General features: G+C 60.9%; 53 protein-coding genes and 1 tRNA gene (1 of these 54 running past the window's edge). 25 read left to right on the forward strand and 29 right to left on the reverse strand.

Annotation, left to right across the window (positions count from 1 at the left end; all coding sequences use genetic code 11):
• Both gltB and proS read right to left on the reverse strand, forming a co-directional pair.
• Positions 1-3,366: the 5' portion of a glutamate synthase large subunit gene (gene gltB, locus G6M89_RS12550; protein WP_165162188.1), read on the reverse strand. Its footprint begins 1,200 nt before the window's first position; only the first 3,366 of its 4,566 coding nucleotides appear in the window; the start codon lies at positions 3,364-3,366; its stop codon lies beyond the left edge, outside the window.
• 492 nt (positions 3,367-3,858) lie between these two features.
• The gene (gene proS / locus G6M89_RS12555) at positions 3,859-5,340 is read right to left on the reverse strand and encodes a proline--tRNA ligase (RefSeq protein WP_165162189.1); all 1,482 of its coding nucleotides are present in this window, start codon (positions 5,338-5,340) and stop codon (positions 3,859-3,861) included.
• A 132-nt stretch (positions 5,341-5,472) separates the two neighbouring features.
• Here proS and G6M89_RS12560 point away from each other — a divergent pair, with 132 nt between their 5' ends.
• Complete coding sequence (locus G6M89_RS12560) at positions 5,473-7,227, forward strand: alpha-amylase domain-containing protein (protein WP_165162190.1); 1,755 nt, start codon at positions 5,473-5,475, stop codon at positions 7,225-7,227.
• Between the two features lie 33 nt (positions 7,228-7,260).
• On the opposite strand, the gene G6M89_RS12565 is transcribed toward G6M89_RS12560, so the two are convergent.
• The 4 genes from G6M89_RS12565 to G6M89_RS12580 form a co-directional block, all read right to left on the reverse strand.
• Positions 7,261-7,797 carry an 8-oxo-dGTP diphosphatase gene (locus G6M89_RS12565; protein ID WP_165162191.1) on the reverse strand — a complete coding sequence of 179 codons (537 nt, stop codon included), beginning with the start codon at positions 7,795-7,797 and terminating at the stop codon, positions 7,261-7,263.
• Between the two features lie 78 nt (positions 7,798-7,875).
• Complete coding sequence (locus G6M89_RS12570; RefSeq protein ID WP_165162192.1) at positions 7,876-11,556, reverse strand: ATP-dependent DNA helicase; 3,681 nt, start codon at positions 11,554-11,556, stop codon at positions 7,876-7,878.
• On the reverse strand, positions 11,549-12,625 hold the full coding sequence (locus tag G6M89_RS12575; protein ID WP_165162193.1) for a PD-(D/E)XK nuclease family protein: 1,077 nt from the start codon (positions 12,623-12,625) through the stop codon (positions 11,549-11,551). The genes G6M89_RS12570 and G6M89_RS12575 overlap by 8 nt, the downstream gene beginning before the upstream one ends.
• Positions 12,618-14,921, reverse strand: coding sequence for a hypothetical protein (locus tag G6M89_RS12580; protein ID WP_206335556.1), 2,304 nt, complete (start codon positions 14,919-14,921; stop codon positions 12,618-12,620). Before G6M89_RS12580 ends, G6M89_RS12575 begins: the two co-directional genes overlap by 8 nt.
• 116 nt (positions 14,922-15,037) lie before the next feature.
• Here G6M89_RS12580 and G6M89_RS12585 point away from each other — a divergent pair, with 116 nt between their 5' ends.
• Entirely contained in the window at positions 15,038-15,442 is a 405-nt protein-coding gene (locus G6M89_RS12585) for a CBS domain-containing protein (RefSeq protein WP_165162194.1), read from the forward strand.
• Between the two features lie 60 nt (positions 15,443-15,502).
• Here the strand turns inward: G6M89_RS12585 and G6M89_RS12590 are convergent, their stop codons facing one another.
• Positions 15,503-15,892 (reverse strand): hypothetical protein, encoded by a 390-nt coding sequence (locus tag G6M89_RS12590; RefSeq protein WP_165162195.1) that lies wholly within the window; start codon positions 15,890-15,892, stop codon positions 15,503-15,505.
• Positions 15,893-16,002: 110 nt separating this feature from the next.
• Here G6M89_RS12590 and G6M89_RS12595 point away from each other — a divergent pair, with 110 nt between their 5' ends.
• A complete protein-coding gene (locus G6M89_RS12595) occupies positions 16,003-16,341 on the forward strand; it encodes a hypothetical protein (protein WP_165162196.1) in 339 nt (112 codons plus the stop codon).
• 345 nt (positions 16,342-16,686) lie between these two features.
• Here G6M89_RS12595 and G6M89_RS12600 read toward each other — a convergent pair.
• Positions 16,687-16,759, reverse strand: a tRNA-Pro gene (locus tag G6M89_RS12600).
• 73 nt (positions 16,760-16,832) lie between these two features.
• Entirely contained in the window at positions 16,833-17,435 is a 603-nt protein-coding gene (gene trmY, locus G6M89_RS12605) for a tRNA (pseudouridine(54)-N(1))-methyltransferase TrmY (protein WP_165162197.1), read from the reverse strand.
• 255 nt (positions 17,436-17,690) lie between these two features.
• Here trmY and G6M89_RS12610 point away from each other — a divergent pair, with 255 nt between their 5' ends.
• Positions 17,691-17,876, forward strand: a complete 186-nt coding sequence (locus G6M89_RS12610) for an HVO_A0556 family zinc finger protein (RefSeq protein WP_165162198.1) — start codon at positions 17,691-17,693, stop codon at positions 17,874-17,876.
• 52 nt (positions 17,877-17,928) lie between these two features.
• On the opposite strand, the gene G6M89_RS12615 is transcribed toward G6M89_RS12610, so the two are convergent.
• From G6M89_RS12615 to G6M89_RS12625, 3 genes are all read right to left on the reverse strand, one after another.
• The gene (locus G6M89_RS12615) at positions 17,929-18,132 is read right to left on the reverse strand and encodes a hypothetical protein (RefSeq protein WP_165162199.1); all 204 of its coding nucleotides are present in this window, start codon (positions 18,130-18,132) and stop codon (positions 17,929-17,931) included.
• A gap of 4 nt (positions 18,133-18,136) precedes the next feature.
• On the reverse strand, positions 18,137-18,343 hold the full coding sequence (locus G6M89_RS12620; protein ID WP_165162200.1) for a hypothetical protein: 207 nt from the start codon (positions 18,341-18,343) through the stop codon (positions 18,137-18,139).
• Positions 18,344-18,628: 285 nt separating this feature from the next.
• Positions 18,629-19,735, reverse strand: coding sequence for a S1C family serine protease (locus tag G6M89_RS12625; protein ID WP_165162201.1), 1,107 nt, complete (start codon positions 19,733-19,735; stop codon positions 18,629-18,631).
• 143 nt (positions 19,736-19,878) lie between these two features.
• Here G6M89_RS12625 and G6M89_RS12630 point away from each other — a divergent pair, with 143 nt between their 5' ends.
• The 3 genes from G6M89_RS12630 to G6M89_RS12640 all read left to right on the forward strand — a co-directional run bounded on the left by G6M89_RS12630 (position 19,879) and on the right by G6M89_RS12640 (position 23,024).
• Positions 19,879-21,234, forward strand: a complete 1,356-nt coding sequence (locus G6M89_RS12630; protein ID WP_165162202.1) for a tRNA pseudouridine(54/55) synthase Pus10 — start codon at positions 19,879-19,881, stop codon at positions 21,232-21,234.
• 72 nt (positions 21,235-21,306) lie between these two features.
• Entirely contained in the window at positions 21,307-21,999 is a 693-nt protein-coding gene (gene rnhB / locus G6M89_RS12635; RefSeq protein WP_165162203.1) for a ribonuclease HII, read from the forward strand.
• Positions 22,000-22,046: 47 nt separating this feature from the next.
• Positions 22,047-23,024, forward strand: a complete 978-nt coding sequence (locus G6M89_RS12640) for a sodium:calcium antiporter (protein WP_165162204.1) — start codon at positions 22,047-22,049, stop codon at positions 23,022-23,024.
• Positions 23,025-23,065: 41 nt separating this feature from the next.
• On the opposite strand, the gene G6M89_RS12645 is transcribed toward G6M89_RS12640, so the two are convergent.
• Positions 23,066-24,688 carry a preprotein translocase subunit SecD gene (locus G6M89_RS12645; protein ID WP_165162205.1) on the reverse strand — a complete coding sequence of 541 codons (1,623 nt, stop codon included), beginning with the start codon at positions 24,686-24,688 and terminating at the stop codon, positions 23,066-23,068.
• A complete protein-coding gene (gene secF, locus G6M89_RS12650; protein ID WP_165162206.1) occupies positions 24,688-25,584 on the reverse strand; it encodes a protein translocase subunit SecF in 897 nt (298 codons plus the stop codon). The genes G6M89_RS12645 and secF overlap by 1 nt, the downstream gene beginning before the upstream one ends.
• Before the next feature lie 117 nt (positions 25,585-25,701).
• On the opposite strand from secF, the gene G6M89_RS12655 reads away from it, so the two are divergent.
• Positions 25,702-26,085, forward strand: coding sequence for a hypothetical protein (locus tag G6M89_RS12655; protein WP_165162207.1), 384 nt, complete (start codon positions 25,702-25,704; stop codon positions 26,083-26,085).
• Positions 26,086-26,117: 32 nt separating this feature from the next.
• Here the strand turns inward: G6M89_RS12655 and G6M89_RS12660 are convergent, their stop codons facing one another.
• Complete coding sequence (locus tag G6M89_RS12660; RefSeq protein WP_165162208.1) at positions 26,118-26,591, reverse strand: DUF5812 family protein; 474 nt, start codon at positions 26,589-26,591, stop codon at positions 26,118-26,120.
• A 132-nt stretch (positions 26,592-26,723) separates the two neighbouring features.
• On the opposite strand from G6M89_RS12660, the gene G6M89_RS12665 reads away from it, so the two are divergent.
• Entirely contained in the window at positions 26,724-28,025 is a 1,302-nt protein-coding gene (locus G6M89_RS12665) for a glucose-6-phosphate isomerase (protein WP_165162209.1), read from the forward strand.
• A gap of 47 nt (positions 28,026-28,072) precedes the next feature.
• On the opposite strand, the gene G6M89_RS12670 is transcribed toward G6M89_RS12665, so the two are convergent.
• Positions 28,073-29,419 (reverse strand): RNA-guided endonuclease TnpB family protein, encoded by a 1,347-nt coding sequence (locus tag G6M89_RS12670; RefSeq protein ID WP_165162210.1) that lies wholly within the window; start codon positions 29,417-29,419, stop codon positions 28,073-28,075.
• Positions 29,420-29,461: 42 nt separating this feature from the next.
• On the opposite strand from G6M89_RS12670, the gene G6M89_RS12675 reads away from it, so the two are divergent.
• Entirely contained in the window at positions 29,462-29,605 is a 144-nt protein-coding gene (locus G6M89_RS12675) for a hypothetical protein (RefSeq protein WP_165162211.1), read from the forward strand.
• A 156-nt stretch (positions 29,606-29,761) separates the two neighbouring features.
• Here the strand turns inward: G6M89_RS12675 and G6M89_RS12680 are convergent, their stop codons facing one another.
• Positions 29,762-30,370: a DNA methyltransferase gene (locus G6M89_RS12680; RefSeq protein WP_165162212.1), complete on the reverse strand. Its 609-nt coding sequence runs from the start codon at positions 30,368-30,370 to the stop codon at positions 29,762-29,764.
• A 155-nt stretch (positions 30,371-30,525) separates the two neighbouring features.
• Here G6M89_RS12680 and G6M89_RS12685 point away from each other — a divergent pair, with 155 nt between their 5' ends.
• Entirely contained in the window at positions 30,526-31,647 is a 1,122-nt protein-coding gene (locus G6M89_RS12685) for a CPBP family intramembrane glutamic endopeptidase (protein ID WP_165162213.1), read from the forward strand.
• 167 nt (positions 31,648-31,814) lie between these two features.
• Here the strand turns inward: G6M89_RS12685 and G6M89_RS12690 are convergent, their stop codons facing one another.
• Together G6M89_RS12690 and G6M89_RS12695 are read right to left on the reverse strand one after the other, a co-directional pair.
• A complete protein-coding gene (locus G6M89_RS12690; RefSeq protein WP_165162214.1) occupies positions 31,815-32,273 on the reverse strand; it encodes an NOB1 family endonuclease in 459 nt (152 codons plus the stop codon).
• 4 nt (positions 32,274-32,277) lie between these two features.
• The gene (locus G6M89_RS12695; RefSeq protein WP_165162215.1) at positions 32,278-32,523 is read right to left on the reverse strand and encodes a PRC-barrel domain-containing protein; all 246 of its coding nucleotides are present in this window, start codon (positions 32,521-32,523) and stop codon (positions 32,278-32,280) included.
• A 281-nt stretch (positions 32,524-32,804) separates the two neighbouring features.
• Here G6M89_RS12695 and infB point away from each other — a divergent pair, with 281 nt between their 5' ends.
• A complete protein-coding gene (gene infB / locus G6M89_RS12700) occupies positions 32,805-34,628 on the forward strand; it encodes a translation initiation factor IF-2 (RefSeq protein ID WP_165162216.1) in 1,824 nt (607 codons plus the stop codon).
• Positions 34,629-34,700: 72 nt separating this feature from the next.
• Here the strand turns inward: infB and G6M89_RS12705 are convergent, their stop codons facing one another.
• On the reverse strand, positions 34,701-35,759 hold the full coding sequence (locus tag G6M89_RS12705; RefSeq protein WP_165162217.1) for a PH domain-containing protein: 1,059 nt from the start codon (positions 35,757-35,759) through the stop codon (positions 34,701-34,703).
• A gap of 122 nt (positions 35,760-35,881) precedes the next feature.
• On the opposite strand from G6M89_RS12705, the gene G6M89_RS12710 reads away from it, so the two are divergent.
• From G6M89_RS12710 to G6M89_RS12725, 4 genes are all read left to right on the forward strand, one after another.
• Positions 35,882-36,244, forward strand: a complete 363-nt coding sequence (locus G6M89_RS12710) for a hypothetical protein (protein ID WP_165162218.1) — start codon at positions 35,882-35,884, stop codon at positions 36,242-36,244.
• A 172-nt stretch (positions 36,245-36,416) separates the two neighbouring features.
• Positions 36,417-38,063, forward strand: coding sequence for a glutamine hydrolyzing CTP synthase (gene pyrG, locus G6M89_RS12715; protein WP_165162219.1), 1,647 nt, complete (start codon positions 36,417-36,419; stop codon positions 38,061-38,063).
• 174 nt (positions 38,064-38,237) lie between these two features.
• The gene (locus G6M89_RS12720) at positions 38,238-39,260 is read left to right on the forward strand and encodes a DUF726 domain-containing protein (RefSeq protein WP_165162220.1); all 1,023 of its coding nucleotides are present in this window, start codon (positions 38,238-38,240) and stop codon (positions 39,258-39,260) included.
• A 1-nt stretch (position 39,261) separates the two neighbouring features.
• Positions 39,262-41,025, forward strand: coding sequence for a family 43 glycosylhydrolase (locus G6M89_RS12725; RefSeq protein WP_165162221.1), 1,764 nt, complete (start codon positions 39,262-39,264; stop codon positions 41,023-41,025).
• A gap of 160 nt (positions 41,026-41,185) precedes the next feature.
• On the opposite strand, the gene G6M89_RS12730 is transcribed toward G6M89_RS12725, so the two are convergent.
• Positions 41,186-41,509, reverse strand: coding sequence for a hypothetical protein (locus tag G6M89_RS12730; RefSeq protein ID WP_165162222.1), 324 nt, complete (start codon positions 41,507-41,509; stop codon positions 41,186-41,188).
• 231 nt (positions 41,510-41,740) lie between these two features.
• On the opposite strand from G6M89_RS12730, the gene G6M89_RS12735 reads away from it, so the two are divergent.
• The 4 genes from G6M89_RS12735 to G6M89_RS12750 all read left to right on the forward strand — a co-directional run bounded on the left by G6M89_RS12735 (position 41,741) and on the right by G6M89_RS12750 (position 44,515).
• Positions 41,741-42,010, forward strand: a complete 270-nt coding sequence (locus G6M89_RS12735) for an ArsR family transcriptional regulator (RefSeq protein WP_165162223.1) — start codon at positions 41,741-41,743, stop codon at positions 42,008-42,010.
• Between the two features lie 227 nt (positions 42,011-42,237).
• Positions 42,238-42,975, forward strand: coding sequence for a hypothetical protein (locus tag G6M89_RS12740; protein WP_165162224.1), 738 nt, complete (start codon positions 42,238-42,240; stop codon positions 42,973-42,975).
• 293 nt (positions 42,976-43,268) lie between these two features.
• A complete protein-coding gene (guaA, locus tag G6M89_RS12745) occupies positions 43,269-44,186 on the forward strand; it encodes a glutamine-hydrolyzing GMP synthase (protein ID WP_165162225.1) in 918 nt (305 codons plus the stop codon).
• Entirely contained in the window at positions 44,186-44,515 is a 330-nt protein-coding gene (locus G6M89_RS12750) for a CTP synthetase (RefSeq protein ID WP_165162226.1), read from the forward strand. Before guaA ends, G6M89_RS12750 begins: the two co-directional genes overlap by 1 nt.
• A 412-nt stretch (positions 44,516-44,927) precedes the next feature.
• Here the strand turns inward: G6M89_RS12750 and G6M89_RS12755 are convergent, their stop codons facing one another.
• Both G6M89_RS12755 and G6M89_RS12760 read right to left on the reverse strand, forming a co-directional pair.
• Positions 44,928-45,629, reverse strand: coding sequence for a 5-formyltetrahydrofolate cyclo-ligase (locus G6M89_RS12755; RefSeq protein WP_165162227.1), 702 nt, complete (start codon positions 45,627-45,629; stop codon positions 44,928-44,930).
• A gap of 139 nt (positions 45,630-45,768) precedes the next feature.
• Positions 45,769-46,428, reverse strand: a complete 660-nt coding sequence (locus G6M89_RS12760) for a molybdenum cofactor biosynthesis protein B (RefSeq protein ID WP_165162228.1) — start codon at positions 46,426-46,428, stop codon at positions 45,769-45,771.
• 115 nt (positions 46,429-46,543) lie between these two features.
• On the opposite strand from G6M89_RS12760, the gene G6M89_RS12765 reads away from it, so the two are divergent.
• Positions 46,544-47,584, forward strand: coding sequence for a zinc-binding dehydrogenase (locus G6M89_RS12765; RefSeq protein WP_165162229.1), 1,041 nt, complete (start codon positions 46,544-46,546; stop codon positions 47,582-47,584).
• A gap of 98 nt (positions 47,585-47,682) precedes the next feature.
• A complete protein-coding gene (locus tag G6M89_RS12770; protein WP_165162230.1) occupies positions 47,683-47,997 on the forward strand; it encodes a hypothetical protein in 315 nt (104 codons plus the stop codon).
• A gap of 132 nt (positions 47,998-48,129) precedes the next feature.
• Here G6M89_RS12770 and G6M89_RS12775 read toward each other — a convergent pair whose 3' ends face one another.
• The 3 genes from G6M89_RS12775 to G6M89_RS12785 all read right to left on the reverse strand — a co-directional run bounded on the left by G6M89_RS12775 (position 48,130) and on the right by G6M89_RS12785 (position 49,681).
• A complete protein-coding gene (locus G6M89_RS12775) occupies positions 48,130-48,459 on the reverse strand; it encodes a hypothetical protein (protein ID WP_165162231.1) in 330 nt (109 codons plus the stop codon).
• Positions 48,460-48,608: 149 nt separating this feature from the next.
• On the reverse strand, positions 48,609-49,172 hold the full coding sequence (locus G6M89_RS12780; RefSeq protein ID WP_165162232.1) for an NUDIX domain-containing protein: 564 nt from the start codon (positions 49,170-49,172) through the stop codon (positions 48,609-48,611).
• Entirely contained in the window at positions 49,169-49,681 is a 513-nt protein-coding gene (locus G6M89_RS12785; RefSeq protein ID WP_165162233.1) for a hypothetical protein, read from the reverse strand. The genes G6M89_RS12780 and G6M89_RS12785 overlap by 4 nt, the downstream gene beginning before the upstream one ends.
• 98 nt (positions 49,682-49,779) lie before the next feature.
• Between G6M89_RS12785 and G6M89_RS12790 the strand changes: the two genes are divergently transcribed.
• Complete coding sequence (locus G6M89_RS12790; RefSeq protein WP_165162234.1) at positions 49,780-50,538, forward strand: PHP domain-containing protein; 759 nt, start codon at positions 49,780-49,782, stop codon at positions 50,536-50,538.
• A gap of 177 nt (positions 50,539-50,715) precedes the next feature.
• Complete coding sequence (locus G6M89_RS12795) at positions 50,716-51,828, forward strand: GNAT family N-acetyltransferase (protein ID WP_165162235.1); 1,113 nt, start codon at positions 50,716-50,718, stop codon at positions 51,826-51,828.
• A gap of 197 nt (positions 51,829-52,025) precedes the next feature.
• Here the strand turns inward: G6M89_RS12795 and G6M89_RS12800 are convergent, their stop codons facing one another.
• Positions 52,026-52,439: an Lrp/AsnC family transcriptional regulator gene (locus tag G6M89_RS12800; protein ID WP_165162236.1), complete on the reverse strand. Its 414-nt coding sequence runs from the start codon at positions 52,437-52,439 to the stop codon at positions 52,026-52,028.
• A gap of 102 nt (positions 52,440-52,541) precedes the next feature.
• Here G6M89_RS12800 and carA point away from each other — a divergent pair, with 102 nt between their 5' ends.
• Positions 52,542-53,618 (forward strand): glutamine-hydrolyzing carbamoyl-phosphate synthase small subunit, encoded by a 1,077-nt coding sequence (gene carA / locus G6M89_RS12805; RefSeq protein WP_165162237.1) that lies wholly within the window; start codon positions 52,542-52,544, stop codon positions 53,616-53,618.
• Positions 53,619-53,665: 47 nt separating this feature from the next.
• Here carA and G6M89_RS12810 read toward each other — a convergent pair whose 3' ends face one another.
• Both G6M89_RS12810 and purH read right to left on the reverse strand, forming a co-directional pair.
• On the reverse strand, positions 53,666-54,424 hold the full coding sequence (locus tag G6M89_RS12810) for an SIMPL domain-containing protein (protein WP_165162238.1): 759 nt from the start codon (positions 54,422-54,424) through the stop codon (positions 53,666-53,668).
• Between the two features lie 462 nt (positions 54,425-54,886).
• Positions 54,887-56,521 carry a bifunctional phosphoribosylaminoimidazolecarboxamide formyltransferase/IMP cyclohydrolase gene (purH, locus tag G6M89_RS12815; protein WP_165162239.1) on the reverse strand — a complete coding sequence of 545 codons (1,635 nt, stop codon included), beginning with the start codon at positions 56,519-56,521 and terminating at the stop codon, positions 54,887-54,889.
• Positions 56,522-56,641: the final 120 nt, after the last annotated feature.

Here is a 56,641-nt window from a genome sequence, read left to right on the forward strand (position 1 = left end):
GACGAGCGAGGCCGTCCCGAAGATGTACTCCTCGGCTCCGAGGAGGGCAGCGACAGCGACATCACGGCCCGTTTTCATGCCACCGTCAGCGGAGACACGAATCCGGTCGCGCAGGCCGGTCTGACAAAGCATCTGGTTGGCTTCGGCAAGCCCCAGTTCCCATGGAAGGCCGGCGCTTTTGATCGACGTGCGCGGGGAGGCACCCGTCCCGCCGGAGTGACCCGAAATGTGGACCACGTCGGCGTTTGCCTTTGCGACACCAGCTGCGACGGTGCCGATGCCGGCCTCGGAGACGAGTTTAACGTTGATGTCTGCCTCCTCGTTCGCCGCTTTCAGATCGAAGATCAGCTGTTTGAGGTCCTCGATGGAGTAGATGTCGTGCAGCGGCGGCGGCGAGATGAGGCCAACGCCCGGCGTCGATTTGCGGACGTGCGCGATCATCTCGTTTACCTTCTCGCCGGGGAGATGGCCACCCTCACCAGGCTTAGAGCCCTGAGCCATCTTGATCTGGAGTTCGTCCGCACTCGAGAGGTAGGTACTCGTAACGCCGAAACGGCCGGATGCGACCTGTTTGACGTTGCACTCCTTTTCGGTGCCAAATCGCTCTGGTGGCTCGCCACCCTCTCCGGAGTTGGACTTGCCGCCGATGCGGTTCATCGCAATCGAGTTGTTTTCGTGTGCTTCCGGCGAGAGCGAGCCGAGACTCATCGCGGCCGTCGAGAAGCGTTCGACGATGTCTTTGATCGGCTCGACGTCATCGACCGGGATCGACTCGCGGTCCGAATCGAACTCGAGGAGGCCACGAAGCGTCTGGAGATTCTGTTGCTGGTCGTTGATCAGCTCAGCGAACTCCTGGTAGCGCTCGTAGTCGTTCGCACGGACTGCCTGTTGGAGCGTACCAACGGTATCCGGGTTCCACTGATGGTGAATTCCATCGGAGCGGTGTTCGAATTCGCCGTGGCGGTCGAGCGTCGGCTTCTCTTCGGTCTCGACGAACGCCTGCTTGTGGCGTTCGCGAACGTCTTCTTCGATTTCGGCGAGGCCGATCCCCTCAGTGCGGTTTTCGGTGCCGTCGAAGTATTCTGTGACGAGGTCGGAATCGAGTCCGACGGCTTCGAATATTTGGGCGCCCTGGTAGCTTTCGACGGTCGAGATACCCATCTTGGCCATGATCTTCAGGAGGCCGTCTTCGACAGCGCCGACGTAGGCGTCGATGGCGACCTCGGTCTCGGCTCCGTCGGGACCGGCGGTGATGTCGTCGATTGTCTGGTAGGCCAGGTACGGGTTGACGGCGCCCGCGCCGTAGCCGACGAGCGTCGCGAAGTGATGGACCGTCCGCGGGTCCGCGGATTCGACAACCAGTCCAACGTGGTTACGCAGGCCGTTTCGGACGAGGTGATGATGAACGCCACCCGTCGCGAGCAGGCTTGGAATCGCAACACGGTCTTCGTCGACGCCACGATCCGAGAGGATGAGCACGTCGTGGCCGCCGTCTTCGATGGCCTCGACGACATCCTCGCGAACGCGTTCGAGTGCGGCCTCGAGATCCGAACCGACCTCGTCGCTTTTCGGTTCGTAGGTGATGTCGATGGTTGCAGCCGTGATGCCGTTCGCATCGCACTCCCGAATTGACTCGAGTTCGCCGTCGGTCAGAATCGGCGAATCGAGGACGAGTTGGCGGGCGTGTTCGGGCGATTCGGCAAGCAGGTTGCGCTGGAAGCCGAGTCGGGACTCCATCGAGGTGACGAGTTCCTCGCGGATGTAGTCGAGTGGCGGATTCGTCACCTGCGCGAACAGCTGTCTGAAGTACGAGAACAGCGGGCGGTTGAACTCCGTCAGTACCGACAGCGGCGTGTCATCGCCCATCGAGCCGACTGGGTCCTTGCCCTTCGTCGTCATCGGCTCGATCATGTTCTCGAGTTCGTCGTGCGTGTAGCCAAACGCCGTCTGCTGGTCGCGCAGATTCTCAACCGACTGCTGCGGGGCGCTCGAGTCGGTCGTCCGGACGTCCTCGAGTGAAACCTGTTCTTCGGCAACCCACTCGCCGTAGCGGTCGTCGGTCAGGTCGTCGAAAACCTCGTCGTCTGGGATGACGCGTCCCTCTTCTGGGTCGGCGAGGAACAACTGGCCGGGCTGGAGCCGACCGCGTTCTTCGATTTCCTCGGGAGGCCGCTCGAGTGCGCCGGCCTCGCTGGCCATGATGAGCTGGTTGTCCGTCGTCACGTCGTAGCGACACGGACGAAGTCCGTTACGATCGAGGACGGCACCGACGCGTTCGCCGTCGGTTGCCGCGACGAGTGCGGGGCCGTCCCACGGCTCGACGAGTGAGGCGTGGAAGTCGTACCAGTCCTTGCGGTCGGAATCCATTGCGTCGTCGCCGCGCCAGGCTTCGGGGACGAGCATCCGAAGCGCGTGTGCGAGATCTCGTCCGTCCTGCATCAGGAGTTCGAGGGCGTTATCGACGCTTGCGGTATCGGACTGGTCAGGGTCGTCGATAATCGGCTTGACGGCCTCGAGGTCGTCTAAGACCTCACTTTCGATGTCCGTCTCACGGGCGCGCATCCAGTTGATGTTGCCCTGAATCGTGTTGAACTCGCCGTTGTGGATGATGTTGCGGTATGGATGGGCGAGATGCCAGGCACCGAGCGTGTTCGTCGAGAACCGCTCGTGGACCATGACGAAGTTCGATTCGACGCGCTCGTCAGTCAGATCCGGGTAGTAGCTCGGAACCTGTTCCCCCTTGAGCAGGCCCTTGTAGACGAGCGTCTTCGAGTCGAGCGAGACAACGTAGAAGCGTTCTTTGTTCGCGATGTTGGCGTCCTCAACCGCATTCTCGAGTGCGCGTCGAGCGACGTAGAGTCGCCGGTCGAAGTCGTCCTCGGAAAGGTCGTCTCCGTCTGCGGGTGCAACAACGACCTGTCGTACGTCCGGTTCAGAGTCGACCGCTGTCGCGCCGAGGTCGTCATTTTCTGTTGGGACGTCGCGCCACTCGAGCACCTCGAGATCGTACGTCCCGAAGGTTGATTCTGCGAGATCGGCGAGTGAGTCGCGTGCCTCGTCGTCCTGTGGCATGAACAGCGAGCCGACAGCGTACGTCTCTGGAAGTGAGGTCTCGAGAACGTCTGCAAAGAACCCGTGTGGCGTCTGCAACATGATACCGGCCCCGTCGCCGGTGTTTTTCTCCGCACCTGTGGTCCCCCGGTGCTCGAGATTTTTCAAAAGATCAAGACCGTCCGCGACGACGTTGTGGCCAGTATCCCCATCAAGGTCCATGACGACGCCGACGCCGCAGTTCGACCGTTCGTCCGCTGGGTCGGCAAGACCCTGGGAACGCTCGGTGGATGACGCTCCGTGTGGCTGTGACATACACTCTCATAACGAGTTCTGTTATATGAGGCTACCCCATAATGACTAAGTGTATTATAGACACATATGGAGGAATATAATGCATATGGAGATAATTTATATTCATGGATCATTACGTTTACAGAGAGAATTTACTCGAGCGTATCAGTGATATCTAATAAAAGTAACTGGCGTTTCGAACGACAAACGTCCGGCTACAGCCGTCGCTCGTGTGCATTCGTTTCTCGGAAAAGGTTTTGTCAGAGGCACGTAGTGTTCACCCACCAAAGTGAACACCACAATTGTACATCCATCTCCATTGGTAAGCAACCTCGGGCTAAAGAGTTAGGCTATACTGATCGACATGATGGGTGGTGATAGCGATTGCTTGGTTTCAACTGGTGCTGCTTATCATCTCGTGGATGACCATCCTAACAATTTCAGTCCCCACCTGACGGAGTTGAGAACAGACCGGTTGGGGTCGATAGCTGATCGTATACCGTGTCGTCGTGCTCAGTAGCTCTTTGCGAAATACGCAATCTCGTCTGCCGGGTCGCCACAGACACCGCACTCGTCGTGGTCGGGTTCGGGCACGTCGCCCGACGACTCGCCGCCTTCATCCTCGAGTGGCTGCATGACGATTTCGGCGGCAATCTTCTCCTTGATGACCTCTTCGCAGGCCTCGTCGCCACACCACGGCGTCTTTACGTAGCCGCCGTGCTTGCCGATCGTTCCCAGAATGTCCTCCGGGCTGTGGGCCTCGCGAATATTCTCCGCCAGGTTCTCCTCGGCTGTGTCGTACAGTTTATCGAAGATGTCTTCGAGATGCGTATCGACAGCGTCGACGATCTCGTCGCGGTCCTCGACGGACTCCTCGTTGTCGGGCCGGTGGACGAGCGTGACTTCCTCGTCCTCGACCTCGTAGGGACCGATTTCCAGTCGGAGGGGGACGCCGTTCAACTCGTGTTCGTTGAACTTGAAGCCGGGGTTGCGCTCGTCGCGGTCGTCGAGTTCGACGCGGAAGCCAGCCTCCTCGAGGTCGTCGGCAATGGACTGGGAGTACTCGAGGACGTCGTCTTTCGTATCCTCTTGCCAGATGGGGACGATGACGACCTGTGTGGGCGCGATGGTCGGCGGGAGCACGAGCCCCTGGTCGTCGGAGTGGGTCATGATGAGTGCGCCGAGTGCGCGCCAGGAGAGGCCCCACGAGGTGGTGTAGGCGGTTCGGTCTTCCTCGTCCTCGTCGACGAAGGTGATGTCGAACGCCTCCGCGAACGATTGGCCGAGGTGGTGGCTGGTGCCACCCTGGACGGACTTGCCATCGGGCATCAGCGCTTCGACGGTGGTCGTCGTGTCCGCGCCGGGGAACTTGTCGTGGTCTGGCTTCTTCCCGCGCAGGACCGGGATTGCGAGTACCTCCTCGTAGACTTTCTCGTACTGTCCCAGTCGGGTCCAGACCTCCGCCCACGCGCCCTCGTCGCTCGCGTGGGCGGTGTGGCCTTCCTGCCACATGAACTCCTTCGTGCGGAAGAAGGGCTTTGTTTCGGTTGCTTCCCAGCGAACCACGGAACACCACTGGTTCAGTCGCAGCGGCAGATCACGGTGGCTGCGCGTCCAGTCGGCCATAAACGGCGCGATGATCGACTCACTCGTCGGTCGGACGGCGAGTCGCTCCTCGAGTTCGTCGTGGCCGCCCTGGGTCACCCACGCGACTTCAGGGTCGAAGCCTTCGACGATGTCCTTCTCGCGCTCTAAGAAGGACTCGGGGATGAACATCGGGAAGTAGACGTTGTCGACGTCGGTTTCTTTGAACCAGCCGTCGAGTGCGTCCTGAATGCGTTCCCAGAGGGCGTAGCCCCGTGGTTTCGTGACGATGAACCCGCCCATCGGCGCGTAGTCGGCGAGACCGGCCTTCTGGACGACCTCGGCGTACCAGTCGCCGGGTTTGTGCGATTTCGACTCGGTGATCCCGAGTTCCTGACTCTCGTCGCTCATACATCGACTCACTGCCACCGCAGGCTTAAACGATACGAAGGGCCGACGCACCTCGAGGTCGGCTACACTCGTTTCGAATGTGAGTGAAAACTATGATGTTTTATTACACCATACATTATATCCGAGGGTGGAATGGGAGACAATAACAATCGAGACCAGCCGCGATCGACAGTCGGCCGGCGAACGCTGTTGTCGGCAGGAGCAACCCTTGGCGCACTCACCGTTGCCGGTTGCTCCTTTGGCGGCACCGAGAACGCACAGGCACTTCCCGACCAGCCAACTGCCGACGACGGCACGGTCGCCTACCAGTACTTCCACGCCGAGTGGACAGAGATTGAGGCCGACGTACCCCGCCTCGCCGACGCCGGCATCGACGCCATCTGGGTGCAACAACCTGCTCGAGGAAAGCTCGGCTGGGACGACCTCTCGTACGACGGCGAATACGGCTACTACGATGAGACCTCACCCTACGGCTTTCGTGACCCGCATCCACCGGTTGGCTACCAACCTGTCGACCTCTCCGATCTCGACTCGACGTTCGGCACGGCGGACGAACTCGAGTCCATGATCGAGGCCTGCCACGCACACGATATCGAGGTCATCGTCGACGTGGTCGCGAATCACATGGCGACGGCAGACGGGCCGGATGGGGAGGTGGAACTCCCGCAGTTCGACCGCGACGAGCACTTCCACGACAACGGCACGCTCGGCGAGGACTGCCAACTCGACGGCGAGGAAGCCGAGTACGAGTGTGATTTGCTCGGGTTGCCCTCGTTCGACCTCGAGAACTCACACGTACAGGACGTACATGCTGACTACCTCGGGCAGATCGCCGACTTGGGCGCTGACGGCCTGCGATACGATGCGGCGGGCCACATCTGGCCGTGGTACTTCGAGTCCGAGCTCAACGCGCTGGCGGACGACCTCGACCTCTGGCGCGTCGGTGAAGTCTGGGACTACGACGTGGAGCGACTGCTCGAGTTCGCCGACACGGGCATGACGGTCTTTGACTTCCCGCTGTACGACGCCATCGTCGACGCCTTCGAGGGCGGCAGTATGGCCGAACTTTCACAGGACGCCGCCCGCGGTGTGGTCCACGAACGCCCCGAGGCAGCGGTGACGTTCGTCCAGAACCACGACACCGTCGGTCCGGGTGTCGACGAAGACGAACCCGAGGGCCGCGCGGTCGAACTTGCCGAGGCGTTCGTCCTCACCTACGCCGGGCTGCCGATGGTGTATCGCTCCGGCCCCGAAAACCGCTCCGAACTCGAGGATGAGGCGTTCCACGACCTCGTTGCCGTCTCTCAGGAGTTCGCCCACGGTGAGGTGATCGACCGCCATGTCGACGACGATAGCTACGTGTACGAACGCGATGGGAACCTGCTGGCAGGCATCAATACGGACGAACAGGCCGTAACCCACACCGTCCAGACTGCCTGGACCAATGAGACACTGGTCGATCAGACCGGCCACGGCGATGGCGTCGAGACCGACGGCGATGGACAGGCAACGCTCGAGATTCCGGCCGAAGGCTGGGTGATGTACACACCTGGCGAGCCAGACGATGGGGACGACAACGGAGACGATGACGACGAAGACGACACTGGCGACACCGAGGAACGCACACTCCGCGTCACCGTCGACGTCGAGTACGGTGAATCGGTCTACTTCACGGGGAACACGGCCGAACTGACTGAGTGGAACGGCGGGATCGAAGGCACCTGGACCGAGGGCAACGTCTGGGAAGTCACCGTCGACGCCGACGACGACCTCGAGTGGAAGACCCGTCGCGGCCCTACTGACGACACGGGTGACGTGTGGGAACGCGGCGAGAACCACACCGCGGCAGAGACGCACCCGACCCATCAGGGGTGGGAAGACGAGTAAGTGCAAGTGGACATCGCCTCGAATCAACCGGCGTTACCGGTCAGTTGAGAGCGACACACCTACCTCGAGGTCGCCGTCGACGAACGTCGCCTCGTCCAGCGGTTCCCCACCCTCGAATCGGAACTCGCCGCGAACTGTCTCGCCTTCGAGCACCGCCGGGAGCCAGAGTTCGTCGTCGTCCCACATCTGGTCGTACGGCACCGCATCGACCGGAACCCACTCCGGCCGAGCCTCCGGCGAGGCGGTCGGCTCGCCATCGAACGTCAGCGTCCGGAAAACGTGACAGTGGGTGTGGGCCTCGCCATCAAGTAGAAACGTTAGTTCAGCGGCTTTCTCGAGGTTGGCTGGCTCAATCTCGAGGCCGACTTCCTCGCGCGTTTCGCGGACGGCACACTCGCGTGGCGTTTCGCCGGCCTCGAGTTTGCCACCCGGGCCGTTGTACCAGCCCTCGCCGAGCCCGCGGCGTTTCTCGATCAGCAGTACCTCATCGGCCCTGCTGTCGGGGTCCGTCGAGTCGGAGTCACTATCGGGGCTCGAGCGCAGCGGAAAACAGAGCGTCGCCTCGATCATGTACGGTGATTCGAGTGGGCGACAATAAACGCCAGCGGTCGGGCGTCACACAGGGTGACTGGCCGCCACTCGAGGGGATCAGTCCTCCTCTAACGCCCGCGACTCGAGGCCGGAGGGAGCGCCGTACTCGTCGGGTGCACAGCCAAGTGAGCGATGCGGGCAGTGTTGGCAGTGTGGCCCGGGCTCTGTCTCGAGACTCGGATCGTCGACGGCGGTGAGCGTCTCGCGGACGGCCGTCCACGCGGGCAGTTCGTCGGGATCGAACAGCACCACGCGCGGCCCGTCCCCCTCGCCGACGTAGACGTAGCCGACTGCAGCGACCGGCTCGTCGAAGCGCTGCTCGCAGGCTCGAGCGTATAGCGAAAGCTGGACCGCGTCCGGGAGAGCGATTCGGTCGGCGGTCGCCTTGTAGTCGAGGACGGCGAGCCCGCCCGCCCACTGCGTGGCCTGTTCGTCGGTCGCGTTCGCCTCGGATGGCAGCCGGCGAATCGAGTCAATATAGCCGATGACGTCGCCGTCGACGCCGTCGACCGCCGACAGCGAGAACGGCACCTCCGCCGCGAGGTGGTCCCAGTCCGAAACTGGCTGTTCGAAGCCGGGTGCGTCCGCCTCGAAGTAGCGCTCGATACACGCACAGACGGCCTCGCGATGCTCGAGCAGATCCCGCGCGGTGAGGTGGCGAACAGCAGCATCCTCCCAGGCCGACTGCGTGTGATAGTCGCGATAGAACGCCTCCTCGGCGACATCGTGGAAGACGGTGCCAACGAGTCTGGAGTCGCCGCTCGAGTGGCGCTCAGAGTCCTCCGAACCGGTCAGCGAACGTGCCTGCGGATCGTCGAGTGCGCGCACGACGTGGTCGAGATAGTGCTTGCGCGGACAGCTCTCGTAGGTGTCCATCGCGCTGTAACTGTGACGCATCGCCACGGGGAGTTCGGTCGCACTCGAGAGTGCCTCGACCGGGAAGCGGACGGTGTCGGGCGACAGCGCACCAGCGCGGCGGCCGTACGGCAGGGCGTTCTCGAGGCTGGGCTCATCGCCGTAGCTGGCCGCATCCGCTGCTGGCAGTAGGGTTCCAGAGCGCAGGAGTCGCCCGAGTTCGTGGACGGTTTCGATTGCATCACGAGTCTCGAGCGGTTCGACCGTGCGGTCGTCGTAGTCGGCGTAGTAGGTGATCGAACCCGGCGTCACGTCGGCGGCGTGTGCGAGGTCGTCCGTCCGGTCGACGACGGTGTCGGGGTAGGTCGCCCGAACCCGCTCGAAGCTTGCAGACAGCGACGCCCACAGATCCATGCGCTGGCCGGCGGTCGACCACTCGATGTCGCCAGCGAGGCAGGCATCCGCCTGCGAGACGCCCAGTTCCGTCTCGTCGCCGTCGTACTCGTAGCCGGAGCCGAAGACGAACAGATGGTTCTCCGCACGCGTCAACGCGACGTGGAGCACGCGCCACTCCTCGGCGACCGTCTCGCTCGCGAGGTCGGCACACAGCGGCGAGTCGATATCGTCTGCGAGTGTCGCCGCGAGCAGCCGCTCTCGAGCCCGTCTGGCGTAGTCGCCGTCGACACACCACTCCTCATCCGAGAGGTAGGGGACGAGCACCGTATCGAACTCGAGGCCCTTCGCTTGGTGGACGGTCATCACATCCACGGAGTCACTCGATTGGGTGCCGCGAGTCCGCTCGCTGCCGCCCCCGCGAAGTGCCGCCTCGAGCGCGTCGACGAATGACGGCGTGAGTGTACTGACGACAGAATCGGGATCATAGGCTTCGACGAATCGGTCGAGTCGGTCGAGTTGGGCGCGCTCGTCGCTCGTGAGGAACCACTCGAGACGCGTCAGGTCGCGGAATCGGCGGATGAACCCCGACAGCGGGTAGACGTTCCGTAGTCGCTCGAGGGATGCGAGGTGTTCGCGCGCCTGCTCGAGTTGGGCTGGATTCTCGAGGGTCTCAGGCTCGATATCGAAGACCGCATCGTAGAGCGATCCATCCCGGCGTTGAAGCGTCTGGAGGTCAGCGTCGCCGAGTCGGTAGCGATAGAGCAACACTCGCCGAAGGTGGGCGTCGGCGTCGCGGTCGACGAGCACGCGGAGATACGACAGCAGCGTCTGGATGCCGGGCGAAATCTCCCCGCGTGGCGAGCCCGAAATCTCGTAGGGGATCTGACGCTCGCGCAACTCCTCGGCGATGGACTGGGCATGGCGATTGGTGCGGACGATCACCGCGAGATCTTCGAGATCACGCTGTGGGACGTTCTCGGCAGCGCCGTTGAGCAGCCTCGAGACGGCCGTCCCGACTTGGGTCGCCGTCGACTCGGGAATCTCGTCGCTTTCGATTTTGACGACGCGGTCGGCGCGGTTGTCCTCGGCCGCATATTCGCCAGCCTCGCGTCCAACCTCGCGCAGCGTTTTCGAGGACTGCGGGCCGTACTCACAGTGATTCGTCAGATCGAGGATTTCCTGGCGCGACCGGAAGTTGAGTTCGAGCGCAATCGCCTCGTGGTCGTCGTACTGTGTCTCGAGGCGGTCCAGCCCCTCGCGGTCGGTGCCACGCCAGCCGTAGATCGCCTGATCCTTGTCGCCGATGGCGAGCAGATTCGGCCGGTCCGAGCCGCTTGTTAGTTCGGTAATCAACGAAAACTGCGTCTCGTCGGTGTCCTGAAACTCGTCGCAATAGACTTGCGTCCACTGGCCGGTGATTTCCGCTGCAATCGCGTCGTCCTCGAGCAGGTCGGTTGCCGTCCGCACCAGTTCGTCGAAATCGAGCGCTCGCTGTTCCTCGAGGGCGTCGTGATAGTCCGCATACACCGCCGCGTAGTGGCGAGCGAGTCGAAGGAACTCGACGTAGTGTTTCAGTCGGCCGAATGGGCTTTGCTCGAGGCGGTTCGTCTGCTGTCGCCAGATTTCGTTGCCAAACAGCGCCCGCGGGAGCTGTTTCGTCGTCGAGTCCTCGAGTGAGAGCGCCTCGATGGTGTTTGTCACACACTGCTGGAGCACTCGAAGATACCGAGTTACGTCGTCGACAACCGCATCCTCGCGGAACGCCTCCGGCGACTCTGCGACTTTCTCGCGGCAGTACTCGAGGAGTTTGCCGTAGCCGACGAGTGCCTCCTGGGCCGACTCAAGGTGGCTATCCTGTGAGAAGAATCGAAGCGCTTCGTTGTCGAACGAGAGGTCGCCGGCCCGCTGCTCGAGCCAGAGGACGAACTCGGTACAGAGTTCGATTGTTCGCACGTCGGGTAGGCCCTCCTCGAGATGCGCCGGTGTCACGTCCTCCTGGCTCATCGTCCGGATGAAGTCATCAACGGCGCTCGTGAGGTCCGTCCTCGAGCCGTCGTGTGCCGTCGCGGCCGCGAAGTCGTAGTCGGTCGTCGCGAGGAGGCGGCCGACGATTCGGCGGCGTTTGCGCTCGGTGACGACGTCGAACTCCGGCGAGTAGCCGAGGTAGTAGGCGTACTCGCGGACGAGGCGATGGCAGAACGAGTGGTAGGTGTAGACGTCGATAGCCGCCGCAGCCTCGGGGTCGAGTCGCTCGGCGACGGCATCGCGGATGCTGCCTGCGGCCTCGTTCGCGAACGTTAATACGAGGATATCGTCCGGTTCGACCGCGCCAGACTCGATTGCATGCTCGATGCGCAACAGCATCGTCGTCGTCTTGCCGGTGCCGGCTCCCGCATCGACCGAGATACAGGCCGCCTCGCTCTCGATGACCGCCGGTTGGTTTCCTTTCGGCTCGAGGGTCGTCTCTGGCTCGCGTGAGTCACCCATCGAATCGCACCTCCTCAGCGATGTACTCCTGACAGCAGACGGTGTAGGCACAGTCCGGGCAGGACTCACTCGCAATGCGATCCCAGCGGTCGGACGGGTCGAACGCGCCCGAAGCGATTCGGCTGGCGAGCGACTCGAGGCGACTATCGACAGTCGTGTTTCGGTGTTCGAGTGTCATGCCGAAGGTGTGATGATCGACGTAGGCATCGGTGAGGTCGACCGGCTCGAGGCTCGTTTCGACCGTTTCGCGCACCCAGTTGACCGACGTGTGCTCGCGGTCGGCGAGTGGAATCTGGACGTAGCGACAGGTTCGGTCCTCGAGACCGAGTCGGTCACACAGCGAGCGCAGTCCGGCGAGGACGACGCTGGTTTCGAACAGGGCACCGATTGGGTCGGGTTCGAACGTCTCCATTTCGGGGTCGAAGTGATCGACGAACGATTCGGCGACGCGCTCCCAGTCGTCGCGATAGCGCAGGAAGCCAAGCGGGCGCACTGACGGGACGAACCGGACGCCGACGACCGACGAACCATCGCCAAAGACGTAGTCGACGCTCGCCTCGAGCGTGGCCGTCTCCTCCGATTCCTCGCCGATGGAAACCGAACTCGAGAGCGTGAGATCCGGGCCGACGAGGTCTGCGAGCGGGTCATTTTCCTGATCGTCAGCGGCGGCGAGCACCTGACGCAGGCCGGCGGCATGAGCGGGGCCGACAGCCTCGACGTAGGCGTCGACCGTAGCCTCGAGCACCTGCCGTTCGTGGCGGCGCTGTGCGCGTGAGTGAAATCGTTCGTCGTGGCGCTCCCAGCGCGTCGCGAGTGCCTCGAGCGCGCGGTCGGCAAGTGCCTCCTGTTCGATCTCGCCTGTGTGCCGGGTAGTCTGCTCGAGCGTCGTACAGAGCGCTCGCCGGAGAAGGGCGACGCGCTCGTCGGGGCCGTCGTCGTCGCTGTCGTCGAAGCCGTGGACGTGGGCGAACTCGTACCGGCGGGGACAGTGGATATACGTGCGAAGGCCGTCGGCAGACAGCGTGACCGGCGTGGTTCCATCACCATCCGAGTCTGCATTTTCACTCATTCCGGACCACCTCCCCGGACGCGAACTCGAACTGGGACCGTACTGCGTCCGCAAGGTCGTCGTCGATATCGCCTGCCTCGAGGACGACGGCGATCTCCTCGAACAACTCCTCCGTTTCGGCCAGATCGGCGTTCCCACCCGTACTCGCCTCCCGAAGGACGCGCTCGAGTTCGGCACGCGGCTGATCAAGCAGCGTCTCGAGGGCGTTCGTCTTCCCGTGAATCGCGGCACCCGTGTGGGCGTCGACAGCCTCGAAATCGATTCCCGGCGTCGACTCGAGGAGTTTGAGATAGCGTGATTCGTCGTAGGTTCGACGCAGGCCGCCAGCCCCGCGTTCGTACGAACAGCAGTACAGGTGTCTCGTCGCCGCACGGGTTCCAAGCGCGAGTCGTCGCCGCGTCCGCTGGGCGTGATACGTCTCGAAGGGATCACCAGCGGTTCGATCCGCGACTGGCGTTGGCTGGCCATCCTCGAGCGGGCCGAACGTCGATTCGATGGTGTCTGCGTCGGGTGCGGTGACCGCCGGGTAGGCCTCCAGTTCGCGGAGCCACGCGGTCGGGAACAGCTGTGTGAGAAACTGCTCGCCCGGATACGTGGTGTCGATCAGATCCAGCAGGAAGACCGTCTCGTAGGTGTCGTATTTGAGGTCATCGAGTGGACAGACGGTCACCCCGCCGGTCGGCGGCTGTGTCTCGACGGCGTGGACGTAGGGCGCGTCGTACTGGATCGTCCGGCGCAGCATCCGATTCAACCCATCCCAGTCCGGGCCAACGAGGTCGGTCTCCTCGACGAACGCTGCAATCTCGAGGACGCGGCGCACACTGGCGTACTGCTCGCGGGCGTCGACCCAGTCCTCAGTCGCGGCGATACGGCCTTTCAGATCGGTGCGGACGATCCACTCTGCCAGCGACTGGGAGACGCTCGAAGAGGTACAGTCCTCGAGCAGCGTCGGCGAAAACTCGGGCACACGAGCACGAAGGCGCTCGAGCGAGGTGGTGTAGCGCTGACTCGAGTGGTCGTGGTGCTGTTCTTTATCCTTGAGTTCGGGACCGCCTCGAGCGCGCTCGCGCTGGACGGTGACGAAGGCGTAGAGTTCGTTTACGGCCGGGTCCTCCGCGAGCGACGGCGTGCCAATCGTCGCCGTCGGAACGCCAGCGTCGCGAAGCCGCCGTCGCGTCTCGGGCACGCGTTCGATTCCGGGGACCGCAACCGCGAACGCGTCGAATCCCCAGTCGTGGCGACCCGCAAGCGACTGGATCTCTGTCGCGACCGCCCGAACCTGTTCGCGGGACGTTCCAGCCCGAATGCGACGCGCTCGAGCGAGCGAGTCCGTGTCCCCATTGGCTGTGTCGGATGGCGTCGCCTCTGCTTCGCCCGCCGCCGACGCCGACCCCGTCGCGAGCAGTTTCGTCATTTCGCGATGGGGTGGCTCGAGACTCGGCCCGGTGTCGCCGAGTTCGTCTGGCTCGAGCAGGTTGACCTCGAGATCCGGGCCAACGTGGTCGTCGATTCGCCCCGGCTCGACGCGCGTTCGCTCGACGCTCGCATGGTGCTCGCCGAAACAGACGAGTTCGGCATCGCTGGAAATTGCCGTGAGATATCGGCGGTCAAGCTGGCGGTATTCCTCGAACTCGACTGCAAGTACCGCGTCGTAGGACGACGTGACTCGATCCTGCAGGTCGTCGGCGTTATCCTCGAGCAACTCGACTGCCTGGGGAACCACGTCAGCACGCTCGACGTAGCCACGATTTTCGAGTTCTGCGTGAAACCGGTCGTTCATCGCGTACAGAAACTCAAGACACTCGCGTGGCTCACTGGGACCCGTCGGGGACGCTTCGTCCTCGAGGCCGGCGAGTCGAATCCGCTGGCGTGTCGCCTCGAGCAGCAGTTGCCCCACATCACGGGCGAAACTCTCGTGGGTCGCCGCCCGCTCGAGATACGCGGGCACGTCACGACTCGCGCCGTCGATCACCAGCGAAATCAGTTCGATTCGCTCTTCGTACTCGAGGCGGTCGAGCGTCGGATCGTACTCCTCGAGCGTCTTCGAGGCGTGTTCGGGCAGCGACTCGAGGCGTGGCGACTGAGGCGTGCCGTCGGTCAATTCGACGGCTGCAAGCGCCTCCCGAAGGGACTCGAGTCCCGACGGATGGCGCTTGAGCACCAGCACGTTTCGCGGGCCGTACTCGGCGGCCAGATCAGCATATCGGCGCGCGACTGCCTCGCAAAGCGCTGGTCCCGGAACGGGTTCAGTAAGGAGCGTGCAGGTCCCATCGAGACTGCCAGTCGGAGGCGACATCAGTATGACTCTCTTCTAGTCGAGTTCGTACATAAATGTGCGCCGGGAGGGAGTCGAAACCGGTTTGCCGTGCCATCTTCGCCAATTCTTAGTAGTCGCACGAGCCATGTGAACGTATGGAAGACATCTTCGTTGCACGAGTTATGTCTGCCTCGCTCGAGACTGTCGGTTCGGACACGCTCGTCGAGGACGCCGGTCAAGTGATGCTCGAGAAAGACATCGGTTCCGTCGTCGTTACCGGCGAGGACAATGAACTCGAGGGAATCCTGACGACGACTGACTTCGTCGATATCGTCGCACAGAGTCACCCGAAAGCCGAGACGACGGTCGCACGCTACATGACCGAAGACGTTGTCACGGTCTCAGCACAGGATAGCATCCGCGACGCGGCAGATCTGATGGTCGAACACGGCTTCAAGCACCTGCCGGTCATCGACGAGGACGAGGGCGTCATCGGCATGATTACGACGACCGATCTGGCCTCCTACGTCTCGCGAATTCAGTCGCCAAGCCCCGAATAACCCTGTTTTTGGGTCCCGGTCGGACACAGCCACACGGCCGGCCCCGGCCTCGGTATTCGATTAGCCGTCTGAACTGCTGTTCTCGCCGTGTGCTGTCTTGTCGTCGGCAGTATTGGCCACCCACCGCACCGTCTCGTTCAACCGATCTCGCAACAGCTGCGCTTCAGCAGGCGTCAACTCCACATCCACGTGTCCTGTCGCGTGATCGCCCGCCATCGCATCGATACTGAGGCCAATCCGTGCCTCCTCACTCGAGACCGGCTGCACGGCGATATCCGCCCGATCCGGATACTCTCGCGGCGGGCCGACCTCGACGGCTTCCTCGCCGCGACTAACCCCGATCCGAATCCGTTCCGTATACTCGAGGTCGAACGAGTCCGTCGGATCGTCCTCGAGCGCTGCTCCATCCACTCGATCCTGTTCCTCGAGTCGGTCAGTGTCGTCGGCCATATGCTGTATGGTAGCTATCGACGCACTTGGCTGTTCGTGTCGTGGGGACACAACGAACGCACGGGCATCAGGAAGCTTATGCCGATTCGGTTGCCAGCACTCGTCCGTCTATGAGTAACCAGCCGCCGTCCCCGCCCTCCCCCTCCGGACCGTCGGCCGCGATGCCGACTGCACCCACAGCCACACCCGACACCGACGAACAAGTGCTCGTCACGACGACCCAACTCGAGGCCACACTCGAGGACCATCTCGCCGTCTCACTCGACGGCGACACCCTCGAGACGCTGCTGGTCGAACTCGACCGCGCCGGCTACGTCGAGTGGATCGCCGTCACAGCGTCCGGCGACTACGTCTGGAACCTCGCCGACTCTCCCGAACAGATCAGTGAGGCGATTGCAACCGGGATTGCAAATCGACTCGAGGACTGGGTGCGTTCGCAGCTTCGGTAAACAGTCGGATATGCCTGCTCGAGTGCAGTCGGTGAGTCGATAGGCTGTGAGTGGTGTGCTCGAGATCATCGTGGCGACCCGCCCTCGAGCATGGAGTCACGTTCCCAGATCCAGTTCGCTCTGGTTCAAGATGAAGTCCCACGAAGCGTAGCCTATAGAGCGACCACGAACCGACTGCGAAGGTGGGAAAGAACAGCTATGGGGGCCGGCGCGAATTCGAACAGATGCGAGACGGTCGCGCTCACTTCGTTCGCGCACTGCGACTCGCGTGTTCGAATCTGCTTGGATTCATTTTCCCGCACCACAGACCGCTCGCTGCGCTCGCGGTGTTACGGTGCGGGAAAATGGGCCGGCGCGAATTCGAATCGCGGTTACGGCCACCCGAAGGCCGAAGGATACCAGGCTACCCCACCGGCCCGCATTCGAACGTAGCCCGGCAAATCGCTTACCGATTATGCCCAGATCCCGAGCCAATTTCCAGGTACACAGGCTTAAAACCGCTCGTAACCGTCGGTATCCAGATAGTGATGGGTGACAGTGATCGCCTGATCCGCATGCAGCAGTTCGGGACCGAGTCGAAGTCGCTGGTCGACCACATCGGCGAGCACATCCGATTCCTCGTCGGTGAAATCGTGGTGGTCCGAGAGGACGAACACCGAATCTGCGAGCGTGTCAGCCTCGAGATCGACCATCGCGTCGCCGTCTTCGTGGAGTTGCACAAGCGGTCCGTCACCCTCGAGGTCGGCGAGCGTGGCCTCGAAGCCGCGGCGATAGAGTTCGATGCCGGGGCTTGGTTCGGCCGGCAGGGAGCCGATGGCTTCCTCGCGGTGCTCGAGTGCGTTTCGAACCAGTGCAGCGGTGGAGCGTTCGTCCGGATTGAGTCGGCGGAGGTCGCGGCCGTCGAACGTGATCGTGACTGTATCCTGGACGACGAGGTGGACGCGAACATCCTCTCGGATGCCGTGGGACGTGACGAACGCGGCCGTAATCGAGCGACAGAGGGCATCGAGTCGACCGGCACCGCCGGCGAGGTCGTCGAGTGAGAACCCGGCGTCGAGTGGCACGTCGTGTCCGAGCAGAACGAACTGGCGCATACTCGAGCGTTGACGATCATAGGGATAGTCGCCACGGTTTTGGGCGGGAGCCCGGCGGTCAGGAGTCAATGGCTCCGTGGTGCGCTGTTGCGTTTCCCTCACGTCCTGAACGCCGGTGTCGTGAATTCAACAAAAGCAAGGCCGCCTTCGGCCAACGGATGCGCGAGTGCTTACTGAGCGTGTGAGTCCCCTCACCGATTGCTCATTGCATACCCAGGGTCAAGCGTTTCCAGTGAGCCAGTATGCTGTCCCTGTATGGCGAAATCTCAGACAACAACGGATCACACGGAGGGCCGCGTTCTAGCGATTCTCGATGGGCGGCCATGCCCAAGCGATGACTGTGACGGGGACCTCGAGCGTGGAACGTACAAGGATAATAAGGCGGTCGTTTGCGAAGATTGTGGCACGCCGCAGGCACAGGTCTGGGCGCCGTCGTCGTGACAACATCGACTCGGAAGTGAGCAACTGGACGGCTAGGATGTACTCTCGAGCGTTACACTCGACCACGTGTGCGATCGCAATCAGGTGAGTAGTCCTGCCCAATTGCGAGCGCGATGACGTTGACCGTCACAAGGCCGACGAACAGCCCCAGTCGCGTCATCGAATCGATACCGCTGACGAAGATGGGGAGATACGCGACTGGCAGGAGGGTACCGAGCCAGAAGCCGACGCCGGTGAGTGTGCTCCCCAGGTGCATTGGCTTAGCGCATCGACTCGAGGGCGACGAACGAGTCGTTCTGCGCGCTAATCCAGTTGGTCATCAGTTCGGCCTCGCTTGCGTCGTCAGGAAAGATCGCACACTCGTCAGGAGCATCGTCGTTTTCAACGGTGACGCTTACCAGGTCAGGTGCGTCCAACTCGAGTTCGGGAGTGGTCGATCTATCCGTGGCGTCAGTATTCGTGGACATAGCAGACAGGCGGGATGCGCCACCGAAGACGAAGGTCCAGACCAGCATAGTTATCGAGTTGCTAACCCACCTCGGCTACGATCTGCTCGCTGCCAGGTCAGGATTCGAGCCGACGATTGTCGCGAAAAAGAATTCGATCAATACTGACCTGTATCGATTCAATACGGACGATGTGTGCGTCGAAGGCAGGTACTAGAACCTGGTAGGCAATCCATGACCAGGGTATGAAGCGTCCCGTTCGTCAGCTGTGCGTGCGTTCAGATCGTTCAGGTATCGAGTTCACGGTCAGCGACTTCGCGTTCCAAGTGTCAACGACTCGGTCGTCTCGCTCCCGTCGCGCCAGAGGCTGATCTCGACCGTCTCGTCGGGGCTGGTCTCGAGTGCGAGATGTGTCGCGAGTGCGTGTCGGTCCGGGATCGGTTCGCCATCGATTTCGAAGATGACGTCGCCGCCAACGGGGATCGGTTCGCCGCGGCGTTCGACGGTGCTCGTCGCTCCTTCCAAGACGCCGTCTGCTGGGCCGCCTGAGACGATGTCGGTAACGGCGACTCCGGTGGCCGCCTCGAGGCCGTTCTCCTCGGCGACGATCCGATCAACCGAGAGCAGGCCAATCCCCAGATAGGAGTGATCGTACTCGCCGTCGTCGATCAACGTGGGAACAACGCGGTCGGCCAGCGCCGCCGAGATGGCAAAGCCGATGTTGTTACCGCCGCCTGCGTGGACGACGCCGACGACGTTGCCATCGAGGTCGACGAGCGGGCCGCCACTGTTGCCTGGGTTGACCGCGGCATCCGTCTGGACCACATCGGGGAACGAAAACTGGCGATCGGGTGCGTTGACCGAACGCTCAATTCCACTGACAATTCCCTTGGACATCGACCCCTCGAGACCGTAGGGATTCCCGATTGCGAGCACTTCCTGGCCGACAACGGGGCGTTCGTCGGAGAGCGAGAGTGGAGTTGCATCGTCGGGGGCGTGGTCGACCTCGAGGACGGCGAGGTCGCTGAAGTAGTCGGTTCCGACGAGGCGGGTGCCGGTCCAGTCGCCGTTGATGTACTGGAGGTCGACTTCTTCGCCGTCGGCGACGACGTGGTCGTTCGTGACGAGGTGGTTCTCGTCGTAGAGAAAGCCCGAGCCCTGCCCGCGGCCTTCATCGTCGGTCAAGGGATCGCTTACGCCGAAGACGCGGACCTGTGTGACGGAGTCGATTATCGACTCGTAGACCTCGGTGAAGGATGACCCGTCTGCGGTGTTGTCGCGGTCAATATCGCGTGTAGGGCCGCCTTCGATCGAACTGGTTCCGCTGGGCGCGGAACAGCCAGCAACAGCGCCGACGAGACCGGCACCTGTCGCTGCGAGAACCCGGCGCCGGGTTGGTCGATCGTCGTTCATAGCTGACCGGTAGGACCCCACCCATTTGAACACCGGGGAGACCCGACTGGGCTCGAGTATAGTTGTGACCAACTGCCATGTTGACGGCGAGCGAACGAATGGAAGGGAAAACGTGTTACCCACGGCACCCCGATGCTCGAGGTATGACTACGGACGACGCCCGCGCGCTGCTCGCGACCGGGTCGATCTGTGACTCCTGTCTCGGCCGCCCCTTCGCCGAGCGGAGTTTCGGACTGACGAACGCCGAGCGCGGCCGGGCGCTGCGAACCACGATTGCACTCGAAGACGACACCGACTTCGACCCCACGCCCCCAGCGGAGTGTTGGGTCTGTGACGGCTACTGTGACACCTACGATGCCATCGCCGACACCATCGTCGACGCACTCGAGGGTGTCGAGTTTGCGACCTATCAGGTCGGCACGCGCGTGCCACCATTGGCCGAGGAAAACGAACGGCTCCTGCGCGAAGACGCCGGTCTCGAGCCAGATGTTGGCGAGTCGTTCAAACGCGAATTCAATCGCGAAGTCGGCCGCCGCGTCGGCGCAAAAACAGGCACGGACGTCGACTTCGACCGCCCGGACGTGCTCGCGATCATCGACCTCGAAGCGTTTGACCCGCTCGAGGCGGCCGACAACGACTCGGTGACGAGCCACGCGGTCGACGTCCAGATCAATCCGGCGTTCGTCTACGGGCGCTACCGCAAACTCGAGCGCGATATTCCCCAGACGGAGTGGCCCTGCCGGGAGTGTGGCGGCAGTGGCGTCCAACTCGGCGACTCAGGCGAGGAACCCTGCGACTACTGCGGTGGCTCGGGCTATTTGTACGACACCAGCGTCGAACAGGTCGTCCGCCCGCACGTCGTCGAAGCAATGGACGGTGACGAAGGCAAATTCCACGGTGCGGGCCGCGAAGACGTCGACGCCCGCATGCTCGAGACCGGCCGGCCGTTCGTCCTCGAGGTCAAACGGCCGAACCGACGCGATCCCGATCCCGAAACGCTCGAGCAGGAGATCAACGAGGCCGCTGCTGGGTCGGTCGAAGTCGATGGCCTCCGGCTGGCAACGTACGACATGGTCGAACGCGTCAAAGAACACGACGCAAGCAAGCAGTATCGCGCCGATGTCGAGTTCGCCGAGCCACTCGAGGAGGAGACGTTCAAAACAGCACTCGCGGAACTCGAGGGGACGACTGTCGAGCAGGACACCCCACAGCGTGTCGATCACCGACGAGCGAGTCTCACCCGCACGCGGACGGTCTACGATATTGGTGGCGAGTTGCTCGAGCCGACTGAAGCAGAGGTGTCCGTCCACGGCGAGGGCGGTCTCTATATCAAGGAACTCATCAGCAGCGATGAGGGGCGCACGGAGCCAAGCCTCGCTGGGCTGGTCGAGACGGACGCCGAAGTGACCGCACTCGACGTCACCCGTGTCGAAGGCGAGGACGAACCGTTCGAACTCGAGGAGTTCTTCCTCGACGAACCCCGAGACAGCGACGAGTAAGCCGCCAGCAGTTTCGTTTTCCACTCGCTCGAGAGTCACAATCGTTATCCGGTCATCCGACGACCTCCCGGTATGCCATTCGGCGTCGACGAAGCCGGGAAGGGGCCAGTCTTCGGGTCGATGTTCGCTGCAGCCGTCTCGCTCGAGAATCCCGACTGGCTCCCCGAGGGAATCGCGGATTCGAAGCAACTCACACCCACCAGACGCGAGGAACTCGCGGCGACGATTCGCGCGGACGAGCGCATTCGCGTCGGTGTCGCGGAAATCACGCCCGAACGGATCGACGACCCCGAGACGGACATGAACTCGCTGTCAGTCGCCGCCCACGCAGAAGCAATCAACGACGCGTTCGCTGGACTTGAGGAGGGCGGCATTCTCGATGACGAAAGCACCATCTCCGGACTCTGTGACGCCTGTGACACCGATGCGGATCGGTTCGCCCGGCGAGTGCACGACGCTTGTGAGCAGACACTCGAGACAGATCACTCGCTCGAGATCGACGCTCGTCATGGCGCAGATGACGAGTCACCGATTGTTGGCGCGGCGAGCATCATCGCGAAAGTCAAGCGTGATGCCCACGTCGCGGCCATCGCCGAGGAGTACGGCGAGATCGGCAGTGGCTATCCGAGCGACCCGAACACCCGCGAGTTTCTCGAGACCTACGTCGACGACCACGGCTCGTTGCCGCCGTTTGCCCGTGAGTCGTGGTCGACCTGCGAGGACGTACTCGCGGCGGCCCAACAGACCGGCCTCGGGCAGTTCTAAGGGGCCTACGGCTTGGTTTTATACGCGCCCACGGTGGACTGTGAGCCGTGCTCGAGGTTCTGGCGCTGCTCGTCATCGCCACTGTCGCAACTGGAGTCGTCTGGAAAGGGAGCACCTGGCTCGAGGCTGCAGCGAACGACCTCGCAGCGGGCTACGGCGTCCCCGCAGTGGTTCAGGGCGCGGTCATCGCCGCCGTCGGCTCGAGTATGCCGGAACTAATGAGCGTCATCATTGCGACGCTGCGCTACGGCGAGTTCGAACTGGGCATCGGTGCTATCGTCGGCTCGGCGGTGTTCAACCTCGTCGGCGGTCGGATGGACACGAACCGCGATTTGGTCTACAAGGAGGCGCTGTTCTACATGCTCGCCGTTGCCGTGCTCCTGTTGACGTTCTCGCTTGCCGTCATCTACTCCCCGCTCGAGGGCGAGCCACTCGAAGGGACGATCACCCGCCCACTCGCGCTCGTCCCGCTCGGACTGTACGCGCTGTACCTGTTCGTCCAGTACCTCGACGTCAGCGAACACGATGGGACTCGAGCAGAGATCCCCATAGCTCGGACCTGGGGCTGGTTCGCAGTCGGACTTGTGGTCATCATCGTCGGCGTCGAAGGACTCGTGCAGGCCGCAATCGGCCTTGGCGACGCCTTCGGCACGCCCGCGTTTCTCTGGGGCATGACCATCGTCGCCGCCGGCTCGAGCGTGCCAGATGCGTTCGTCAGCGTCGCTGCAGCCCGTGAGGGCCGCTCGAGCGTGAGCCTCGCGAACGTCCTCGGGAGCAATATTTTCGACCTGCTCGTTGCACTCCCCGCCGGCGTCCTCGTCGCCGGTTCGCTGGCGATAGCGTTCCCCCACGTTGTCCCGATGATGGCGTTTCTCATCCTCGCGACGGTCGTCTTCTTCGCTATCGCACGGACGGACATGCTGCTCTCGCGGACTGAGGCGTGGACATTGCTGGGACTCTATGGCCTGTTCGTCGTCTGGCTCGTCCTCGAGAGCCTCGACGTGGTGACTGTGTTGCCGACGTAGTTCGACGTTCGAAAATGCCGGACGAAAGCGTGAAACCCGCGTTAGCGGTCAGTCAGCAGTCGCTGGAGGATGTCCCCGTAGGCTGGCCGGGTGATGAGGACACCGATCAGCACGCCGAGGATGGTGATGATGGCGAAGCCGCGCAGGTCGCCCAGACTGAGGACGGCAAGCGGCGAGAGTGCGATGATCGTTGTCGCCGCGGCGGCCCCGATGATCCAGAACGCCTTGCGGAAGCGAGATTCGAACACCCGCTGAGAACTTACCTCGCCTTCGTCCATCACCTCGTCGGCAATGATGATGAGGTCATCCACCCCCGTCCCAACGACGGCGATAAAGCCAGCGACGTGAGAGAGATCCAGCGGCATGCGTATCAGCGCCGCAAAGCCAAGCAAGATTACCACCTCCGCTGTCGCAGTCAGGATCATCGGCATGGCCACCTTCGGGTTCCGGTAGCGCAGGAAGACCATCCCGCTGACTGCCAGAATCGAAAGGCCACCGATCAGCAGCGAGTAGAGCTTGAACTGATCTGCCAGCGCTGGCTCAACGGAGAGGGTCTGTTCCTGGCTGAAATCAAGCGGCGCGGGCATGGAGCCAGCCCGGAGGTTCACCGAGAGCAACTGCGCCTGATCGAGTTCAGGCGCACCCATGAAGAAGCTGGGATCGTCCTGCCAAGTCCCGGCGTTCATGTTATCGGCCAGCCGTGGTCCCATGCTGTGGGCGTCAATCGCTTCACCGTCGACCACAGTGACGAGACAGTACTGCGAACGGTCGTACTCGCCTTGGAACTCAACCTCGCCGCCAACACCGCTGAGATCACATTGGCCCTGTCCCTCGCTGGTGAAGCCGAGTTCGTTCAACCGGTCCTGGTACCCCGGTGCAGCACTTCCATCGACCGAAATCGGCACCTCGTAGCCCGGGTTTTCCTCACTCGAGCGCGGGGCGTCTACGGTATCGATCTCTTCACCGGTCAGGACCGTCTCGTTCGTGTAGGATCCATCATCTGTCTGGTAGTACGCCTGCAACTCGACGATACCGCGCTCTTCGAGTAGTTCGCGGAGTTCGTCGGGGTCCATGTCAGGAACTTCGGTGACGATGTAATACCCCTCGCCGAGCGTGTCTTCCTCGTAGGCGGTACCGCCGGTCAAGCCGGCTTCGTTGACACGGTCTTGAATCGTGTCGATCATCTGTGCACGCGTCTGTGCGGAGACGCCGCTTCGGATATCGTCTTCGTCAACGTCGACACCCTGGTCTTGGAGGACCGCAGCGAACTCCTCCTCGCTCACCTCGTCCGTGTAAATCTCGGCCGAAACCGTGCCGTCATCAGTAATCGTGACGCTTGCGTCGCCGGTCTCGAGGTCGAGTTCCTCGTATATCGCGTCCTCTAGACTACTGCTTCTGTCGTGGTCGACCGACCCGTCTTCATCGACGATGCCGGCGTCGATATCTTCGGCGACGAGCCCGGTAATCGGCGCACTAATTCGAGTCCCGCCATCTAAGTCGATCCCGTACTCGAGGTTGCTCGCGGTGTCGTCAACTTCGTCTTCGACGACGGCGTCGTCGGCCATGATACCGCCGGGGTAAAACAGCGCGACAAGCGCAGCGGTAACGAACAGGATGAGCAAGATGAGCCGCCAGTACTCTTTGATGAAGGCTTTGGGTCCCATTAGGATCGTACCCCCTCGAATTTGTACCAGCGAAGCAGGCTTAGGTTCAACATGTACGTATTCATCAGGTCAGCCGCAAGGCCGACGAAGAGGATGATGCCGACCGAGGCGAGCAGTTCGACGCCGAACAGCGTTGCAGCGACACCCATCACGAGCATCGCCGCCATCGACGTGACAGTCATCGTCACACCCGTTCGGGTCGCCCGGTGGGTACTTTCATAGAAGTCTCCCTGTCGGCGCAGAATGTGATTGTTTAAGAGGATATCCGAGTCCACTGAGTATCCGATCAGCATTAACAACGCGGCAACGGTCCCCAGCGAGAGCGAAATATTCGCCAGTGACATGAACGCGAGCGGGATCACAATGTCAGAAAACGCCGAGAGGACAATTGCAATCGACGGGACGAACGTCCGAAACAGCAAGAACGCGATGACGCTCATCCCAAGAAACGCAACAGCAATGCCAAGCAGTGCCGTCTGCTGTGTCTGTTCGGCGAACGTCGGTGAGACTGTTGACTGGGATTGGACCACCGACGCGTCACCGTCCGCTTCTAGATTTGTCTCCGCCTGCTCGCTTAACGTCTGAATCACATCGTTGTCCTCGATGCCAGCGAACTGAACGGTGTACTGGTTCTCGACACCGGGTGCCTGGACGGATTGGATCGAATCAGGCTCGATATCGAACGCTCCCTCGATCTCAGACTCCGAGGAAGTCGTCTGAACAGTCAACTCCGCACCGCCGGCAAAATCCATCCCGAGTGGAACCGGCGTCCCGGTGAGTAAAAAGCTCCCGCTCAGAACGAGTAACGCGACCGCGAGGACCGCGAGTGGTACCGCCGCGAGCTGGCGGTCGGTGTACCGGGTGTAATCTATCTCCGGTACGTCGAAATACCCCATATACCCCATCACACGAAGTCCCCCGAAGTAAGCCTTCCCAATTAGACTAGTCTGTTTTCTGGCGAATCACGCTCACCCAACCGCAGATTCAAGCCGCTCGAGCGCCTCTCATGGCGTATGCCGAACGACACAAACCAAGCCACCGAAACGCGGTCGGAGGCAGGCGACGGCCAGGGGGCACCCGGCGATGACCACGCCGATCGGATCGTCGTTTCCTACCCCGAAGACCTCTCGAAGTGGGGCCTGTTCCAACTCGAGAAGTCCTCGTTCCGAACCTATCTCCTGAAAGTGTACGACGACGTGGCCGTCGGCGATGTCTGGGAGGAGTTCCTCGACGTTGGCTGCTGTGGCAGCGCGATGGACGTCTCCCTTCACGTCGAACACCTCGAGGGCGGAACCCGAATCAATCAGGAGACAACCCTCGAGTACGAATCGAGAGACAGCGTCGAGATGGAAGGCAGTTGGCAGGCCCAGAGCGAGGGTGGCCCGAAACGCGCCTGAAAGCGGCGAGTACGCCAGTGCTTTCAGTCGGTTCAGTCCGGCAGGTATCGAACACTCAACACGCCGTCGTCGGCTGAACGACGAACCTCCACGCGAACTGCCTCGAGTCGTGCAGCACGCGCAACAGTTTCTTCGTCCTCGAGGACATCAGTAGCCGCGTCCTCGATGTCTTCTTCCGGCACGCGGAAAATGTGGAGTTCACCGGTTCCAGCGCGTTCTTCCTGGATTAGGTCGCCGACCTCGGCATCGGCTGCGAGTTCTTTTTCGTGTGTGGTCGGCTCGAGGTCGCTGTCGATCACATCGACCGTTCGTCGCTCCTCGACGTCGATCACTTCCCAGGTGACCTCGAGCGGGGGTTCCGGTGCGACAGTCGCCTCGAGGACGTCGTGTAACTCGAGACCGGGATTGGACGCGAGTGTATGAACCTGTGCAGTGTCGACATCGCGGACGACGGCCGACTCGCTTTCGGCGTGGGTGACAACGAAAGTGCCCGTTGTTTCGCTCATATCCGCCTATAGATCAAGGATGGGTTTTGGGGTTTCGGCTTCTGTCCGGTCGGCAGGGACACTCATCGCCTCGCGCCGACGCCGCCAGCGAATGACGGAACGCCTTTACTCCGCGCGGTTGCCGTCTCGAGCATGAACATCGATATCGGCAATGCACTTGCCACCGTTGCGTCGCCGGGCGTCTCGAAGGAGAGCCTCGAGCGACTGGACGCACAGGTCGCGGACGCACACGAACGCATCGAGCAGGGGATGGCAAATTCCGAACACGGTTACGAGGCACTGAACCTCCCCGAGAACGTCGATCCCGACGACATCCGCCAGGCCGTCAAACCGGTCGCGGACGCCGACGCGCTCATCACGGTCGGCATTGGCGGCAGCGCACTCGGCGCGGCGACACTCACGGACGCACTCGCCGACGAGAGCGACACCGAGGCCATCTACCTCGACAACGTCGACCCCGACTGGGTCTCGAGTCACCTCGAGCGACTGGATCTCGAGAGCGCGGCGATCAACGTGGTCTCGCGCTCGGGAACCACCGCGGAGACGCTCGCGAACTTTCTGGTCGTCCGCGAGGCGTTCGAGGACGCTGGCGTCGACTGGACCGAACGCACAATCGTAACGACCGGCGAGTCCGGCCCGCTTCGGGACCTCTCGGATCGCCACGATCTCCCCTCGCTGAAAGTGCCGGACGGCGTTCCTGGCCGTTTTTCGGCGCTCTCTGCTGTGGGACTGGTCGCCGCCGAAGTCTGTGGCCACGATGTTGAGGCCTTGCTCGAGGGCGCTGCTGCCGAGCGTGAGACGCTTACTGGCTCGTTGTTTGACTGTCCGGCCTACGCTTACGGCGCGACGAGTTACGCACTCGACCAACGCGGCGCGGCGATCAACGCGATGATGCCCTACGCGGAGTCACTCGAGACCTCGGCGGAGTGGTTCGCCCAGCTCTGGGCCGAGAGCCTCGGCAAAGACGACCTCGGGCAGACGCCCGCTCGAGCGCTCGGCGTGACTGACCAGCACTCCCAACTCCAACTCTACCGCGCGGGACCGCGAGACAAACTCGTCACCTTCGTCGTGCCTCAGGAGCAGTCGGATCGAGCGATTCCCGACACCGAGGTCGAGGACCTTGCCTATCTCGGCGATTCGACGCTCGGCGAACTGCTCTCCGCGGAGTTCGAGGCGACCGAAGCGAGCCTCGCCGCTGCAGGCCGACCGAACGTCCGAATCGAACTCGAGCGCGTCGACGAGTACGAACTCGGCGGGTTTCTGTACGCGATGGAAGCGGCCTGCGTGCTCGCGGGCGAACTGTACGGCGTCAACACGTTCGAACAGCCGGCCGTCGAATGGGCGAAAAAGGCGACTCGAGGGCTACTCGGCGGCGGCGACTTCGAAGAGGCTGACGCGGTTGCGGAGAAGACGGAACTGCGCATCGAGCGATGACATCCTCCCCGGCGCGAACGCCGGGGTTTCCTCCGTGGGAGTCTCGGCTATGCCAATTCCCCGGAGGCAATATTCCCGTCACGGTGGACGGTACTCGGGTCTGTGCGCTGTTCTTTGGGACTTTCGTGAGGATATGGTATTCCCGACCAATCATGGTCGTCCCACTCGAACCGCACGGGCCGTGCCATCAGCCCGACTGCCTGCTCTGCGTGCCGTCTCAGGAACGTTTCCGACGCAGTGAGATCGGCGTGCCCCTCGAACCCGCACGGGCAGGTGAGCGTGTCCTGATGCCGTGTGGTGCGGTCTGTGCCGCCGCACTGCGGGCACTCTTGACTGGTCCACGCTTCCGACCGCACTTCGACCGTGATACCGTATTCTTCGGCGGAACACGCCAACCGTTTGGTGAATTTCTTGAACGCCCAGAAGTTGTGCGTCTTGGCGTTTGTCTCGACCGACCAGTGCGTGTCCAGCACGTCAGTCAAGCCACCGATATACACCGTGTCCACACCGCCCTTGTACAGACGTTCCAGCAGATCACGACACAGTGCCTCTTCGGCGTGGTCGCGGCGGCGGGTTCGCTTACGGTACAGCCGCCGGATACGCTTGCTACTGTATTGGCCTTCTTCGAGTTTCGACTGTAACCGGGCGATTTCTCGCGTCGTCTCGCGGAACCGCTGGAACAACTCACGGCCCTCATACAGGTATTGCTCGCCAGTCGTTGTGGTACAGGCAACGAGATTGTTTGCACCAATATCCAGAGCGGCCTTTTTATCGGCCAGTGGAGTGTCCCGCGCATCGTCAGAAACAGTCACGGGTTGCGAAGCTCGGAAGGTGCTGTCTGTCTCGTCGTACCACAAGTCTAACCGGCCCTGTTTCTCGTACTCGGACCAATTCGGGTTGCCAGCGATTTCCAGCCGGAGACGCCCGGTGTGGCCGTATTGGTCTTTCAATTCGCTCCCGACCAGTATTTCGAGCCGGGAACAGTCTCCCCATTTGATGGTGTACGACGTGTTGCGGATGACGGTATGCAGTTTTCGTCCGTCGTCTTTGTTGCCCCAGAACCCCGGTGGCTCCGGGTGTTCAGTGACTGACGTATTCGACTCGTCGTGATACTTGTTCTTCGTATCGAAGAACCCACGCCATGCTTCGGAGTTCTTCCGTATCACTTGTTGGGCGGTGGACGCACCGAGAACGCCTTTGTACGTGCCTTCGAGTCGGCCAGTATCGGTGTCCCACACGTCCTCGTCTTCGTAGCCGTCTTCGTCGTTGTACCGCATGAGGCGTTCGTAGTTAACCTCGTTCCAGAGAGCGGCGGAAGCGTCCAACAAGTCTAGTAGCAGTTGCTCTCCCTTGTTGGAGAGCGGGCGCACGGCGAACGTGTTGGTGCGCTTCACGACAACAGATTATTATACTTTTGGTCTTAAAGTCTTTTCGTCATGCGACCCAACATCGATATTTCACACACGCTCGGTGGCCGAGTCAAAGACCACGCAGAAGCGAACGATTTGGACCTTTCGGAAGCCTATACTGAGGTTTTAGAAGCAGGTCTGGAAGCAACGGAGACTCAGGATCAGCAGTAGCAGGACGAGGTTCCCACCGGAGCTTACGCGATTCACGCCCGTTGAGCAAACCGTAGGTTTGCGATGCCCATCAGAACGCTATGCGTTCTGAGGACGCCGTGAACGGTGGGACTCTCTCGCTGTTGAAAGGTAGTCCGCTCGTTCGAAGTCAGTCTGCTACTCGGCGCGGTTTCGAAAGACCAGACAGTACGAGTGATCGTAGCCGTAGCCGAAGTTGCCGTCGCGGTCGTTGTCGCCGTCATCGTCCCACGTGACAACGACCTCGCCCTCGTGTTTCATGTTCGCAACGTCGATGATAACTGCGCTGTCCGGGTGTAACACGGATTCCAATCGAGTGAACGCGGTTTCGATATCTGCGAGATACGCCTCGTACGTACTCTCGCCGCCGTAGTTTTCGAACGGGTTGCGCTCGTCGTCTTTCCACATAAACGGCGGCGACGTGAAACAACAGTCACAGGCCGGGATCCACGACGCCTCGAGTTCGAGCACGTCGCCGTGGCGGACGGCCTCTGCGGTCTCGAGTTGGCCCTCGATGTATTCGACCCGATCAGCGTCGTACTCGATCCCGTACGGCTCTCGGTCCAGTCGGTCGGCGACCGTTAGTGTCGTTCCGTACCCGGCGAACGGATCGATGACCCGATCACCGGGTTCGGAGTACTCCCGCAGGAAGTGCTCGACGAGCGTGGCCGGCGTTCGCACCTCGTTTGCGTGTCCGGGTGGTAACTCGTCTGGATGAGCGTACTCGAGCGATAGATCTGTCTGCATAGCATACCGTTCTGATCTACAACGACTTCGGTTTTGGCTCCGGTTTCGGTTTCCAGGACGACGACTGTCACCTCGAGGGAAATCGATCCATGCCCCGGTCTGATCGACTCTACCGATTGCGGTGCGCCTAAGACGAGCCACACGAAACTGACTGTATGACCGAGACTGCACGGGCCGACGACGCGACCCCGTTCGGACACAGCGCCGTCCCCGGAATTGGGGCCGCACTCGCTGCGGTCACCCTCGCCGCGATGGCCGTCCCGATCCAGCGCGGCCTCGAGGACCCTGTTGTCTGGAGCGCTGGAGGCTTCGCTGCCGTCGCCGTTCTCGCCTTTCTTGGCAGTCGCTACAGTGTCCTCGAGCGGCGGGTCGCTGCACTGGCCGCACTCGCCTCGAGTGTCGGCGTCGTCCTTCTCTCTGGCTACGCGATGAATCAGGGCATCGCTGCCTCGGTGACGGTCCCCGGCCTCGAGACCTCGATTTCGCTCGTCTTTGCGGGCTTCGTCACGGCAGCGCTGACTGCCGGTGTGAGTATGGCTACGTTCTACGGACTCACGCTTGGTGCACTCACAGAACGCAGTCTCGAGACGGCAACGATGTCAATTCTGGGCTTTGCCGGACTGTTGGCAGCACAGATTTCCACACTGCTAATTGCCCAGCCGGCCTTTATTGTCACTGACACCCTCTCACAAGTCGAACTGATCGTCATCAGCCAACTCGGAATGGCACTCGGGATGGGTGGACTCGCACTCGCGTACGTCTCCGTCATGGACTACGACTGGTCGTTTATCGACCTCAAGATCCCGACAGCACGCGATATCGTCTGGACGGTCGGGGGCTTGTTCGTCCTCTTTGGTGCCTTATTTGCGATTTCGATGCTGTTTCACACGACTGGTGTCGAAAGCGCAGACCACGGCACAACTGAACAAGCACAAGAGAACCCCGAAATCCTGCTCGTGTTGATTCCAGCGGCCATCCTCATCATCGGCCCCTTTGAGGAACTACTGTACCGAAACGTCATCCAAAAGGCACTGTACGGCACGTTCTCGCGCTACGGCGCCGTCGTCGTCGGCAGCGTCATTTTCGCGGTCGTCCACACACAAGCGTACTGGACCGCCGGGCCGGGACAGGTCGTCGCGAGCCTTGGTACGATCTTCGGGCTCTCGATCGTCCTTGGAACGATCTACGAACGAACGGATAATCTACTCGTACCAGCACTCGTCCACGGCGTCTACAACGCACTGCTCTTTGCGAATCTCTACTTCCTGTATGGGTAGCCGGCCGCGGTGACCACTGCCGCTCATCGCTTCACTTGTATCACTTGCACTCGAGGGGTGTGTCCGTGTGCTCTCGAGTGCGACAGCCGGGGGAGACGCGCACACGTATCTGCTCGAATGCCGGCGGTGGGCCGGAGCGGAACTGGGCCGATGTGGACGAAACCGAGCTACGAGGGATTCTTGCGGGCCAGATCCGAACCACAGATCGGGCACCGATCTTTTTCCTCGTCGAACTCGCGCCCACAGCCTTGACACTGGTACCGCCACTGTCGCTGTTCTTCGATGCCGTCGCGGGCGATCACTTCGACGTCGACGTGTAGTTTCTCAGAGACGTTTTGCATCGCGTAGTCGTCGGTGACAAGCGTTGCATCGAGTTCGAAACTGGCAGCGACGAGACGAATGTCTGTATCCGAGAGCACGCCGAGGTCGCCGGACTCTTTCGCGGCGCGGCGAACTTTCTCGGTGGTGTCATCGTTGGGAATGTGGATGTGCATCCCCGATCCCTCCATCGCATCGTAGCGATAGGCACTCTCGTCCTCGAGTTCGTCGCGGACGAGTGGGATCGTTGCAGTCTGTTCTGTCGTGTGGAAGTCGTGGATAAAAGCCGAGGAGTCGAGAACGTACATACCGTTAGCGCTGGACGACAATGTAGTCTTTGACCGCCTGAACGCGGCTCACTGGGACGAGGAACCGGCCGGCGTCGTTGATATCGAAATCGACGGTCCGGGGCGAGATTTCTTCGTCCGGCTCGATGATGAGATCATGGAGTTCGCCGGATTTGAGATCCATCGTGATGTTGTAGAGCAATCCAAGCTCGGTTCCGTCCGAACCCATGACGGATTTCCCCGAGAGATTTTCAGCGAGTATATCGCTCATGCATACCCGTATTTACTAATCGGTATTAAAGACCACGGGGTCACAAACGTGACTGAGACGGTCGATTGTGACACAGTCTCTGCGAAACCGCAAGCCCGCATGCGATTGGATCACCAGTGGCTTCTGAGAGTTCTGAGGCAGCGAGTTCCAACAGTGAGTGTTTGGCTCGAGTCAATTCGAACCCCGTGAGCGGTTCGATATCGCTTACCAGACACGCGTGACGATGGGTTTAACTACTGGCCTGCGGACGCTCTAGGCAAGACCTTCTCGGGTGGTTCACCATGTCGGATACGGACACTGATACTGATACGGAGTCGAATTCACGGGACCCTACATCCCTGCGAACGCCAATCGTCGCCGTCCTCGGACACGTCGATCACGGAAAAACGAGCCTGCTCGATAAAATCCGCGGCTCGGCAGTGATCGAAGGCGAAGCAGGCGCAATTACCCAACACATCGGAGCGACAGCCGTCCCGCTCGATATTATCTCTACCATTGCGGGCGATCTCGTCGATCCGGACGATTTCGACCTTCCCGGCCTTCTCTTTATCGACACGCCGGGGCACCACTCCTTTACGACGCTTCGCTCTCGAGGCGGCGCACTCGCTGATATCGCCATCCTCGTCGTCGACGTTAACGACGGCTTCCAGCCACAGACGCTCGAGGCGCTGGACATTCTCAAACGGTCTCAGACCCCATTCATCGTCGCGGCGAACAAGATCGACACTGTGCCGGGCTGGAACGTAAACGAGGATATGCCGATCAACGCGACCTACGACGCCCAGTCGGATCGCGTGAGTTCGCGCCTCGATGAGAGTCTCTACGAGATCATCGGGAATCTTTCGGATGAGGGCTTCTCCGCCGACCTCTACTGGCGCGTCCAGAACTTCCAGCGCAACGTCGGTGTCGTCCCCGTCTCGGCGATGACCGGCGAGGGTGTGCCCGACCTGCTCGCGGTCATGATGGGACTCTCCCAGCGCTACATGAAAGAGGAGATGGAAATCGACGTTGCCGGCCCCGGCGTCGGCACCGTCCTCGAGGTCAAAGAGGAGAAAGGATTCGGGAAGACGGTCGATATCGTCCTCTACGATGGGACGATCCGCGCGGACGATACCATCGTCGTCGGTGGCCAGAACGATCCAATCGTGACCGAAGTCCGTGCCCTGCTCCAGCCCCGCCCGCTCGCTGAAATCCGAACCGAGAGCCGGTTCGAGAAAGTCGACGAAGTCGGTGCCGCAGCCGGGATCAAGGTCGCCGCACCGGATCTCGGCGATGCGATGGCCGGCGCACCGGTTCGTGTCGTCCGCAACCGCAGCCTCGATGAGGTCGTCCACGAAGTCCGCGCGGAACTCGCTGATATCGCCGTCGACACCGCCGAAGAGGGTGTCGTCGTCAAAGCCGACACGCTCGGCAGTCTCGAGGCGATGGCCGACGCACTCGACGAAGCCGAGGTGCCAATCGTCCGGGCAGAAGTCGGTGATATTGCCCCGCGAGATATCTCCGTTGCGTCGACCGCTGAGGACCCGAAACAGCAGGCGATTCTTGGCTTCAACGTCGATACGCTGTCGGACGCTGATCGGCGAGCCGAAACCGACGACGTACAGCTGTTTACCGACCAAGTCATCTATCAGCTCATCGAAGAGTACGAAGAGCATATCGAGGAACTCGAGAAAGCCCAGCAGGATACGATCCTCGACAACATCGTTCGACCGGCACGATTCCGCATCCTGCCCGATCACACCTTCCGCCAGAACGACCCCGCAGTCGTCGGTGTCGAAGTGAACTCGGGAACCATCCAGAACAACGCGAACGTCGTGAAGTTCGACTCGAACGAGTCCGAGCGCGTTGGTCAAGTAAAGGGAATTCAGGAACAGGGCGAAGATGTCGACGAGGCTCGTGCAGGCAATCGTGTCTCGGTCGCAATCGACGGGCCAACCGTTGGCCGCCAGATCGAAGAAGACGACGAACTCTGGATCGAAATCCCCGAAAAACACGCAAAGATCTTAGAGCAGGAACTGACTAGTGAGATTCCAGCCGACGAACTCGAGGCGCTGAACATGTACCTCGACAAACAGCGCAGTCGCGACCCCTTCTGGGGCAAGTAGGATACCGCTCGAAACGGTCCTCCGATAGACAACACAGCCTCGAGAACGCTTCTCCGAACTACCCAGTCCGTTTCAGGCGTGTTCTGACGTTCGCTCGCGCGTTGTGTCAGTGTCTACTGTGGAGTCAGCGCCAGATTGTGTCGTTGTGTCTGCATCCTGATCAGGCACAGTCCGCTCAGTTTCAGCCATGTTGCTCGCTGCTGGTGACCGGCGCGCCCCATCTCGAGTCCGCTTGATAGTCTCGAGCACCGCCTCGGGATCAGCCATCGCAGCACGGTCACAGTGAATATCGCGGGCGAATCCCTCGCGTTCAATAACGAGTGCCTCGTCGGTCAGGCGAATATCCAGAATTGCGTCCCACTCAAGGAGTGTTCGATTCTTGAGGACGAGTCCGTCGTCGTAGACTGCAATTGTCGGTGGGTTCCAACGCTCGCCCGGGTCGGCCCACGACGCTGACTCGTACTGGCTCGAGAGTGCGAGAAAGCCGCCGTACCCCGCCAAGAACAGACCGAACAGACCCCCGTCTGTCGCGAGAGCCACGCCAGAGATGAGCAAGAACAGCCCGGTAACCATCGAGATGGTGTCACTCGAGTATCTGCCCACTTGCACCCAGTCCCAACTGAGAATCGGTTCGTCATCGGTTCGAGAATCGACGTAGCGCGTTCGACTCAGCCGGTTCAGTCCGTATGCAGCGCCAGCGACCACGAGACCGGACGCGGCCGCGACGGCACCGAGACGGGGGGTAGCCTCGAGACCAAGTGGTGCATCCGGCAGGAGCGCAAGCCCACCTGGAATGGCAAACAGAGCCGCTACCGGCAGGTACGACGCCCCGCGTCGCAGGAGGCTGCCACCGATCCGCTCGGGGAGGCCTCGAGTGCGGCGTGCGATGAAATGGCCGATGAGCGTGACGATCAACAGCGTACTGGGGACCAGTCCGAACAGCGCTCCGGTCGTGACGGTGGCAAGGATGCCAGCGATCATGACGCCCGCAGTCACGACAAGCCCGAGATAGAAGCCGAAACCGGCCTGAAACGCGATATCGGGTTCGTCGGGAGCGGTGCCGAGATCACCGCCGCTGTCACCAGCGTCGAGATCGGTGCCATCGGCAGGCGGGTCGTCGCGAGAGACCACAGTGGTGGTGTTTCAACGTCGACACGTAATATATGCTTGGAGTGGCCAGCATGTGCCCGTGTGCTGTCACCCAGTCAGGTGCCCGTGTAACCATTATCAGGCTGCTTGTCGTGTCTCGGCACATGCTCATCCATTGTAGGCAGTACAAACACGAGGAAGTCCAGTTCGACGACAATCGAACGACCGGCGAGTCCCAGACCGAGGATGCGGTCGATCCGGAGCCAGAGGAATACTTCGGGAAGAGCATCGACGAGTTCGACCTCGAGACGTGGGAGACTGTCGAATACGAGGGCGATCCGATCCAGCGCCGAGCGGTAACAATCGATGGGGCGACGGCTGTCTCAGTGCAGGATGCGAGCGACGACGCCGACGATTCGGCACTGCCGGGACGGACGATACAGATTCGACTGGCAGGTGGCACAGAGAACCTCGAGAACGCAGAACTCGTCGAAGTGCAGGATATGGAGCCACAGGCGGACTCGTGATACTGCCGGACAACACGAGTCACGGCCTGCCGACGACCGATTCCTCGAGACAGCACTCGAGTTGGTGACGTGGTGAGTCAGGAGCGAAACGTATCACGAACCAGAATGACAGGGTGTGTCGGACGCAATGTAGTCCCGAAATCGTTTTCAATTGGTCGCGCGCACACTCGGTATGCCGACGGAATCGGACACTGATTATGACCCCACACTGGGGAACAAGTTTATCTTCGTCACCGGTGGCGTAATGTCGGGATTGGGCAAGGGGATTACGGCCGCAAGCACCGGCCGATTGCTCAAAAACGCCGGCTTCGATGTCACCGCGGTGAAGATCGACCCGTACCTGAACGTCGACGCCGGGACGATGAACCCGTACCAACACGGCGAGGTCTACGTCCTCAAAGACGGCGGTGAGGTTGACCTCGACCTCGGGAACTACGAGCGGTTCCTCGACGTCGATATGACCTCGGACCACAACATCACCACGGGGAAAACGTACCAACACGTCATCGAGAAAGAGCGCGCGGGCGACTACCTCGGAAAGACCGTCCAGATCATCCCCCACATCACCAACGACATCAAGCGTCGCATTCGCGAAGCCGCGGAGGGCACCGACGTCTGTATCGTCGAGGTCGGCGGAACCGTCGGTGACATCGAAGGGATGCCTTACCTCGAGGCGCTGCGTCAGTTCGCCCACGAGGAAGACGACGAGGATATCCTCTTTACGCACGTGACGCTCGTCCCGTACTCGAAAAACGGCGAGCAGAAAACGAAACCGACCCAACACAGCGTCAAGGAGGTCCGCTCCATTGGCCTCCAGCCCGACGTGATCGTCGGCCGCTGTGAGGACAAACTCGATCCCGAGACGAAAGAGAAGATCGCGCTGTTCTGTGACATTCCAACGGACGCCGTGTTCTCGAACCCGGACGTCGAGGACGTCTATCACGTCCCGCTGATGGTCGAAGAGGAAGGGCTCGACCAGTACGTCCTCGAGCGATTTGGCATGGCCGAGGATGCCCTGCCGGAAGGTGAGCGCACGAACGGCTGGCGTGAGATCGTCACCACCGAAAAAGACGGCGAAATCGACATCGCCCTCGTCGGAAAGTACGACTTAGAGGACGCGTACATGTCGATCCACGAATCACTGAAACACGCCGGCTTCGAAGTTGGGATCGACGTGAACGTCCATTGGGTCGCCGCCGACGAGATGGCCGACGGTCACGACGGCCAACTCGAGGGGATGGACGGAATTATCGTCCCCGGTGGCTTTGGCATGCGCGGCACGGAAGGCAAAATCGAAGCGGTTCGATACGCCCGCGAGAACGACGTGCCCTTCTTGGGACTCTGTCTTGGCTTCCAGATGGCCGTCGTCGAGTACGCCCGCAACGTGTTGGGCTACGAGGAGGCCCACTCCGCAGAGATGGAAGCAGACACGCCCCATCCGGTCATCGACATCCTGCCCGAGCAGTACGAAGTCGAGAACATGGGCGGCACGATGCGCCTCGGCGAGCACACGACCGTGATCGAGCCGGAGACGCTGGCGTACGACCTCTATAATGATACCTCGTGTACCGAGCGCCACCGCCACCGCTACGAGGTCAACCCCGAGTACTTCGAGGACTTCGAAGACGAGCCACTGGTCTTCTCAGGCACCGCTGGGAATCGGATGGAGATTCTCGAACTCGAGGATCATCCGTACTTCCTCGGCACGCAGTACCACCCCGAGTACACGTCCCGACCCGGCCAGCCGAGCCCGCCGTTCCTAGGCCTCGTCGAAGCAGTGCTTTCGGCGGACGTGCCTGTCGCCGACGCCGACGACTGAGACGGACACAGTCAGTGAGTGCGAAAATTCGTTCTTTTAGCCGGAATTTGTCGGGTTGGGGACTCGGTAGAGACACGACTGCGTTCCGAATAAATCGACGTTTGCTGAGCGTTGCGTACGTTCGCAGGGTTTCGGTCCCAAACATTAATATTCACAAACAGTATTGGTGGAATTATGGCACACAATGAGACGGCGGTACAGACATCCGCTCGGCGCCGAACGGTCCTCCGTGGCCTCGGTGCAGGCATCCTCGCCGCCACCGGTGCCGGAACGGCCAGTTCGGTCGCTGCACAGTCCAACGACATCACTGTCCATGACATCCGCGAGTCGCCGGACGCAACGCTTCCCGTCGTCGACGAACTCCTCGTCTTCGCACACGGGTGGATGGGTAGCAGCGCCGGCCCCGATCAGGCCGCAACACTCGCTGACGTCCTCGCTGCTGCTGGCTACGAGGCCGACGAAACCGTCGCCTTCGTGTACGACGCGAGCACCCCCGACCCCGACGCGGTACTAGAGGACGCAGCGGATGCCGGCGCTGCACTCGCCGACCTCGTCCAGACCGCCGTCGATGAGGGCGTCGAGTCGATTCGGCTCGTCGGTCACTCGCTTGGCGGCCGCGTCGTCCTCGAGACGCTCGCGACCCTCGAGGAGGGCTACGTCGTCGATACCGTCGCGCCGCTTGGCATCGCCGCGGACGGCTCGATGGTGACTGCGGGCGGCCACTGGTACGACGGCATCGCGAATCGGGCCGGCGAGGTCCGGAACTACCACTCCGAGAACGACGATGTCATCCAGCCGGACTTTGGCAACGGGGACGATACCGCACTCGGAGCCGAAGGCGCGCCGGACGCGGCGGCGACGCCGGAGACGTACACGGACGTCGACGTTACCGACGCCGTCGAGGACCACGGCGCATACATGAGCAGTTCGGCGTTGGGCCAGGATCTCGCCACGGCGATGACCGACGACGAGGGGCCGCCACCGATTGGGGATAGCGCGTCCGCACCGACGGATCCGAACGGCGACGGGCTGTACACCGATATCACCGGCGACGGCGAGACCACCCACGACGATGTCGAGACACTGCTTGCGAATCTCGAGGATGACGCCGTCGAGACCAACACCGAGTACTTCGATTTCGCCGACAACGGCACCGTCGGTTTCAGCGACGTACTCGCCCTAATGAGGGGGATCTAATATGACTGAACCGACTGGAGTTGATGCACCTGATCGACGACGGCTGCTGCAAGCAATCGGTGCCGGAACGATTGGTGCAATTGGTGTGGCTGCAACGGGTGTCTCCGCCTCGCCCACGAGCACGAGTAGCGACGACTGGTCCTACGAGAACCCGCTGTACGGTCCGGACTTTCCGGACCCGTCGATCTACCGCACCGACGACGGGACTTGGTGGGCGTACGCCTCGAATATGAGCTATACGGATAACGACGACGAGCGATTGGTGCCGATCCTTTCCTCGCCGGACCTCGTCGATTGGACGTACGAAGGCGAGGCGTTCGACTCTCGTCCTGGCTGGCTGTACGGCTCGATCTGGGCACCAAACGTCAACTACCACGACGGGCAGTGGGTGCTGTTCTATGCGCTCTGGCCACGGGATGACGACGATGATGAGTTGGAACCCGGAATCGGCGTCGCGACATCCGAGACGCCCGACGGTCCCTTTACGGATCATGGGGAACTGCTCTCGAACTCGGACCATCCCTATCCCGGCAACACCATCGATGCCTACTTCGTCGAACACGAGGGGACGCCGTACCTCTTCTGGGCTAACTTCAGGGGCGTTTACGTCGTCGAACTCACCGACGACCTTCAGGAGTTCCAGTCAGAGACGTTCGACCAGATCGCCGGCGATGCCTACGAAGGCCCAACCATCTTCCAGCGCAACGGCTACTGGTACTTCTTCGGTGCGACCGGCGACTGCTGTGATGGATTCGATAGCACCTACGAGGTCGAAGTCGGCCGGTCGGAGTCCCTCCTTGGACCGTACTACGACCGGGACGGAACGCCGATGCTCGAGCGCGACGAGTGGAACGACGGCTCGACACACCTTGGTGACAACGAGCGTTTCGTCGCGCCGGGTCACGGCGATGTCACAGTCGACGACGATGGTACCCACTGGTTCTGCTATCACGCCTACGACACCGAGGGGCCGGAGCTAGCAGACGACTATGGCTGGCCGCCCGCGAGGCAGTTGTTCATGGATCGCATCTACTGGACCGACGACGACTGGCCGATCATTGGCGGGGACGAAACGCCGAGCGTGTCAGCTCCCGCACCGAATCTTGGTCAGCAATCCGCGCCCGTGGCTGATGGCACCTATCGCATCGTCAACGCCGACGGCGGGTCCCTCGCAGTCGATGGGACTGGCGATGGGGCGAGTGCAGTCGTCACGACGACCGACGACGACGACTCCACGGCCGAGTGGCACGTCTCACGCCTGTCGGGCGGTGAGTACCTGCTGGAAAACGTTGCGAGTGAACAGGCACTCGAGGTCGAAACCGCCGACACGGACGAGGGAGCCAATGTCCAGCAGTGGCCGTGGCACCGCCACCCAACCCAACGCTGGTATCTCCATGCGAACGGCGATGGGACGTATCGCCTCGAGAATGCCTGTAGTGGGCACATCGCCGCGCTCGAGGGGGCGAGTTCGAACGTAGTCCAGTCGGCCTGGACTGGCGATGACGACCAGCGCTGGACGTTCGAGGCGGTCGATACTGACGGACCCGCACCGATTGGGGACAGCGCGTCCGCGCCGACGGACCCGAACGGTGACGGGCTGTATACCGACATCACTGGTGATGGCGAGACTACCCACGACGACGTAGCCACCCTCTTCGAGCAGCTGCAGGACGAGACGGTGCAGGACAATGCCGAGTACTTTGACTTCGCTGGGAACGAGGACGTGGGCTTCAGCGACGTGACCGAGTTGCTCCGGCACGTGTAGTCGGCTTGGGTATAGTCTCGAGTCTGAAATCGCCGCGTCGGCGGGGCGAATCACGCGCTCGACGTGCTCGAGGGCGGTTGTTCGCTCTCGCTGGTGTGGCGGTGTGACAGACCGAGGTGGCAAGCGAGGCTGGGCGGTTGGCTGTCGACCGTGACAGCCGTTATGGGCCGGCGTAGTAATCACCGGACCGGCCGGCGTGATTCTGCAGGTGGACCGCGAGCCTCGAGATGGGTTGGCGGCTGGTTTCTCGCCACTCGCCGTCGGCTCGCTCGCGGGTGATCCGCCGCGCGTCGTCGGCGTCCGTGGCTGGAACGTAGGTGACGCGCTGGCGACGGCCATCCATCGTCGTATACTCGAGGGTGAGTGTGAATTCGGGCGTGGCGGGTGGGTTCTGGCCGCCGTCAGTTCGAAGCGTTGGGAGTGTGTGCGGGCGATACGACTCTCGAGCGGAGGCTTTATTCTCCGCAGTATCGTGCGATTGCATGCGTCCGTAGCCTGAGTACGGAAGCCACGCGGGCCGGTGTGGTAGCACCGGGTCCGCAATTCTAACGAACTCGTAACCCACAGAAGTGGGTCTCTCTGGCTTCCGTTGTTGTCACTCACGAACGCATGGAACATAAATTTGATCCCGTACAGTATCAGATCTAATGCTGAATAGTATTGAGTCCGGCTATGCCACCCGTAGTTATGATGGCGAAGTGTGAGACTCAGGCCAATGCGCCCGCTGGTATCGTGGATGACGAAATCAGATCCCGCCATCCTCGAGTTCTTTGAGGAAACAGGGATCGCAATGCCACCAGCGGTAGTTTCGTACAATATACATGGTGTCTCTCACCCGACTGTGAAACGACGGCTTCCCGTTTTGGTTGAACACGAGCTCCTCGAGAAAGTCGATGAAGACCGTGGGTACTATCGGGTCGCTAACCGCGGCCGTGCCTATCTCAGTGGAGAACTTGAAGCCGACGAATTAGAGCCTGAAAAGTAGAAATACCAGTATACAAAGATCGGGGGTGTCGTGGATGTCGCTGCTGAGACTACTATTTGAAGATTGGTCGCTTGAACTCGGCTGTCACTGTCGGAGACGGCCGGAATTTCGCGATCGACTTCTCATTGACTTCTGTCTGACAGTATGATGATCGTATCCTCGAAACCCTGATAGGAGCATGTAGACATCAACAAGTTCTATTCCAACATTGGTTGATTTTATCACAGTTGCTTCCAGATACTGGCATAATGCAAATACCATTTGAGATATCAGTTCCAGTAATCGCAGGTTTGTCGGGTTTGTCAGGCTCTCTTTTGGGAGTGTGGTACCAATCAAAAGTAGAGCAACGGAAAGAAAGGCGGGATAACATATATCGCCCCCTCTATGATGAGGTAGATAGAATTGTTCGTAATGGAGAACTCCCATATGATGTGAAATCTGGTGAGTTTAGAACCATTTGGTACGATTTCGATGGGTATCAACACCGATTGGTAGAAGGTCATATCGGGGGTAGAATGAGACAATTAGAGAATCAAATGAAGAGTCTAAATGAGTTTACTCTCATTTTCAGAGATCTCCTTGAAGAAATTCCTAATAGCAGGCTTGCTGGGACAGAAGATGGCACAACATTTTTTGTGATAAGAGAAAGTGATGATGAGTACACAGACGATATCATTGTTGAGGCGAATGACTGGATTCGAGTATTCGCACCTGCATTAGTCTACGCAGAATCACCCGATGAACTTCGGGAAGAGCTTATCGAACTCTCCAAAGAAGAACGCCTGTCATTTTTTATGCACTATGAGAATTGGGACGATGAAAAACTTGATATTTTGTGGAAGATGGTAAAAGTGGCTGAAAGCAGATGGACATGGGGTGTAAAAGAAACCACTTCCGACTCCTTCAGTTGGACACTGGATCATTCTCGTAGCATACGAGACGATATCGAACCTTTGGTTCTATAGCTTTCAAAGTACCTATTTTTGTGTTTTAGCTAGTTTTTCATGCTGAGGCAGTGTAGAGAACTGTAGTTTTTGGTACTATCCCTTGGAAACACCAATTGGTAGATCTTCCAATTAGACTAACGTGTTATATCTGAAGAATTGTCACTTCCACCTAACCAATCCACCTCGAGACACAGCCGACTACCAATTCAAAATCGTTTTGTCCGTCCCGTTCCGAAAGTCGGCATGGCGAGTACGCTCGATAGCACTATTTTGGACGCAGTTGCGCTGAGACGACAGGAGAGTGACCCCGCATGGTAGAGACAGATACGTTCGTCCCAGAAGCAGTCGCAGAGATCGAAGACGAAATCGGCGATGCAAACGCCGTCATCGCCCTCTCGGGCGGCGTCGACTCGAGTGTGGCCGCCGCACTCGCATACGAGTCGATTGGCGACCAGCTCACGCCGGTCTACGTCGACACCGGCCTGATGCGCAAAGGCGAAACCGACCAGATCGCAGAGACCTTCGACTACATGGAGTCGCTGCGAATCGTCGACGCCAAGGATCGATTCCTCGAGGCGCTCTCCGGCGTCACGGACCCCGAAGAAAAGCGCAAGATCATCGGCGAGCAGTTCATCCGCGAGTTCGAACGCGAAGCGACGGATGCCGATGCGGACTACCTCGTCCAGGGGACGATCTACCCCGACCGCATCGAGAGCGAAGGCGGGATCAAGTCCCACCACAACGTCGGCGGACTCCCCGATGTCGTCGACTTCGACGGCATCGTCGAACCCGTTCGCGACCTCTACAAGGACGAAGTCCGCGAGGTCGCCCGCCACCTCGGTCTGGACGAACTCGTCGCCGAACGGATGCCGTTCCCCGGCCCCGGACTCGCCGTGCGCGTCATCGGCGAAGTCACCGACGAGAAACTCGAGGTCGCCCGCGACGCCTGTCACGTCGTCGAGGAGGAACTCGAGGAGTACGAGCCGTGGCAAGCCCTCGCCGCCGTGATCGGCAAGGCAACCGGTGTCAAAGGCGATAATCGGGTCCACGGCTGGGTCGTCTCCGTGCGCTCGGTCGAATCGCGTGACGGGATGACCGCCCGTGCCCAGGAAATCGACTGGGAAACGCTCCAGCGCATCCAATCTCGTATTACGGGCCAGAACGACAACGTCGCCCGCGTCGTCTACGACGTGACGCACAAACCGCCAGCGACCATCGAGTACGAATAATGGCGGTCACGAACGCAGTCGTTGCCGGACCCGACGAGGACGGCATTACCGACGCACTCGAGGCTGAAGGCGTCGAGGTCGCCCGACTCGAGGGCGTGATTTCGCGCCCACAACTCGAGGAAGCCGGCATCGTCGACTCACAGCTGTACGTCCTGACGGACGTCTCGCAGGCGACGACGATTCCAATCGTCTGTGATCTCACCGACGACATTCGAACCGTCGTCTACTCGAGTGACTCGAGTCCCGAGTTCATCAAGGCACAGCTCGATTTCGCGGTTGACCCCAACCTGCTCGAGCCGGCAATCGTTGCCGAAGAGCTGCTCGGGTAAGCAGGTGTAACCGGGCCGATTCGAGTACCGACAAATTTTGTTACCTTCAAGAACGATAATCAGCTATATCGCTAATATGAACCGTCTCAAGCCCGATTTCAGTCTGTTAAATCCGAGTTAAATCCGGCAGAATTCGGCGTAAGACCGATATACCGTCTCCCCCGTTCAAGTAGTTGCCCCGGATAGGAATGGGTGGAGGTCGACGGGCAACCGCCACAGTGGCACATTGCCTGTTCCCGTGACTTCCAGCAATCCCACCACAGCACCCTTCCCCCCACCATTGCCATACCGTTCCGACGCAGGCTGCTGCACCGGCCTGCGTCGTTCCTTGCGGTTTTGGCATCCGGGACGTATTTGCGTCCCGGGCTGTTTTACACTCGAGAGCAACAGCGCTACACCACGTATCCGGCGCTCACTCAAGCGTGTCCAAAATCGGAATTTCTGTACGCTGTTCGTCACCCAGTTCGTTCCAGTCAATCCCTGACGGTCGTTCAACATCCGGATTCGTCTCGAGAACGCGCGCTGGTGTGACGACCAGATCCATGAACACGTCGTGTGGCGAAAACGAAAGCGTCGCGTCGGTGACCTGCATCTCGTGAACTGTCGTGACGGTCACCGTCTCGTCGTCGACGAGGTCGAACTCGCGGAGAATTGCATACTCGAGGTCACTGTAACCTTCGCCTTTGCCGACGCGACCGCCATCTGGCGTGACGACGACGCTACCGGCGACAATCATATCGACTGGGCCGACCTCGTCGGGATGGACTGGAACGCCGACCTCGGCCGAACCGCCAACCGTTGTCGCGTGATCGATATCGTCAATTTCGTCGGGGTCAAGCCGCAGAAAACACTGTTCCTCACGCAGTCGCGGAACAGCCATGTAGACCGTCTTTCCGGCCCGCAGCGCTGCCCGACGAACCGGCAACTGTGGGGCGTCGGGGTTTGCCTTGATCACGTCGGCGCGTTTCCAGGCTGCGGTCTCTGCGAGTCGGTCTGCAGCCTCGTCTGCCCCCGCAAAATTCGGAATCCGGCCATGTGGCGGGAACGGAAATCGTGCCTCACCGCTGTCCTCGAGGTCGTCCCAGAGTTGCTCGCGGAGTCGCTGTTTGTTCATACCTGTGCTTGGAGCTGGATTCACAATAGTACCAACTGAAACGGTTTACACACTGATCGCCGACCCGTCTGTCGATCAGGTGTGCACTGACTTGCAGTGGCTCCTTTACGCAATGGCTGGTAGTCGACGGGCCCTCGCATTAGGAGTCGGTGTCAGTCTCACCCGCACGTTCGCTGTCAGTGGTGTCGCTGTCGTCGTCCGCAAACGCCGGTTCAGCGGCCGACTCAGTCGCTTTCCCGTGCCCTTGAGCGAGCTCGATCAAGTGCCGGGCTTCGGGGAGGATGACCTCCTCGGTCGCCAGTGTGGTCGCGTCAGCGTTTCCGGGGAGACAAAAAACAGGTTTTCCGTCGGCGACGCCTGCCCGCGTTCGCATTGCAACGACGCGGGAACCAATCCGTTCTGCGGCGTACATGGTGAACAACTCACGAAAAGCGGTCAGTTCCTTATCGAACAACGGCTCGACGGCTTCGATGACGACGTCGTCGGGTTCGATGCTGGTCGATCCGGCAGTGATGACGAGATCGACATCGCCTCGCTCGATCAGTCGCAAGACGATAGACTGCACACGATCGTGTTCGGCGGCAACGTGCTCACGCGTCGTGAGTTCGTAGCCAGACTGCTCGAGTGCGGTCTCGATTGCCGTCCCAGCTGCATCAGAGGCAAGCGACCGGTCCGTCGCGACCGTAATGATACCGACTCCAAGTGGCTCTGTAGTCGATTCTCCCGCAGGGTCTGTGTCTGTAGCTGGATCAGACTCACCCGTCGACTCAGCGTTCTGCGACGTCTCGGCTCCGGTCATATCCGGCTTTCGACCGCCGGGCGGAAAACCTTGCCCACCTGCTGCGCGCCACCCGCCTCGGAGTGGTTCGCCGACAGCCCAACTGTTATGGCTCGAGTGGCCGTCAGTCCCGCGTATGCAGGCAGTCAAGATCACCGAACACGGTGACACCGACGTGATCGAGTACGGCGAGTACCCTGACCCGACGGTCGGTCGCGACCAGGTGCTCGTCGATATCAAAGCCGGCGCGCTCAATCACCTCGATATCTGGGTCCGCCGCGGGCTGCCGACGCTCGACCTCGAGATGCCCCATATTCCGGGTAGCGATGCAGCGGGCATTGTCGAAGAAGTTGGCAGCGACGTGACGCAGTTCGAACCCGGTGACCGAGTCGCCGTTACGGCGGGCGTCAGTTGTGGCGACTGCGAGTTCTGTCGCGACGGCGATCCAACGCTCTGTGTCAACTTCCACCTGCTCGGCGAACACGTCCCCGGCGTTCACTCGGAGTACGCTGCTGTCCCAGCGGACAATCTGATTCCGGTTCCTGACGGCGTCGATTGGGTTACTGCGGGGTCGACCTCACTTGTCTTTCAAACCGCCTGGCGGCTATTAATTGACCGCGCCGATCTCGAGCCTGGCGAAAAGGTCCTTGTTCTCGGTGCGAGCGGCGGTGTCGGCCACGCTGCCGTCCAGATCGCCGACTACGCTGGCGCGGAGGTCTATGCAACGGGCAGTACCGAGGCAAAACTCGAGCACGCACGCGACCTTGGCGCGGACCACGTTGTCAACTATGAGGAAACGAACTTCGCGGAGTGGGTCCGCAGCGAAACTGGCGGGCGCGGCGTCGACGTCGTCATCGACTACATCGGGGCCGGCACGTGGCGTGATTCGATCAAGAGCCTCGCAAAGAACGGCCGTCTCGTCACCTGTGGTGGCACTGCGGGAGGCAACCCGGAAACGGATATTCCGCGAATCTTCTGGAACCAACTCCAGATTATTGGCTCGACGATGGGCACGCCCGGCCAGATTGACGACGTAATGGAACTGGTCTGGGACGGCACCTTCGAGCCGTCAGTTCGCGAGGTATTGCCGATGAGTCAGACGGCACGCGCCCACGAAATCGTTGAACAACGCGAAGGGTTCGGGAAAGTCGTTGTCCGCCCTGATAGCGAGTTATAACGTGCTGAACTGAAGCCGCTGGTTCGCCAGCCAGAAACGATCACCCAGACTAAGGGCTGAACCGTGAGGGCTATCACCACGGACTCGAAACGTCCACTGTGACTTCGAACTCGAGCGACGACGGCGGCTACGTCCACGATCCTTCGGCGTTCGACGAAGACGGGACGCCTCGAGACGATGGCAGTGAGTGCGAATCGACGGACAACGGCCCAGTTCATCCTGCTGCTGTCGATCGAGAGTTTGACTGGCGAGGGTGGACACTCATTGGCGTGATCGTCTTTGCATTCATTGTCGCGCCAACGACTATCCTCTTGATACCGCCAGCAGACTACCTCTTTGCGCTGATTATCCTCCCGCTCGCACCGGCTGTATTGCTCGCGGTGACTGCCGTCTGGGCAACGACGCGACCCTAATGCAGAGTGTCTAATGACTGTTAACTGATAAGTAGTGGTGATCTGTCTTTTAGCAGCCGTTGATCAGTACACACGAGTAGAGCATACGCAGCACATGCTACTCGAGCCAGACACATGCAAAAAGAGTCGTTGTTACTGCTCGTGCTCGAGTTCGTCGAACTCGAGACGGTCATCGAGTGCATCGATGACAGCCGATCCGTGTGCGGCGTCGTCAGCCGGGGTCCCTGAACGTTCGACGTAGTCACACAGGATGACAGAGAGTTGTCGAGCCTGATAGCTAGTGAACGTATTTTCGCCGTCGGATTCAACGGTTTCGAGGGCGGCAAGCACCCACGAGGGCGGTGTGTCGCCATCGTCAATCAACGCATCAGCATGGTCGACGAGTGCGTGATGAACGATCCACTGTTCGTCTCGCGAGAGATCAATATCGTACGTCTCGGCTTCCGGTGGTGGGGAGCTCATTTCGTCACACGGACCGGTTCTGTCGGTCCTCACACGACGGTACGGATGGGGGTACCATAAGCCTTGCTTCTTGGTAACTAGTAGCACGGTAGATCTCGGACTCGAGTCACCAGCGCGTTCGAAAATTCGACCCAAAATCGGTAGAAACGTTACTGCTGGACGTCGCGGCGCATCGCGATTTCAAACCAGGGGCAGAGTCGAAGCTGTCGGTACCACTCTGGATTTTCGTGAAGTCGCTCGTATGGCACCCACATGAGACCAGCGACTTCTTCGGGGTCCGGCTCGAGGCTGCGATCCGTCAGCGTGAGTTTCAGGACGGCACAGACTTCGTGTTCGACGCCGGCGTTTTCGAAGTAGCGCTTGTACTCGAAGCGGTCGGTCAGGCGCACGTCATCGTACTGATCCGGCGTAATTCCTAGTTCCTCCTCGAGTCGCTGGCGCGTTGCCTCCTCCTGGCTCTGGCCGTCGACGGGGTGGGAGGCGACGGTGCCGTCCCAGTAGGTACCCCAGAGACGTTTCCCGGGTGCGCGCTGGGCGAGCAAGATGTTTCCCTCTCCGTCGAATACGAGCGAGGTGAACGCACGGTGACGAATCCCATCGCCCGTGTGGGCCTCGAGACGATTGACGAGTCCCTGCTCGGTGTCGTCAGCGTCGACGGCGATCACGTCCTGTTTCGCGTTTTCGTGCTCGAGATCCTCCTGTGGCGCGCTCATACTGGTATCCTCGGACAGGAGCCTGAAACCAGTATCGTCTCGGTGCGACGCTGCAGAAACGACGGGTGTGGCTCAGACGTGCCAGTCGCGATTCGGGTTTCGGGTTTGCCTGTCGTCGACCGCGTTGTCGTCTGGATCCGTCCGATAGCTCGGCCCGACGACAACCTCGAGCACTTGCGGACGCGTTCGCAACTCCAGCGTTTCCGCTTCGAGCAACTCGCCGTCAACGACGAGACCGTCTCGAGTGTCTGCTCGACGTACGCGAGGATGCCCCACTCGCGTTTCTCCTCGGACGAGATTGCAGCGCTCGCCTCCGCCGTGACGCCGCCAACGCAGGAGTTGATGAGCGGCCGCCCGCTCGCGACGTCGAAGTCCATACGTCGACACCGACTCGACTCACGAATCTCAAAGGCGTGCTCGATGCCCTCGTTCTCGGTGAGGCTGATCGACAGGTCGTACTCGCGAGCGAGTTGCGTCACTCGATTGGCGTGGTCGGCGCTGTCGCTCATCGGACTGCAGATCACTTCCCCCCTCGCCGCTCTCGGTCCGACTCATACGACCACTAGCAGTAGCAAGAACAAAATTCGCTGTTCACGTACCTCGACATATGTTCGCTGTCGACCTCCACGCGCATACCCGGTTCTTCCACGGTCGCCGCCAGCTTGGTGACCGATTCGATCCGTACGGGTTTCGGCTGCTCGCCTGGGTCCTCGAGCGACGCGGTCTCGACGGCGTCTCAACGACGAACCACGACTACTGTACCTCGTTCACGTCGGATCGAATCGTGTCCATCCCCGGCATCGAGGTATCGACAACGCACGGTCACGTCCTCGTCGTCGGTCCAGACCCGCCGACAGAGACGGTCCCGCTCGAGTACACGCCTATGGAGATCGTCGAACTGGCCCACGAGCGAGGGTGTGCAGCGATCATCGCGCATCCGTATCGCAACAGCGACGTTGCGAGCGAGCGATTCGCTGACGTTCCGTTTGACGCGATTGAAATCAACGGAAAGCATCCACGCACGCGTCCCCTCGTTGAGCAGATCGCTGCCGAGCGTGATCTCCCCATCGTCGCCGGAAGCGACGCCCACTTTCCGTTCGAAGTAGGCCGTGCTTACACCGTAATCGACGCTGACGAACTCACGCCCACCGCCGTGGTTGCGGCGATTCAAGACGGCCGTGTCGAGCCACGCGTGACAAACGGGCCGCTGAATACCTCCATCCGGCAGGGCTATCGCCGTATCCACGAACGAACGGATCCCGACACGGTTCTGGCACACTCACCGGCAGCCGTCAAACAACTCGTCCGGACTCGTGGCAGGCATCTCGAGGATGGTCGGAGCGATACGGTCGATGCCAACGACTAGTTTCAGCGGATGAAATGGAGTGAGTGTTGGTACACTGTGTTGAGACCGCGCCAAGACACTGAGAATCGCCTGACGGCACCGTTTACAGAACAGATACAGGCCATTGCCTCTGTAACAGATAGCCGTACGCTACAATAACTAACAAACGGGACGCGGCTTAGTCGGAGTAGACCACAGATGGCCCAGCAAGCCAGCACAACTGCACCGCCACAACGGGACGCACCGACCACTGCTACCGTCCGGACGCTGACGGACACTGAGTCAGGCCTCACAGCGGCCATCGTTGAGACGATCCAAGCGATCGACCGGGATCGCTGGAACGCCCTCGTCGAGCGCGCCGATCTCGGGACTGTCTTCCACCGCTACGAGTGGCTCGAGGCGGTTGAGAGGGGCCTGAACTCGCCGGCACGACACATCGTTATCGAGAAAGATACGAATCTCATTGGACTGTTTCCGAACTTCATTGTTGACCTCCCAAAAACGCCGTTCTACCGGTTAAGCTCTATTTACCCCGGATTTGGCGGTCCTCTGCTGACGACCGACGTGGCCGACTCACTCGAGATCGTTCTTGAGGCAATCCCTGCGTCCTGTGACGGACGGACAATCGTTCATGAAATCCGCGCCTGCAATCCCAACTTCCTGCGCTACAATGACCGCCTCGAGGCCGAGGGCTACGACTCAGGACGTGTTAGCGGGCGATTCTTGTTGAACCTCGAGAAGGGGTACGACCGGGTGTTCGACGAGATGTCCAGCTCGAAACGGCGGGCGATCCGCCGGGGGCGAGAGCAAGAGTATGAAATCGTAGCGGCAGAGCTCACACAGTCGAATCTCCGACAGTTTTACCGGAAGTACAAACAGCACATGGAGAACGTCGGCGGGAAGATCTACCCGTTTTCCTTTTTCGAGCAACTGGCGGGAATGGACGACCGTATCCTGTTGCCCATGCTCTACGTTGACGGCGAGTACGCCGGCGGCTTCGTCGAATTACTGAACGACGAGCAAAACACCGTCCACGGATTCTTCGCGGGCGTTCCCTCCGATTTCTTCGAGTATCACGCCTCGGAGTTGCTGTACGATTACGTCTTCCAGTGGGCAATCGACAACGGCTACGAAACCTACGATTTCGGCGGTGGCGGGGCGGATTTCGAAGACGGTGCCTTCCAGTTCAAGGAGGAATTCGGCGGCGAACTCGTCCCGAACCTCTACTGGGAACGAGGCACCAATCCGGCCTGGAAAGTCGTTGAGACGGGACGCTCGCTGTACAATCGCTACAATTACGGAACGGATTGAAGCGGTCTGCTGTACTGCTGTCCAGCCCAATCGTAGGACAACTACACATCCTGCCCAGTAGAACTGACTGAGTAGCGTACAAGAGTCCGTCTGACCAGCCTGACACAGAGCCATGACTTTCGAATTTCGTACTTCGGCCGTCACAACGACCGCATAGTGTCTCGTGTCTGGCCCGTCCTTCGAACCGCCGGTCGCAGTTAGCCAAGTTGTTTCTCGAGGATGAGCCGCGTTTTCGTGCTGACGACTTCCTCCTGATCGCGGGCTTTTGTAATGAGGTCGTTGACCCCGCGCGTGTCCGCGGCGTCGACGACGAGGACGATGTCCTGCTCGCCCGAAACCATCCAGACGCGGTCGACTTCTTCCCACTCGGCCATCCGCTCAGAGACGGCTTTCGTGTCCACATCGACGGCGACACTGATCTCGAGCATGGCTTGAACGTTGCCCGTTCGGGTCGAGATGGTAAAGCGTTCGATCACGTTATCATCCATCATGCGCTCGACGCGATTGCGAACGGTTCCTTCGCTCGTTTCGACTTCGTCGGCGATCTCGGTGTAGGGCGTACGGGCGTCTCGCCGGAGGATATCGAGGATTTGTCGATCCAGCTCGTCCATGGAGGGCTGATGGTACACACAGTGGGCACTTACCGATTACGAATTTCGTAACTGAGCTTCGAAGACAACACTTATGTTGGTGGGATCAATACGTAGTTCGTAATGACAGAAGCGTACGTTGCACTGGAAGGCGGCCACGTCATCGAGGCTCGTGGACGTGCTCCAGGCACCGCTCGCGGGGAACTGGTTTTCACCACAGCATATACCGGCTACGAAGAAAGTCTCACCGACCCATCGTACGAGGAACAGATTCTGACGTTCTCGTACCCCCTGATCGGCAACTACGGCGTCCGCGAGGAGCGATTCGAGGACGACCGCATCCACCCACGCGCCGTCCTCGCAAAGGAACTCACCGAGGACGTCGCTGAGTGGCTCGCGAGCGAGAACGTCCCAGCCGTTGACCACCTCGACACCCGCGAAGTCGTCACCGACATCCGCGACGAGGGTGCAATGAAGTGCGGTATCGCCGTCGGCGAGGACGTCACCGAAGACGACGCACTCGAGCAACTCGAGGCCTGCAAGGGTATGAGCGAGCACACCGACATCGGCGCACAGGTCAGCGTCGACGAATCCGAACTCTACGGCGCGGACAACGACGGCAAAACTGTTGCCCTCGTCGACTGTGGCGCAAAGGGCTCGATTGTCGACTCGCTGGTCGCCCGTAACGCCGAAGTCCACGTCCTCCCATACGACGCAAGCGTCTCCGACGTCGAGGCCGTCTCCCCCGATATCCTCTTTATCTCGAACGGCCCCGGCGACCCAACGAACTACCAGCAGGCAATCAGTCTCGTCGAGGAGTTCGTCGAGGACACACCCGTTGCCGGCATCTGTCTCGGCCAGCAGATCGTCGCCGAAGCCCTCGGCGGCACCACCGAAAAGATGACCTTCGGCCACCGCGGCGTCAACCAGCCAGTCCTCGACCTCGAGTCCGGGAAGGTCGTCATGACCACCCAGAACCACGGCTACACCGTTTCCGATCCCGGCGAGCACCTCGAGATCACCCAGATCAACGTCAACGACGACACGCCAGAAGGCATCGACGGCCTCGAGTACGATGTCATCACTCGCCAGTACCACCCCGAAGCCAACCCCGGCCCGGAGGACACCCTCGACTTCTTTGACGATGTCCTCGCAATGGGCGATGCTCGAGCAACGACCGCTGTCCCCGCCGACGACTAAACCGCGACGCTGACGATAGGTGACGTATTTTCGAAAGTCGAAACCGCCTACTGTTCTGTAAACCCGTAGTCCACGGTCACACTCGCGGTGACGCTCACCGGATCGGCATCGATTTCTGTTCCTGTCTCCGCAGCATCGTCTGCTGCGAGCATGTCCTGACCGGCATCGTATCGCACGGAGTGAACATCCACGTCACTCGTCGTCACTGAATTCGTCCCGGTGAGTTCGACGCCGCGGTTGGCAGCGACGTGGTCGGCTTCGGCATCAGCACTCGCTAACGCGTCATCAATCGCGTCGGTCCGCAGGTCGTCTCGAGTCTCCTCGGCCAGCGTGAAGTTGACGCGGCCGATATTGTCAGCGCCAGCTTCGACCGCAGCGTCGATGACCTCACCGACCCGGTCGGTCTCCTCGACTGTGACATCGAACGAGTGGACGCCGCGGAACTCCTCGACCTCGTCATCCCGGTCGTGGACCGGTGTGACACGATACTGACCCTCCTCGATGTTATCCGCTGGTATCTCGAGGTCCTCGAGTGCGTCGCGCAGCCGGTCGGCGTCGGCGGCGAGGTCGTCAGTAGCCGCCTCAGATGTCTCCCCGCGTGATTCGACGCCGATGGAGAGTTCGGCCTCATCGGGATCGGTTTCGACTTCGCCCTCTGCGCTGACGGTGATCTCTCGGTCTGTTACGCTGCCGGTTTCAGCACCCTCATCTGGCTCGTCATCCGTACTGAGAACGCTCCCAACGCAGCCCGCCATCGCCGTTGCGATACCGACACTCGAGGCTGCGAGCAATTGTCGTCGATTCATACGACAGCCTACGAACAACACGCAGAAAAACACCTTGGGTAGGTGAAATGAGTCTTTTACTCTCGAGGGGAGACGCGCTGCCGAATCGCTCAGTCGTGTCTGAACGACCGCTGTCCCGTAAACGCCATCGCAGATCCACCTTTTTCCGCTCGGGTTCACTTCGCTCACCCTCACGCAAAAATCTGTCTGGCGAGAGTACTCTCGCTGACCTTCGCTCACTTCCCTCGCGAAGAGATCAAAAAGCTGCTCACTCACTTTGATCACGGGTCGCGACGCTCCCCGTTCACATTTTCGCGGCGCAACGCGCCGCGCGCCGTTCGCAGATGCTAATCGTGTCTGAACGACCGCTGGCCCGTAAACGCCATCGCAGATCCACCTTTTTCCGCTCGGGTTCACTTCGCTCACCCTCACGCAAAAATCTGGACCAAAAAGCTGCTCACTCACTTCATTCGTTCGCAGATGCTAATCGTGTCTGAACGACCGCTGGCCCGTAAACGCCATCGCGATGTCGTGCTCGTTCGCGGCTTCGATCACATCGTCGTCGTTGACCGAGCCACCGGGCTGGACAACCGCCTCGATGCCCGCCTCGGCGGCTTCCTCGAGGCCGTCCGGGAACGGGAAGAAGGCGTCCGAAGCCATAACTGCGCCCTCGGCGTCCTTGCCTTCGGCGTGCTCGTCAGCCTTCATCGCTGCGAGGCGGACCGCGTCGACTCGAGAGACCTGTCCCATGCCGATGCCGACCGTCTCCGTGCCATCCGCAAAGAGGATACCGTTCGATTTCACGTGTTTGAGCGTCTGCCACGCGAAGGTCATCGACTCGAGTTCCTCGTCCGTTGGCTCGCGGTCAGTGACAACCTCGAGGTCGTCGACCGAAATCGATTGCAGGTCGCGTTCCTGAACGAGTCGGCCACCAACGAGGGGCTTCTCGGTGAAGCGTTCGGTGCGCTCGCCCAGTTCGCCCACGTCGAGGACACGCAGGTTATCCTTCTCGAAGAGCACCTCGAGGGCGTCCTCGCTGTAGCCGGGGGCAACGACGACCTCTTTGAACGAGTCGATGATCTGCTCGGCCGTCTCGGCGTCGCACTCGCGGTTCAGGGCGACGATGCCGCCAAAGGCGCTCATCGGGTCCGTCGAGAGGGCTTTCTCGTAGGCCTCGGCAAGCGAGTCAGCCGTGGCGCAGCCGGCGGGGTTGGTGTGTTTGATGACCGCCGCTGCGGGCTCGTCGAACTCCTTGATCAGGTTGAGCGCGCCGTCGGCGTCGTTGTAGTTGTTGTACGAGAGTGCCTTCGCGCCCTCATTCAGCTGATCGGCGTGGATAACGCTCGCTTCGTCACAGGTGTAATCGGCGTATACCGCCGCATCCTGATGGGGATTCTCCCCGTAGCGAAGCGTGTCGAGTCGGTCGTCGGAGACGAATCGTCGACCCGGTAGTCCGTCGTGGTCGTCACCGTCGGTGGTCGCCACGTCGGTGTCGACCGAGACCTCACCTGCCGCCGTATCGACCTCGACACTCCCCTCGGCGAACCACTTCACCGCACGCGGGTACGCGCGGAACTCGCCCTCGTAGAGAACGCGCTCTTTCAGGCTCTCGGCGTCGTCGCCCTCGTAGACCGGAATCGGCTCCTGTGTGACGATTGGGCCGCCGTCGACCTCGCTCTCTATGACCTCGCCGTCTCCGTCGGTCGCGTCGGTAACCACGTGGACCGTACAGCCCGTCACCGAGACGCCCGTCTCGAGTGCATCGCCCCAGGCATCCATGCCGGGGAACGCAGGCAGCAAGGAGGGGTGCACGTTCAGCGTCGTCGGCGCTTCCTCGAGGAAGGTGTCCGAGAGGATGCGCATGTAGCCATCCAGACAGACCAGATCGAACTCGTACTCCGAGAGAACCTCGAGCACAGCTTCTTCGTGTTCGCTGCGGCTCAGGTCGCCCTGTGGAACGACTTCGGTTGGAATCCCGCGCTCGGCTGCGGCCTCGAGCACCGGCGCGTCCTCGCTGTTTGTCAGTACGACAGCGAGTTCGGCTCCGCCCGGTTGTCGGTCAGCGATATTCAACAGGTTGCGCCCTCGGTTGCCGGCCATCCCGGCGATTCGCGTCATACTAGCATGCCCAGCCGCGAACGGGAAAGCCGTTGCGGTCTTTCGGCTCGATGTGTTCACGTTCGTGTATTACTCGCTCGATAATTATCCGATGATTGCTCGAGATGTGCACACTCGTGG

The organism is Natronolimnobius sp. AArcel1, from assembly GCF_011043775.1.
In the GTDB taxonomy this organism is placed as follows: Archaea; Halobacteriota; Halobacteria; order Halobacteriales; family Natrialbaceae; genus Natronolimnobius.

Excerpts from the sequence above, each read along its gene's own strand:
- proS (WP_165162189.1), bottom strand. The coding sequence starts at position 5,340 with ATGAGCGACGAGAGTCAGGAACTCGGGATCACCGAGTCGAAATCGCAC.
- G6M89_RS12560 (WP_165162190.1), top strand. The coding sequence starts at position 5,473 with ATGGGAGACAATAACAATCGAGACCAGCCGCGATCGACAGTCGGCCGG.
- G6M89_RS12565 (WP_165162191.1), bottom strand. The coding sequence starts at position 7,797 with ATGATCGAGGCGACGCTCTGTTTTCCGCTGCGCTCGAGCCCCGATAGT.
- G6M89_RS12570 (WP_165162192.1), bottom strand. The coding sequence starts at position 11,556 with ATGGGTGACTCACGCGAGCCAGAGACGACCCTCGAGCCGAAAGGAAAC.
- G6M89_RS12575 (WP_165162193.1), bottom strand. The coding sequence starts at position 12,625 with ATGAGTGAAAATGCAGACTCGGATGGTGATGGAACCACGCCGGTCACG.
- G6M89_RS12580 (WP_206335556.1), bottom strand. The coding sequence starts at position 14,921 with ATGTCGCCTCCGACTGGCAGTCTCGATGGGACCTGCACGCTCCTTACT.
- G6M89_RS12585 (WP_165162194.1), top strand. The coding sequence starts at position 15,038 with ATGGAAGACATCTTCGTTGCACGAGTTATGTCTGCCTCGCTCGAGACT.
- G6M89_RS12590 (WP_165162195.1), bottom strand. The coding sequence starts at position 15,892 with ATGGCCGACGACACTGACCGACTCGAGGAACAGGATCGAGTGGATGGA.
- G6M89_RS12595 (WP_165162196.1), top strand. The coding sequence starts at position 16,003 with ATGAGTAACCAGCCGCCGTCCCCGCCCTCCCCCTCCGGACCGTCGGCC.
- trmY (WP_165162197.1), bottom strand. The coding sequence starts at position 17,435 with ATGCGCCAGTTCGTTCTGCTCGGACACGACGTGCCACTCGACGCCGGG.
- G6M89_RS12610 (WP_165162198.1), top strand. The coding sequence starts at position 17,691 with ATGGCGAAATCTCAGACAACAACGGATCACACGGAGGGCCGCGTTCTA.
- G6M89_RS12615 (WP_165162199.1), bottom strand. The coding sequence starts at position 18,132 with ATGCACCTGGGGAGCACACTCACCGGCGTCGGCTTCTGGCTCGGTACC.
- G6M89_RS12620 (WP_165162200.1), bottom strand. The coding sequence starts at position 18,343 with ATGTCCACGAATACTGACGCCACGGATAGATCGACCACTCCCGAACTC.
- G6M89_RS12625 (WP_165162201.1), bottom strand. The coding sequence starts at position 19,735 with ATGAACGACGATCGACCAACCCGGCGCCGGGTTCTCGCAGCGACAGGT.
- G6M89_RS12630 (WP_165162202.1), top strand. The coding sequence starts at position 19,879 with ATGACTACGGACGACGCCCGCGCGCTGCTCGCGACCGGGTCGATCTGT.
- rnhB (WP_165162203.1), top strand. The coding sequence starts at position 21,307 with ATGCCATTCGGCGTCGACGAAGCCGGGAAGGGGCCAGTCTTCGGGTCG.
- G6M89_RS12645 (WP_165162205.1), bottom strand. The coding sequence starts at position 24,688 with ATGGGACCCAAAGCCTTCATCAAAGAGTACTGGCGGCTCATCTTGCTC.
- secF (WP_165162206.1), bottom strand. The coding sequence starts at position 25,584 with ATGGGGTATTTCGACGTACCGGAGATAGATTACACCCGGTACACCGAC.
- G6M89_RS12655 (WP_165162207.1), top strand. The coding sequence starts at position 25,702 with ATGCCGAACGACACAAACCAAGCCACCGAAACGCGGTCGGAGGCAGGC.
- G6M89_RS12660 (WP_165162208.1), bottom strand. The coding sequence starts at position 26,591 with ATGAGCGAAACAACGGGCACTTTCGTTGTCACCCACGCCGAAAGCGAG.
- G6M89_RS12665 (WP_165162209.1), top strand. The coding sequence starts at position 26,724 with ATGAACATCGATATCGGCAATGCACTTGCCACCGTTGCGTCGCCGGGC.
- G6M89_RS12675 (WP_165162211.1), top strand. The coding sequence starts at position 29,462 with ATGCGACCCAACATCGATATTTCACACACGCTCGGTGGCCGAGTCAAA.
- G6M89_RS12680 (WP_165162212.1), bottom strand. The coding sequence starts at position 30,370 with ATGCAGACAGATCTATCGCTCGAGTACGCTCATCCAGACGAGTTACCA.
- G6M89_RS12685 (WP_165162213.1), top strand. The coding sequence starts at position 30,526 with ATGACCGAGACTGCACGGGCCGACGACGCGACCCCGTTCGGACACAGC.
- G6M89_RS12690 (WP_165162214.1), bottom strand. The coding sequence starts at position 32,273 with ATGTACGTTCTCGACTCCTCGGCTTTTATCCACGACTTCCACACGACA.
- G6M89_RS12695 (WP_165162215.1), bottom strand. The coding sequence starts at position 32,523 with ATGAGCGATATACTCGCTGAAAATCTCTCGGGGAAATCCGTCATGGGT.
- infB (WP_165162216.1), top strand. The coding sequence starts at position 32,805 with ATGTCGGATACGGACACTGATACTGATACGGAGTCGAATTCACGGGAC.
- G6M89_RS12710 (WP_165162218.1), top strand. The coding sequence starts at position 35,882 with ATGCTCATCCATTGTAGGCAGTACAAACACGAGGAAGTCCAGTTCGAC.
- pyrG (WP_165162219.1), top strand. The coding sequence starts at position 36,417 with ATGCCGACGGAATCGGACACTGATTATGACCCCACACTGGGGAACAAG.
- G6M89_RS12720 (WP_165162220.1), top strand. The coding sequence starts at position 38,238 with ATGGCACACAATGAGACGGCGGTACAGACATCCGCTCGGCGCCGAACG.
- G6M89_RS12725 (WP_165162221.1), top strand. The coding sequence starts at position 39,262 with ATGACTGAACCGACTGGAGTTGATGCACCTGATCGACGACGGCTGCTG.
- G6M89_RS12730 (WP_165162222.1), bottom strand. The coding sequence starts at position 41,509 with ATGCAATCGCACGATACTGCGGAGAATAAAGCCTCCGCTCGAGAGTCG.
- G6M89_RS12735 (WP_165162223.1), top strand. The coding sequence starts at position 41,741 with ATGCGCCCGCTGGTATCGTGGATGACGAAATCAGATCCCGCCATCCTC.
- guaA (WP_165162225.1), top strand. The coding sequence starts at position 43,269 with ATGGTAGAGACAGATACGTTCGTCCCAGAAGCAGTCGCAGAGATCGAA.
- G6M89_RS12750 (WP_165162226.1), top strand. The coding sequence starts at position 44,186 with ATGGCGGTCACGAACGCAGTCGTTGCCGGACCCGACGAGGACGGCATT.
- G6M89_RS12755 (WP_165162227.1), bottom strand. The coding sequence starts at position 45,629 with ATGAACAAACAGCGACTCCGCGAGCAACTCTGGGACGACCTCGAGGAC.
- G6M89_RS12760 (WP_165162228.1), bottom strand. The coding sequence starts at position 46,428 with ATGACCGGAGCCGAGACGTCGCAGAACGCTGAGTCGACGGGTGAGTCT.
- G6M89_RS12765 (WP_165162229.1), top strand. The coding sequence starts at position 46,544 with ATGCAGGCAGTCAAGATCACCGAACACGGTGACACCGACGTGATCGAG.
- G6M89_RS12775 (WP_165162231.1), bottom strand. The coding sequence starts at position 48,459 with ATGAGCTCCCCACCACCGGAAGCCGAGACGTACGATATTGATCTCTCG.
- G6M89_RS12780 (WP_165162232.1), bottom strand. The coding sequence starts at position 49,172 with ATGAGCGCGCCACAGGAGGATCTCGAGCACGAAAACGCGAAACAGGAC.
- G6M89_RS12785 (WP_165162233.1), bottom strand. The coding sequence starts at position 49,681 with ATGAGCGACAGCGCCGACCACGCCAATCGAGTGACGCAACTCGCTCGC.
- G6M89_RS12790 (WP_165162234.1), top strand. The coding sequence starts at position 49,780 with ATGTTCGCTGTCGACCTCCACGCGCATACCCGGTTCTTCCACGGTCGC.
- G6M89_RS12795 (WP_165162235.1), top strand. The coding sequence starts at position 50,716 with ATGGCCCAGCAAGCCAGCACAACTGCACCGCCACAACGGGACGCACCG.
- G6M89_RS12800 (WP_165162236.1), bottom strand. The coding sequence starts at position 52,439 with ATGGACGAGCTGGATCGACAAATCCTCGATATCCTCCGGCGAGACGCC.
- carA (WP_165162237.1), top strand. The coding sequence starts at position 52,542 with ATGACAGAAGCGTACGTTGCACTGGAAGGCGGCCACGTCATCGAGGCT.
- G6M89_RS12810 (WP_165162238.1), bottom strand. The coding sequence starts at position 54,424 with ATGAATCGACGACAATTGCTCGCAGCCTCGAGTGTCGGTATCGCAACG.
- purH (WP_165162239.1), bottom strand. The coding sequence starts at position 56,521 with ATGACGCGAATCGCCGGGATGGCCGGCAACCGAGGGCGCAACCTGTTG.